The sequence below is a fragment of the Microbispora sp. H11081 genome, from assembly GCF_012999535.1.
Taxonomy (GTDB): Bacteria; Actinomycetota; Actinomycetes; order Streptosporangiales; family Streptosporangiaceae; genus Microbispora.
In genome coordinates this window covers 115,343-172,296 of sequence record NZ_JABBWV010000005.1, presented here as the reverse complement: position 1 = coordinate 172,296, position 56,954 = coordinate 115,343, and the positions used below count along the sequence as shown (strand labels likewise).

General features: G+C 71.4%; 51 protein-coding genes (1 of these 51 cut by a window edge). 27 read left to right on the top strand and 24 right to left on the bottom strand.

Going from position 1 to position 56,954, the window contains the following annotated elements; genetic code table 11:
* Positions 1-213: the 5' portion of an SURF1 family protein gene (locus HHX31_RS15630; RefSeq protein ID WP_169949007.1), read on the bottom strand. Its footprint begins 573 nt before the window's first position; 213 of the gene's 786 nt are visible here — the first part of the coding sequence; it begins with the start codon at positions 211-213; its stop codon lies off the left edge, out of view.
* A 61-nt stretch (positions 214-274) separates the two neighbouring features.
* Entirely contained in the window at positions 275-742 is a 468-nt protein-coding gene (locus tag HHX31_RS15625) for a helix-turn-helix domain-containing protein (RefSeq protein ID WP_211589770.1), read from the bottom strand.
* Positions 743-837: 95 nt separating this feature from the next.
* Here HHX31_RS15625 and HHX31_RS15620 point away from each other — a divergent pair, with 95 nt between their 5' ends.
* From HHX31_RS15620 to HHX31_RS15610, 3 genes are read left to right on the top strand one after another with little or no spacing between them, the layout of a single operon-like run.
* Positions 838-1,353: a GNAT family N-acetyltransferase gene (locus HHX31_RS15620; protein WP_311931813.1), complete on the top strand. Its 516-nt coding sequence runs from the start codon at positions 838-840 to the stop codon at positions 1,351-1,353.
* Entirely contained in the window at positions 1,350-1,940 is a 591-nt protein-coding gene (locus HHX31_RS15615) for a TetR/AcrR family transcriptional regulator (RefSeq protein WP_169949004.1), read from the top strand. The genes HHX31_RS15620 and HHX31_RS15615 overlap by 4 nt, the downstream gene beginning before the upstream one ends.
* Complete coding sequence (locus HHX31_RS15610; protein WP_396711152.1) at positions 1,941-3,419, top strand: methyltransferase; 1,479 nt, start codon at positions 1,941-1,943, stop codon at positions 3,417-3,419.
* A gap of 259 nt (positions 3,420-3,678) precedes the next feature.
* Here the strand turns inward: HHX31_RS15610 and HHX31_RS15605 are convergent, their stop codons facing one another.
* Positions 3,679-6,663: an AfsR/SARP family transcriptional regulator gene (locus HHX31_RS15605; RefSeq protein WP_169949003.1), complete on the bottom strand. Its 2,985-nt coding sequence runs from the start codon at positions 6,661-6,663 to the stop codon at positions 3,679-3,681.
* A gap of 225 nt (positions 6,664-6,888) precedes the next feature.
* Between HHX31_RS15605 and HHX31_RS15600 the strand changes: the two genes are divergently transcribed.
* Positions 6,889-7,431, top strand: a complete 543-nt coding sequence (locus tag HHX31_RS15600) for a hypothetical protein (protein ID WP_169949002.1) — start codon at positions 6,889-6,891, stop codon at positions 7,429-7,431.
* Positions 7,432-7,507: 76 nt separating this feature from the next.
* On the opposite strand, the gene HHX31_RS15595 is transcribed toward HHX31_RS15600, so the two are convergent.
* Positions 7,508-8,164, bottom strand: a complete 657-nt coding sequence (locus HHX31_RS15595; protein ID WP_169949001.1) for a GNAT family N-acetyltransferase — start codon at positions 8,162-8,164, stop codon at positions 7,508-7,510.
* Positions 8,165-9,179: 1,015 nt separating this feature from the next.
* Here HHX31_RS15595 and HHX31_RS15590 point away from each other — a divergent pair.
* From HHX31_RS15590 to HHX31_RS15580, 3 genes are all read left to right on the top strand, one after another.
* Complete coding sequence (locus HHX31_RS15590; RefSeq protein ID WP_211589769.1) at positions 9,180-11,321, top strand: DUF222 domain-containing protein; 2,142 nt, start codon at positions 9,180-9,182, stop codon at positions 11,319-11,321.
* Positions 11,322-11,724: 403 nt separating this feature from the next.
* Positions 11,725-12,483, top strand: a complete 759-nt coding sequence (locus tag HHX31_RS15585; protein ID WP_169948999.1) for a glucose 1-dehydrogenase — start codon at positions 11,725-11,727, stop codon at positions 12,481-12,483.
* Positions 12,484-12,498: 15 nt separating this feature from the next.
* A complete protein-coding gene (locus HHX31_RS15580; RefSeq protein WP_169948998.1) occupies positions 12,499-13,512 on the top strand; it encodes an LLM class flavin-dependent oxidoreductase in 1,014 nt (337 codons plus the stop codon).
* A 94-nt stretch (positions 13,513-13,606) separates the two neighbouring features.
* On the opposite strand, the gene HHX31_RS15575 is transcribed toward HHX31_RS15580, so the two are convergent.
* The 8 genes from HHX31_RS15575 to HHX31_RS15540 all read right to left on the bottom strand — a co-directional run bounded on the left by HHX31_RS15575 (position 13,607) and on the right by HHX31_RS15540 (position 20,662).
* The gene (locus HHX31_RS15575) at positions 13,607-13,993 is read right to left on the bottom strand and encodes an SCO5389 family protein (protein ID WP_169948997.1); all 387 of its coding nucleotides are present in this window, start codon (positions 13,991-13,993) and stop codon (positions 13,607-13,609) included.
* Between the two features lie 110 nt (positions 13,994-14,103).
* Positions 14,104-15,060: an ATP-binding protein gene (locus HHX31_RS15570; RefSeq protein ID WP_169948996.1), complete on the bottom strand. Its 957-nt coding sequence runs from the start codon at positions 15,058-15,060 to the stop codon at positions 14,104-14,106.
* 99 nt (positions 15,061-15,159) lie between these two features.
* Entirely contained in the window at positions 15,160-16,614 is a 1,455-nt protein-coding gene (locus HHX31_RS15565) for a serine/threonine-protein kinase (RefSeq protein WP_169948995.1), read from the bottom strand.
* A gap of 59 nt (positions 16,615-16,673) precedes the next feature.
* Positions 16,674-17,066, bottom strand: coding sequence for an Rrf2 family transcriptional regulator (locus HHX31_RS15560; protein ID WP_169948994.1), 393 nt, complete (start codon positions 17,064-17,066; stop codon positions 16,674-16,676).
* A gap of 4 nt (positions 17,067-17,070) precedes the next feature.
* Complete coding sequence (locus tag HHX31_RS15555) at positions 17,071-18,033, bottom strand: sulfate/molybdate ABC transporter ATP-binding protein (RefSeq protein ID WP_169948993.1); 963 nt, start codon at positions 18,031-18,033, stop codon at positions 17,071-17,073.
* Positions 18,023-18,820, bottom strand: coding sequence for a sulfate ABC transporter permease subunit (locus HHX31_RS15550; protein WP_169948992.1), 798 nt, complete (start codon positions 18,818-18,820; stop codon positions 18,023-18,025). Before HHX31_RS15550 ends, HHX31_RS15555 begins: the two co-directional genes overlap by 11 nt.
* Positions 18,813-19,637, bottom strand: coding sequence for a sulfate ABC transporter permease subunit CysT (gene cysT / locus HHX31_RS15545; protein WP_211589768.1), 825 nt, complete (start codon positions 19,635-19,637; stop codon positions 18,813-18,815). The genes HHX31_RS15550 and cysT overlap by 8 nt, the downstream gene beginning before the upstream one ends.
* An 8-nt stretch (positions 19,638-19,645) precedes the next feature.
* Positions 19,646-20,662, bottom strand: coding sequence for a sulfate ABC transporter substrate-binding protein (locus HHX31_RS15540; RefSeq protein WP_169948991.1), 1,017 nt, complete (start codon positions 20,660-20,662; stop codon positions 19,646-19,648).
* Positions 20,663-20,901: 239 nt separating this feature from the next.
* Between HHX31_RS15540 and HHX31_RS15535 the strand changes: the two genes are divergently transcribed.
* Positions 20,902-21,879 carry a hypothetical protein gene (locus HHX31_RS15535; protein WP_169948990.1) on the top strand — a complete coding sequence of 326 codons (978 nt, stop codon included), beginning with the start codon at positions 20,902-20,904 and terminating at the stop codon, positions 21,877-21,879.
* Between the two features lie 43 nt (positions 21,880-21,922).
* Here HHX31_RS15535 and HHX31_RS15530 read toward each other — a convergent pair whose 3' ends face one another.
* Complete coding sequence (locus HHX31_RS15530; protein WP_311931811.1) at positions 21,923-23,335, bottom strand: LCP family protein; 1,413 nt, start codon at positions 23,333-23,335, stop codon at positions 21,923-21,925.
* Positions 23,336-23,479: 144 nt separating this feature from the next.
* Positions 23,480-24,493, bottom strand: a complete 1,014-nt coding sequence (locus tag HHX31_RS15525; protein ID WP_169948989.1) for a LacI family DNA-binding transcriptional regulator — start codon at positions 24,491-24,493, stop codon at positions 23,480-23,482.
* 201 nt (positions 24,494-24,694) lie between these two features.
* On the opposite strand from HHX31_RS15525, the gene HHX31_RS15520 reads away from it, so the two are divergent.
* The 5 genes from HHX31_RS15520 to HHX31_RS15500 all read left to right on the top strand — a co-directional run bounded on the left by HHX31_RS15520 (position 24,695) and on the right by HHX31_RS15500 (position 31,968).
* A complete protein-coding gene (locus HHX31_RS15520; protein ID WP_169948988.1) occupies positions 24,695-26,446 on the top strand; it encodes an ABC transporter substrate-binding protein in 1,752 nt (583 codons plus the stop codon).
* A 6-nt stretch (positions 26,447-26,452) separates the two neighbouring features.
* Positions 26,453-28,837: a glycoside hydrolase family 2 protein gene (locus HHX31_RS15515; protein ID WP_169948987.1), complete on the top strand. Its 2,385-nt coding sequence runs from the start codon at positions 26,453-26,455 to the stop codon at positions 28,835-28,837.
* Between the two features lie 35 nt (positions 28,838-28,872).
* On the top strand, positions 28,873-29,982 hold the full coding sequence (gene manA, locus HHX31_RS15510) for a mannose-6-phosphate isomerase, class I (protein WP_169948986.1): 1,110 nt from the start codon (positions 28,873-28,875) through the stop codon (positions 29,980-29,982).
* Between the two features lie 97 nt (positions 29,983-30,079).
* Positions 30,080-31,135 carry a polysaccharide deacetylase family protein gene (locus tag HHX31_RS15505; protein ID WP_169948985.1) on the top strand — a complete coding sequence of 352 codons (1,056 nt, stop codon included), beginning with the start codon at positions 30,080-30,082 and terminating at the stop codon, positions 31,133-31,135.
* 47 nt (positions 31,136-31,182) lie between these two features.
* Positions 31,183-31,968 carry a CPBP family intramembrane glutamic endopeptidase gene (locus HHX31_RS15500; RefSeq protein ID WP_169948984.1) on the top strand — a complete coding sequence of 262 codons (786 nt, stop codon included), beginning with the start codon at positions 31,183-31,185 and terminating at the stop codon, positions 31,966-31,968.
* A gap of 543 nt (positions 31,969-32,511) precedes the next feature.
* On the opposite strand, the gene HHX31_RS15495 is transcribed toward HHX31_RS15500, so the two are convergent.
* The gene (locus HHX31_RS15495) at positions 32,512-33,228 is read right to left on the bottom strand and encodes a maleylpyruvate isomerase family mycothiol-dependent enzyme (protein ID WP_169948983.1); all 717 of its coding nucleotides are present in this window, start codon (positions 33,226-33,228) and stop codon (positions 32,512-32,514) included.
* A gap of 238 nt (positions 33,229-33,466) precedes the next feature.
* On the opposite strand from HHX31_RS15495, the gene HHX31_RS15490 reads away from it, so the two are divergent.
* The gene (locus tag HHX31_RS15490) at positions 33,467-34,420 is read left to right on the top strand and encodes a hypothetical protein (protein WP_169948982.1); all 954 of its coding nucleotides are present in this window, start codon (positions 33,467-33,469) and stop codon (positions 34,418-34,420) included.
* A gap of 4 nt (positions 34,421-34,424) precedes the next feature.
* On the opposite strand, the gene HHX31_RS15485 is transcribed toward HHX31_RS15490, so the two are convergent.
* Together HHX31_RS15485 and HHX31_RS15480 are read right to left on the bottom strand one after the other, a co-directional pair.
* Positions 34,425-35,207: an ABC transporter permease gene (locus HHX31_RS15485; protein WP_169948981.1), complete on the bottom strand. Its 783-nt coding sequence runs from the start codon at positions 35,205-35,207 to the stop codon at positions 34,425-34,427.
* Positions 35,204-36,088 (bottom strand): ABC transporter ATP-binding protein, encoded by an 885-nt coding sequence (locus HHX31_RS15480; RefSeq protein ID WP_169948980.1) that lies wholly within the window; start codon positions 36,086-36,088, stop codon positions 35,204-35,206. Before HHX31_RS15480 ends, HHX31_RS15485 begins: the two co-directional genes overlap by 4 nt.
* A 131-nt stretch (positions 36,089-36,219) precedes the next feature.
* On the opposite strand from HHX31_RS15480, the gene HHX31_RS34350 reads away from it, so the two are divergent.
* The 3 genes from HHX31_RS34350 to HHX31_RS15465 are packed head-to-tail and all read left to right on the top strand — an operon-like array spanning position 36,220 to position 39,600.
* Complete coding sequence (locus tag HHX31_RS34350) at positions 36,220-37,440, top strand: sensor histidine kinase (RefSeq protein WP_211589767.1); 1,221 nt, start codon at positions 36,220-36,222, stop codon at positions 37,438-37,440.
* Positions 37,437-38,174: a response regulator transcription factor gene (locus HHX31_RS15470; protein WP_169948979.1), complete on the top strand. Its 738-nt coding sequence runs from the start codon at positions 37,437-37,439 to the stop codon at positions 38,172-38,174. The genes HHX31_RS34350 and HHX31_RS15470 overlap by 4 nt, the downstream gene beginning before the upstream one ends.
* 13 nt (positions 38,175-38,187) lie before the next feature.
* The gene (locus tag HHX31_RS15465) at positions 38,188-39,600 is read left to right on the top strand and encodes an NAD(P)/FAD-dependent oxidoreductase (RefSeq protein WP_311931810.1); all 1,413 of its coding nucleotides are present in this window, start codon (positions 38,188-38,190) and stop codon (positions 39,598-39,600) included.
* Positions 39,601-39,644: 44 nt separating this feature from the next.
* On the opposite strand, the gene HHX31_RS15460 is transcribed toward HHX31_RS15465, so the two are convergent.
* On the bottom strand, positions 39,645-40,271 hold the full coding sequence (locus HHX31_RS15460) for a uridine kinase (RefSeq protein WP_169948977.1): 627 nt from the start codon (positions 40,269-40,271) through the stop codon (positions 39,645-39,647).
* Positions 40,272-40,412: 141 nt separating this feature from the next.
* Between HHX31_RS15460 and HHX31_RS15455 the strand changes: the two genes are divergently transcribed.
* Both HHX31_RS15455 and cydB read left to right on the top strand, forming a co-directional pair.
* The gene (locus HHX31_RS15455) at positions 40,413-41,801 is read left to right on the top strand and encodes a cytochrome ubiquinol oxidase subunit I (RefSeq protein WP_169948976.1); all 1,389 of its coding nucleotides are present in this window, start codon (positions 40,413-40,415) and stop codon (positions 41,799-41,801) included.
* A 12-nt stretch (positions 41,802-41,813) separates the two neighbouring features.
* Complete coding sequence (gene cydB, locus HHX31_RS15450; RefSeq protein WP_169948975.1) at positions 41,814-42,788, top strand: cytochrome d ubiquinol oxidase subunit II; 975 nt, start codon at positions 41,814-41,816, stop codon at positions 42,786-42,788.
* Here the strand turns inward: cydB and HHX31_RS15445 are convergent.
* Both HHX31_RS15445 and HHX31_RS15440 read right to left on the bottom strand, forming a co-directional pair.
* Positions 42,778-43,185, bottom strand: a complete 408-nt coding sequence (locus tag HHX31_RS15445; RefSeq protein WP_169948974.1) for a pyridoxamine 5'-phosphate oxidase family protein — start codon at positions 43,183-43,185, stop codon at positions 42,778-42,780. The two genes, cydB and HHX31_RS15445, sit on opposite strands and share 11 nt — an antisense overlap.
* 124 nt (positions 43,186-43,309) lie before the next feature.
* On the bottom strand, positions 43,310-44,713 hold the full coding sequence (locus HHX31_RS15440; RefSeq protein WP_169948973.1) for a methylation-associated defense system protein kinase MAD6: 1,404 nt from the start codon (positions 44,711-44,713) through the stop codon (positions 43,310-43,312).
* 223 nt (positions 44,714-44,936) lie between these two features.
* Between HHX31_RS15440 and HHX31_RS15435 the strand changes: the two genes are divergently transcribed.
* Positions 44,937-45,983, top strand: coding sequence for an NAD-dependent epimerase/dehydratase family protein (locus tag HHX31_RS15435; protein ID WP_169948972.1), 1,047 nt, complete (start codon positions 44,937-44,939; stop codon positions 45,981-45,983).
* 838 nt (positions 45,984-46,821) lie between these two features.
* Here HHX31_RS15435 and HHX31_RS15430 read toward each other — a convergent pair.
* A complete protein-coding gene (locus HHX31_RS15430) occupies positions 46,822-47,253 on the bottom strand; it encodes an ATP-binding protein (RefSeq protein ID WP_169948971.1) in 432 nt (143 codons plus the stop codon).
* Positions 47,254-47,336: 83 nt separating this feature from the next.
* Positions 47,337-47,711 carry an STAS domain-containing protein gene (locus HHX31_RS15425; RefSeq protein WP_169948970.1) on the bottom strand — a complete coding sequence of 125 codons (375 nt, stop codon included), beginning with the start codon at positions 47,709-47,711 and terminating at the stop codon, positions 47,337-47,339.
* A 199-nt stretch (positions 47,712-47,910) separates the two neighbouring features.
* Between HHX31_RS15425 and HHX31_RS15420 the strand changes: the two genes are divergently transcribed.
* Positions 47,911-49,098 (top strand): glutamate--cysteine ligase, encoded by a 1,188-nt coding sequence (locus HHX31_RS15420; RefSeq protein ID WP_169948969.1) that lies wholly within the window; start codon positions 47,911-47,913, stop codon positions 49,096-49,098.
* Positions 49,099-49,243: 145 nt separating this feature from the next.
* Here HHX31_RS15420 and HHX31_RS15415 read toward each other — a convergent pair whose 3' ends face one another.
* Positions 49,244-49,624, bottom strand: coding sequence for an STAS domain-containing protein (locus tag HHX31_RS15415; RefSeq protein ID WP_169948968.1), 381 nt, complete (start codon positions 49,622-49,624; stop codon positions 49,244-49,246).
* Positions 49,625-50,219: 595 nt separating this feature from the next.
* Between HHX31_RS15415 and HHX31_RS15410 the strand changes: the two genes are divergently transcribed.
* From HHX31_RS15410 to HHX31_RS15385, 6 genes are all read left to right on the top strand, one after another.
* Positions 50,220-50,360, top strand: a complete 141-nt coding sequence (locus HHX31_RS15410) for a hypothetical protein (RefSeq protein WP_169948967.1) — start codon at positions 50,220-50,222, stop codon at positions 50,358-50,360.
* 258 nt (positions 50,361-50,618) lie between these two features.
* Complete coding sequence (locus HHX31_RS15405) at positions 50,619-51,155, top strand: truncated hemoglobin (RefSeq protein WP_169948966.1); 537 nt, start codon at positions 50,619-50,621, stop codon at positions 51,153-51,155.
* The gene (locus HHX31_RS15400; protein ID WP_169948965.1) at positions 51,152-52,885 is read left to right on the top strand and encodes an FAD-dependent monooxygenase; all 1,734 of its coding nucleotides are present in this window, start codon (positions 51,152-51,154) and stop codon (positions 52,883-52,885) included. Before HHX31_RS15405 ends, HHX31_RS15400 begins: the two co-directional genes overlap by 4 nt.
* Before the next feature lie 90 nt (positions 52,886-52,975).
* On the top strand, positions 52,976-54,082 hold the full coding sequence (locus HHX31_RS15395; protein WP_169948964.1) for a GNAT family N-acetyltransferase: 1,107 nt from the start codon (positions 52,976-52,978) through the stop codon (positions 54,080-54,082).
* Positions 54,083-54,092: 10 nt separating this feature from the next.
* Positions 54,093-55,388, top strand: a complete 1,296-nt coding sequence (locus HHX31_RS15390; RefSeq protein ID WP_169948963.1) for an MFS transporter — start codon at positions 54,093-54,095, stop codon at positions 55,386-55,388.
* A gap of 39 nt (positions 55,389-55,427) precedes the next feature.
* A complete protein-coding gene (locus HHX31_RS15385) occupies positions 55,428-56,159 on the top strand; it encodes a PIG-L deacetylase family protein (protein WP_169948962.1) in 732 nt (243 codons plus the stop codon).
* 77 nt (positions 56,160-56,236) lie between these two features.
* On the opposite strand, the gene HHX31_RS15380 is transcribed toward HHX31_RS15385, so the two are convergent.
* Positions 56,237-56,794 carry a DUF6879 family protein gene (locus HHX31_RS15380; protein WP_169948961.1) on the bottom strand — a complete coding sequence of 186 codons (558 nt, stop codon included), beginning with the start codon at positions 56,792-56,794 and terminating at the stop codon, positions 56,237-56,239.
* Positions 56,795-56,954: the final 160 nt, after the last annotated feature.

The following is a 56,954-nucleotide window of genomic DNA, read 5'->3' as shown; positions in this document are numbered from 1 at the left end:
CCTGTCCTTCTCCGGCACGGCGGCGCCTGGCCGGTCCAGCCGCTCGATGGGCACGGGAGCGGCGGCGAGGTTGGCGGTGATCCTGGCGCTGGAGGCCGACCGTTCCTCGAACCGCCCCCACTGCCAGGTCCCCAGGAAGAAGAAGGCGGGGATCAGCGCGAGCACGAGCAGATGCAGCCCGACCCAGCGGCGCGTGAGGAGGAACCGGTACACGCCACCAGCCTAGGCAGCGCCACGAGTGGTCCTGCTCTCAGGCGGTGTCTCAGGCGGTGTCTCAGGCGGGGGTGCTCAGCCGGGCGCCGGGACCCGGATGGGGAGTGACCTCGCGCGGGCCGCCGATCTCGTGGCCGTCCTCGCACACGAGGTGCAGCGCGATGGGCGCGCCGCAGTCGCGGTGGCTCACCACGACCGGCGGGCCCTCGGGATCGGCCAGGTAGCGGTCGCCCCAGTGCATGAGCGCGATCATGATCGGGTAGAGGTCGAGGCCCTTCTGCGTGAGCCGGTACTCGTCGCGCTGGCGCTGGCCGGGCTCCTGGTAGGGCACCTTGCGCAGCAGTCCCTCGTCGACGAGCCGCGACAGCCGCGCGCTGAGCACCTGCCGGGGGGCGCCGGTGCGCGTCTGCAGGTCGGCGAAACGCCGGATGCCGTTGAACGCCTCACGGAGGACGAGGAACGTCCACTTCTCGCCCACCACGGCGAGGGTTCGCTCGATGGAGCAGTTGTCCACCCGATAACGCCGCATGTCGCGCATCGTAACCGCAACCTCCCGCCGACATCTAAGTCTAGTTGACAGACTCAGCTATCGTACGGAACCCTGAGTCCATGCTTGGAACTCAGGTGAGACCCGCCGTGGACATCCGCGCGGCACGCCCCGGCGAGGACGAGGAGCGGGTGCGGCTCTTCCTGGAGGGACTGTCGGGGGCGACGCTGACGAACCGCTTCTTCCTGGGCCCCGGCAGGCCGAGCGCGAGCCTGGTGCGCGCCATGGTCGCAGGCGACGAGCGGCGGGACGCGCTGCTCGCGCTGCGCGGCGACGCCGTCATCGGGCACGCCATGAGCCACCTGTCCGACGGCGCCGGCGGAGTCGAGGTGGAGATCGCGCTCGTGGTGGACGACCGCTGGCAGGGCCTCGGCGTGGGTTCCGGGCTCGTGCGCACCCTCCTGCGCCGGGCGTCCGTACGCGGCGCTGTCGTGGTCGGCATGGACGTCATGGCCCAGAACAGGCGAGTGCTGGAAATGGTGCGGAGGATGTGGCCCTCTGCCACAATCGACACTCTCGGCACGTCCGTCGAGATCAAAGCCCGCCTCGCGTTTGCAGAACAAGGTTCTGTTGGTTCACCATTGACTATGTGAAGAACGCGAAAAGCGCGCGGGACGGCAGGGCCAGGATCATCGAGGGCGCCCTGCGCAGGTTCAGCCAGAGCGGCGTCTCGGCCACCACCCTGGCCAGCCTCCGGCAGGAGAGCGGCGTCAGCGTGGGCAGCTTCTATCACCACTTCACGAGCAAGGAGCACGTCTTCGGCGTGCTCTACGCCGAGATCCTCGACATGTACCAGGCCGCGTTCGTCGGCGAACTCGTCCGCCACGAGGACGCCCGCGCCGGCATCGAGGCGATCGTCGCGATGCACATGGCGTGGTGCGGCGAGCATCCGGAACGGGCCCGCCTGCTGATCAGCGAGCGGCCGCCCCGGCGCAACGAGCCGGGCGGCCCGGAGGTCGCGGAGTCGCGGCGCGACTTCTTCCGGCAGGTCGCCGAGTGGTGGCGGCCGCACATGAAGGACGGCGTGCTCCGTCCCGTCCCCGCCACGATGTGCTACGTGCTGTGGCTCGGCCCCGCGCAGGAGATGTGCCGCCTGTGGTTCAGCGGCGCGCACCAGCCCACGCGGGAGGAGATCGCCGACATGGGCGAGGCCGCCTGGAACAGCCTCAAGATGCCGTAGATTCGATCTGTGGACGCCCCTTCCGACCTGGTCCGGCGGCTTCGTGAGAGGTTCGTGGAAACCGGTTACACGATCGACGGCGTGCGTGAGCGGCTGGGCGACATGGCCGCCTCCGCCTTGGCCCGCGAGGAGATCGTGCCCGCGCTGCGCGCAACCAGGGACGCCGACCCCCTCGCCGCGCTGATCCGCCTGTGGTGGCTCGGCGCCCCGGTGAGCATGGCCGCCGCCGACCTCCCGCTGCAGGACCTCATCGAGACCGGGCTGCTGGTGCGCCTGGGCGACTCCGTACAGGCCACCGTGCACCTGCAGCCGTGGGACACCGGCACCGGCGACACGGCGTACGTGGTGTCCGACAGGAAGGTGCGGCCCGGTGACCCCTCACTGCGGCCCGACCACGTGGTGGGAGCGGGCGGCGCCTCGGCCAACCTCGCCCAGCTCGGCTGGACCGCGCCGGTCGAGCGGGCGCTCGACCTCGGCACCGGCTGCGGCGTGCAGGCGCTGCACCTGGCGAGCAGGGCGGAGCGCATCGTCGCGACCGACGTGAACCGCAGGGCGCTGCGGCTGGCCCGCCTCAGCTGGGGCCTGTCCGGCGTGACCGGCGTCGAGGCGCGCGAGGGCTCGATGTACGAGCCCGTGGACGGCGAGCGGTTCGACCTCGTGGTGTCCAACCCCCCGTTCGTCATCGCGCCCGAGGCCAGATACACCTACCGAGAGGCCGGCGGGCGGGGCGACGAGTTCTGCCGCGACCTCGTGCACCGCACCCCCCGGCACCTCGCCCAGGGCGGCCGGGCGCGCTTCCTCGCCAACTGGCTGCACGTGAAGGGCGAGGACTGGCAGGACAGGGTGGGCGGCTGGCTCACGGAGACCGGCTGCGACGGCTGGGCCGTGCAGCGCGACGTGCAGGACCCGGCCGAGTACGTCGAGCTGTGGCTGCGCGACTCCGCGGAGCACGGCACGTCGGCCTACCGCGAGCGCTACGACGAGTGGCTCGCCTGGTTCGAGTCGATGGACGTGACCGGCGTCGGCTTCGGCTGGATCGCCCTGCACGACTCCGGGTCGGTGAGCCCGCTCGTGCGGGTGGAGGAGATGAGGCAGCCGGTCGAGCCGCCCTCCGGCGCGCTGGTCGAGGCGGTCCTGCGCGCGGCGCGCACCGCCCACGAACTGTCCGACGAGGACCTGCTCGACGCGCGCCTGAAGCCGGCGGAGGGAGTGGTGGAGGAGCGCGTCGGCCCGCCCGGCGCCGACGACCCCTCCCGTATCGTCCTGCGGCAGACCAGGGGCGCGCGTCGTACGGTCACCGTGGGGACGGTGGAGGCGGCCCTGGCCGGCGTGTGCGACGGCGACCTGCCCACGCGGCCGCTGCTCGCCGCCATCGCCGAGCTGACCGGAGAGGACCCCGGCGACGTGATCGGGCGGGCTCCCGCCGCGCTGCGCCCGCTGATCGCCGAGGGCTTCCTCGACGTTGCAAGCCCACGTTGATCGGAGTTTGAACGGCCGGGTGGACAGTGGTCCTGAGCGGACTTCGGGGGGGTTCGGAGCCCGCTCGGGAAGCCCGGCCGGTCGCCGACGTGAGGCGGCGAGTCGTCACGGGGCGCACCGGTAAGGATCCGGGCCCCCTGCGCGTCCCAGTGACGACGGGCGGCCGGCCGGGCGATTACCGGCCCAGAGACGAAGACGGGTATTCGCTGTGATCAACCATGTTCGGATGAGCAGGCTCGACGACGACCCGCGGCTCGGCTCAGGTCTCGACCTGTTCGGCCAGCAGCGCGCCGATGTCGTCGGCCTCGGGGGAACCGAGCCTGGTGAAGATGTCGAGGGCCTTGACCAGGGCCTGCCTGCCCCTGCCGGTCTCCCCGAGGCTCGCCAGGGCCTTGCCGAGGGCGGCCAGTGACTGCGCCTCGCCGTACGGGTGGGTGATCTCGCGGCTCACGGTCAGCGCCTGCTCGGCGTGCCTGGCGGCCTCCGCGAACCGCCCGGCGGCGATGAACGTGGCGGCCAGCCGGTAGCAGACCCGCTGCTCCCAGACCCTCTGGTTGCTCGCCCGGAAGAAGGTCAGGCACTCGGCGTGGTGGACGACGGCCTCGTTGAGCCGCCCGACATGCGACAGCACGTTGCCCAGGTGGTAGCGGGCCCGCGCCGTTCCCGCGCCGCTGCCGATCTCGGAGAAGACCGCGAGCCCGCGCTCGGCCGCGGCGATGGCCTCGTCGGGCCGCCCGAGGCCCAGGTGGTCGCGGGCCGAGTAGCACGACGCCAGCGCCTCTCCCGCGGGGTTGCCCACCTCTCGGTAGACCGCCGTTGCCCGGTCGAACCATTCGAGCGCCTCGGTGTGGCGCCGGCGCCGGCCCGCGACGACCGCCAGCGCGTTGCAGGTCTCACCCAGCACGATGTGGTCGCCGGTCTCCTCGCCGAGCGCCCGCGCGGCGAGGAAGTGCGACTCGGCCTCGGCCAGCCGGTTCGCCCCGAAAAGCGCCCGCCCGAGGACGTAGCGGCAGCGCATCTCGCCGCGCCGCTCGCCGGCCCGATGGGCCGCTGTGAGCAGCGCGGAGGTGCGCTGCTCGAACTCGCGCTGGCTGGTGCCCGCCTCCAGCAGCGGCTCGAGCGCAAGCAGCAGGTCGGCCGCCGCGAGCAGGTTGCCGCCCGACTCGTACGCCTGGGCCACGGCTCCGAAGATGTCCTCGGCCTCCGCCGACATCCAGGCCACGGCCTCGTCGGCGGAGGAGAAGGAATGGCCGAGCACGCCCAGGTCCGTGAGGGCCTCGGCGATCGCGCTGCCCTCGTAGGCCAGCCGGTGGGCCGCGCCCGCCGAGGCCAGGTAGAAACCGAGCAGCCGCCGCAGGGCGAGCGCGCGCGACTCCGGCTCCTCCGCGTCCTCCGCCTGACGCCGGGCGAACAGTTTGAGCAGGTCGTGGAAACGGTAGCGGCCCCGCGCGGGAGCCTCCAGCAGGCTGGCGTCGACCAGCGACTCGATCACGTCCTCGGCCTCCGCCGGGGTGAGGCCGAGCACGGCCGCCGCCGCCAGGGCCGAGATGTCCGAGCCCGCGGGCAGCGAGAGCAGCCGGAACGCCCGCGCCTGCCGGGCGTCCAACTGGCCGTAACCGAGCGCGAACGTCGCAGAGACCGCCAGGTTGCCGATCTTCATCTCGTCCAGGCGGCGGCGCTCGTCCGCGAGCCTGGGGACCAGTGAGGCCACCGTCCACGACGGGCGGGAGGCGAGCCTCGCGGCGACGATGCGCACGGCCAGCGGCAGGAAACCGCAGGCGGCGACCACGTCCATGGCGGCGGCCCGTTCCGCCGCCACCCTGTCGGGGCCCGCGACCGCCGCGAGCAGCGACAGCGCCTCCTCCGGCTCCATCACGTCGAGGTCGACGAGCCGGGCCGCGGGCAGGTCGGCAAGCTTGCCGCGGCTGGTGATGATCGCCGCGCAGCCGGGTGAGCCGGGCAGCAGGTGCTCGACCTGCTCGGCGTCGCGGGCGTTGTCGAGCAGCACCAGCATCCTGCGCTCGGCGAGCAGCGAACGGAACAGCGCGGAGCGCTCGGCCAGGCCGTCGGGGATCACGTCCATCGGGATGCCCAGCGCGCGCAGGAACGCGACCAGCGCCGTCTCGGGCGCGGTCGGCTCGGCGCCATATCCGCGGAGGTCGGCGTAGAGCTGTCCGTCGGGGAACAGGTCCCCGGCGAGATGGGCCACATGGACGGCCAGGGTGGTCTTGCCCACGCCGCCGATGCCCGACATCGCGGCGATCGGCACGCCCTCCCCCGACCCTTCTCCGCGGAGCAGCGCGAGCAGCCGGTGCACCAGGCGGGTGCGTCCGGTGAAGTCGGAGACCGCCGCGGGCAGCTGCGCCGGTCTCGGCATCTCGATCGCGGGAGTGGCCCCGGCCGCCGCGGCGTCATCGTGGCCGTCCGGGTGCGAGAGCCGTACGGGAGGGGGTGTGTGGATGAGGGAGGGGTCGGCGGCGAGGATCCGCCGGTGCAGGCCGGTCAGCTCGGCTCCGGGCTCGATGCCGAGCTCCTCCACCAGCGCCTGCCTGGTCTCGGTGAAGACCGACAGCGCCTCTGCCTGCCTGCCGCAGCGGTAGTAGGCGAGCATGAGCTGGGCGCGTAACCGCTCGCGCAGCGGGTGTTGCGCGGCGAGCGCGAGCAGCTCGGAGATGATCTCCGCGTGCCTGCCCAGCTCCAGGTCGAGCTCGATGAGCGTCTCGACCGCGCTCATCCGGCGCTCGGCCAGCCGGCCGCGCTGGTGCTCGGCGTACGGGCCGACCGCGCCGGCCAGTGGTTCGCCCGACCACAGGCGCAGGGCGGTACGCAGCCGCTGGGCGGCCTCCTCCGCTTGGCCCGTACGGCGGTCGGAATCGGCGGCGGCGCACTCGCGCTCGAAGACGGCGAGGTCGAACCGGGCGGGTTCGAGCCGCAGCGCGTACCCCCGGCCCACCGAGGTCAGCAGCCGCGGCGGCGTCCTCGGCGACCGGTCCGGCTCCAGGATGGTGCGCAGGCGGGACACGTAGGTGCGCAGCGCGCCGAGCGCGCGCGGCGGCGCCTCCTCCCCCCAAACGCCGTCGATCATCTCGTCCGGCGTGACCGCGTGTCCCTCCCGCAGCAGCAGCATGGCGAGGATGGAGCGTTGCAACGGCGTGCCGAGATCGAGCTCCGCGCTGTCACGCCAGGCCAGGACAGGGCCCAGCACGGCGAAGCGCAGGCCGTCCGCGGCGGCGTGATCAGGCATGTGACCTGTCTCCCAATGGCAAGATTTCCGACCAAATGATAGATCGTGCCGGGCGGCTGCAGTAGGACCGGGCGCGTCGTTCAATTTGTGTACAGGTACTTGAAAGCGACCTGCAAACGACGGCATGGGCGTTGAAAGCGAATTGCAGGCGGGCGGGCCTATCACTGAGGTGCAACCCCGAGCGCACCCCGACTCGGGGGATCGTCCTCGAACAGGAGAACCGAAATGCGACGCTCCATCACCCTCGGTCTCGCCGCCGCCACCGCTGTCGCCGGCCTCGGGCTGCCGGCCCTCGCGACGGCCGCGAACGCCGCCCCCACCTCCACCGCCGCCGCCTCCGCTTCCCCCCACCACAACGACTGGGACTACGACGGCTGGTGGGGCACCTACTGGTCCTCCAACCGTCTCGCCAAGGCCAAGGGCTACGTCGACGTGAAGTACTACGACGAGGAGTCGAACCGGGTCCGCATCACCGGCAAGCTGTACGACAACGACCGCCGCACCTACCGGCACGGCGGCAAGTGCGCGTACATCAAGTTCCGGGTGTCGTCCTGGGACGACGGCGAGGACGACTGGTCCTCCAGCTACAAGTCGTACAAGTACTGCGGCGCCGGCGGCTACAAGACCATCAACTTCTGGCGCTCCGACGTCGCCCAGGTCCAGGCGAAGGTCTGCCAGATCGGCCTGTACAGCAACCAGCCCGTCAAGTGCGGCTACTGGCGCGACATCTACAACGCCTACGACGACGAGTACGGCTACGACGCCTGACGATCGTCCCCCGTCGGCGCCCCCGCATGACGCGGCCCGTCCCTCCCGGGACGGGCCGCTGTTTTCTATGGGCTGGTCACGCTGCTTCCGACGCCGGTTCCACGAAGCCCAGCCTCGCGCGAAGACGTTCGCGTACGGCGGGCCACTCAGGACTCAGGATCGAGTAGTACGCGGTATCTCGGACCGTGTCGTCGGCGCCTCGGCTGTCCGCCCGTCGCACACCGTCGAGATGTGCGCCGAGGGCCTCGATGGCGACCCGGGATCGGGTGTTGCGTACGTCTGCCTTGAGGGTGATCCGGTGAACCTGCCAGGTCTCGAAGGCCAGGGAGAGCAGCAGATACTTGCTCTCCCTGTTGACACCGGTGCCCTGGGCCGACGCGGCGAGCCAGGTGTACCCGATGTCCGCGACGGACGGGACCTCGCCCACCGCGCCCTTCGTCCCCGGCGGCCAGGGCATCGGGCCCTGCCAGTACTCCAGGTTCATCAGACGGGTGGCACCGACCACACGGTCGGTGTGCAGCCACCGGATGGCGAAGGGCAGCGTGCGGCCCTCCGCCTGCCCAGCCATGGAGGCCTCCACATAGGAGACCATCTCTTCCCGGCTGGCGGGAACGCGAGTGAAGGCGTACGTAGAACGGTCTTCACTCGCCGCGGCGACGAGGTCGTCGACCACCGCGAGGCTGAGCGGTTCCAGGCGCACGGAGCGCCCGGACAGGGTGACAAAAGCGGGCATGAGCACATGATGAGGGCTACCGCACACCCCTGATACCAAATGACACGAGACATCTTGGCGGGGGTCCGGTTAAGAGGGATGGATGGTTAAGGAACAGCAGGTCAGAGGGGTGATCAGGGGCTCCTGCGACGGTCGGCGAGGGTAAAGATTTGGCCAAGTGCCCGGCCGCCCCCGCAGGCGGCTGCGGCGGGCGGTCGCGGATGGTCGCCGCCCGGGTCCGGACCTGGGTGACGAGCCCTTCCGAGAGCCCCGAGAAGCGTGCCGGAATGAGCCGTCAGTCGAGGTTCACGCCGCCTGGAGCTGAGCTCGGCGGCGGTCCCCGAATCGGGGGAAGACGCGCGCCCCACCACCCGCCCGCACTGCCCGCCCGCACTGCCCGCCCGCACTGCCCGCTCGCCACCTGCCGGACGTCTGGTCCGGCTCGTGTGCTCCTGCTCGCCCTCTTCATGCCTGCAGGGCAAGCCATGAGCACTGGGTGGGTCCCGGCTGGTCCCCCTGCCGCATCGCCGCCGGTTGCTCTCTATTACGGGCCGCAATTCAGGCCGACCTGTCGCCCCAACTATTCGCTTCTCGCGGTTGTTCGGCATGGCGCAGGGGTGAAATAATTCATACAAGAGTTCGAATCGTGTTGGGAGGCGCCATGGATCTGTCCGACCTCGATCCTGAGCGCCACCATCGTTCGAATAGCGATGACGACGGCTGGTGGGATCGGCTGATCGCCGATTCTCCTTTGTGGTCGACGGACGGTTCGCTCGCCCGCGACAAGCCTGTGGACAACGCCGAGGTCGCGGCCGGCGAGGCCATCACCAGCGGGTTTCGTGACAGCGGAGTTCCTGGCGGCGGGGCTGCGGGCGCTGGGGCCGCCGGATCTGCCGCACCGGACGATGCCGGTCCTGCCGGTGCGGAGGCCGGTGGTGGTGAGGCCGGTGCCGGTGGTCGTGAGACGGGTGCCGCTGGTTCTACTGCGGCGGGTGCCGGTGGTGAGGGTCGACGGGTTCGTTCGTCGTGGGTGCTGGTGGGGTCGTTGCGGGAGTCGGCGCAGGCGCTGGCCTTGGCGCCGGTCCCCGATACACCGGAGATCTGCCTGGCCGAGGCCGAGGATCTGCTGTTCGCCCGCGATCGGATCACGTGCGCGCTGGCCGAACGCGTCGGGCGGGTGCATCGGGCGGGGCAGGCCAGACAGCATGGGCACGCCTCCACCCGCAGTTGGCTGCGCACCGCCGGAGGCATGACCGTCGGGGGTGCGGGCCGCCTGCTCACCCTGGGCATCGAACTGGCGCGGCTGCCCACCGTGCGGGGGATGTTCGCCACCGGAGGGTTGGCGGCGGGGGTGGTGGAGGCGATCTGCGCCGCCGTTGCCGGGCTCTCGGATGAGCAGGCGGGGCTGGCCGAGCCGATCCTGGTGGAGTTGGCGGGGCGGGCGGGCGCGGCGGAGGTGGCCAAGGCGGGGCGGTATCTGCGGGCGGTGCTGGACCCCGACGGTGAGGAGTGCGACGAGCGGGCCGACTACGCGCGGCGGTCGTTGCGGGTGCGCCCGGGTAAGGGGGGTGGGCTGGAGGGGGAGTTCTACCTCCCGCGTGAGGCGGCGGCCCGGTTGCGGGCGCTGCTGGACGCCTACGCCCGGCCACGGGCGGAGGGCGATGACCGGTCACTGGCAGAGCGTCAGGCGGACGCGTTCATCGCTCTGCTGGAGCAGCAGATCACCACCGAGCTCCTGGTCCTGGTCAACGCCGAGTCCCTCCCCACCGACCCCGACCCCGAGCCCACCACCGGCCCTGCGGCCGACCCGGCGACGGAGACCGCCCAAGCCCCCGAGCAGGCCGGGACCCCCGAAGACACTCAGGACAACAAGGACAGCAGCGACGACACCGAGGACGCCTGGCAGTCCGAGACTGTCCGCGAGGCGTGGCAGGCCAGGCAGGCCGGGGAGGCCGAGGCCGCGCCGGTCAGCGGGGACAGCGAGGACACCAGCGCTCCCGACGAGTACGGCACGACCGACGCCGACACCACAGGCCCCAGCACGGTCGGCGGCGCGGTTGGCAGTGGGGTTGGCGGAGCGGGTAACACTGCGACTGGCGGCTCGGTCGACCTACGTGGCGGGGAGTCCGGCGGTGACGTGACCGGCCGCGCGCAGGCGAGGACCGGGCAGCGGAGCGAGTCGCGGCGGGAGCCACAGCAGAGCGACCAGGAGCGCAGCAAGCGGGAGCAGGACGAGGCGCAGCAGGACTCGCCGCGCTCGCCGCAGCCGGGTTGGCCCAAGCAGGAGGAGCCGCAGGAGGGCGCAGCGCGGCGTCGGCAAGAGGGGAGATCGTCGGAGTCGCGGTGGGGTGAGTGGCGCTCGCCCGATCCTCCGGGGGATAGCCATGCCCACCACACCCACGCCGGGCCCCGGCCTACGAAGGAGGTCCCGCATGCGCAGAGCAGCAGTCAGCAGAGCAGCAGTCAGCAGAGCAGTGGTGAGCAGGTCAGCGGTCAGACCCCGCGCGGCGAGCAGACACCGGGCGCGCCGACCGCACCGGAGGCACCACACACGTCGGGACAGGCGGCAGGAGCAGGAGGACCAGCAGGGCGGCAGGGAGGAGCGGCACGAGAGGCAGGAGGGACGCCGGGAGCAGAGCAGCCGGGAGCGGAGCCGCCGTCCGGCTCGCCGGGAGCAGCATCGGGGACGTCATGGGAAGCGCCACCGGGGGCAGGGCCGGGTGCGCGGTTGGGTGCAGGGCCGGGTATGGGGTTGGGTGTTGGGTTGGGGATGGTGCCGGGGTTGTTGCTGGCCACCGGACAGGTCCTGCCCGTCACCAGCGTGCACCGGCTGGCCCGCACCTCCACCCTCATGCGCATCGTCATGGACGCCGACGGCCAGGTCCTCGACATGGGCCGCAAAGTCCGCCTGGCCACCCCCGCCCAGCGACGAGCGATCTTCGCCCGCTACGCCACCTGCTGGATCGACGGCTGCCCGCTCCCCGCAACCATGTGCCAGATCGACCACGCCGACAACTGGAGCACCGGCGGCCTCACCGACCTCAAACTCCTCGGCCCCGCCTGCCAGTTCCACAACCGCGACCGCTACCAACACCCCTACCGCTACACCCGACGCCGAACCGGCAAAGACCGCTGGGCCTTCACCTACCACGGCCGCACCAAGCGGATGCAGGTATAGCGGGACCGGCCGATGCGGAACTGGCTAGGGGCGCGGGGCGCACATCCAGGCTGGTGGAATTCGCCGGGCTGGCGGGATTCGCCTGGCTGGAGGGGTTCCCAGGCTGGAGGGGTTCCCGGGCTGGAGGGAGCGGAGCGGAAGGGAGCGAGGACCGCAGCGAAGGCCCAGCGGAGCGGGCTTCGCGAGGACCGGAGGTTCCTTCTGGCGCAGTGACCGACTTGGCCAAGCACCATGACCAACCTGGCCAAGCACCATGACGACCGGGCCAAGCACCATGACCGACCCACCCGGACCCGAGCCGGCGGGAGCCGGCGTGGACACGAGGATGAGTCGGCGGGTGGCGTGGCCGGGAGCATGACTCGGAGTAGGTTGCTGTGATCGGATCCTGGCGAGGAGGCTGGCGATGTCACGGTTCATCGGGAAGTTCGCGGTGGTCACCGGTGCGGCGCGGGGGATCGGTGCGGCGATCGCGCGTCGGCTGGCGGCGGAAGGCGCGGCGGTGGCCTGCGTGGACCTCACCGCGGACCGGTGTGGGTCGATCGTGGACGAGATCACGGTGACCGGGGGCAGGGCGGTCGCGTTCGGTTGTGACGTCTCCGACGGGGCTCAGGTCGAGGCGCTGGTGCCGGGGGTGGTGGCCGAGTTCGGGCGGATCGACGTGCTGGTGAACAACGCCGGGCTGACCCGCGACAACCTGCTGTTCCGTATGTCGGAGGACGACTGGGACAAGGTCGTCGACGTGAATCTCAAGAGTGTGTTCCTCATGAGCCGGGCCGTCCAGAAGCACATGGTGGAGCAGCGGTCGGGTGCGATCGTCAACCTGTCGAGCCGCTCCGCGCTGGGGAACCGGGGGCAGGCCAACTATTCCGCGGCCAAGGCGGGCATCCAGGGGCTGACCGCGACCATGGCGATCGAGCTTGGCCCGTTCGGCGTCCGGGTGAACGCGGTCGCGCCGGGGTACGTCGCGACGCCGATGACCGAGGCGACGGCCGTGCGGCTTGGGGCGACGCCGGAGGAGCATCAGGCCGCGGTCGCGCAGGGGGTGCCGTTGCGGCGGGTCGGCCAGCCGACCGAGATCGCGTCGGTGGTGGCGTTCTTCGCCTCGGACGACGCGTCGTACGTCACGGGCCAGACGCTCTACGTCAACGGCGGTCCGCGATAGGGCGCGGCCGTAGGCATGAGGGTCGGGGTCTTCCTCGTCGCGGCCGGCTTTCCGGGCAGGGAGCCCGGGGACGTGCTGCGCGGCACAGTGGAGGCGATCGAGGCCGCGGAAAGGGCCGGGTTCGACGACGCCTGGATCGCCGAGCACCACTTCATGTCGTACGGCGTGTGCCCGTCCGCGCTGACGCTGGCGGCGGTGGCGCTGGGCCGGACCTCGCGCATCACGGTGGGGACGGCCGTCAGCGTGCTGTCGGCCCAGCATCCGGTGGCTCTGGCGGAGCAGGCGGCGATCCTCCACCACGTGTCGGATGGCAGGTTCCGGCTCGGTGTCGGGCGCGGGGGCCCATGGCTTGAGCTGGAGGTCTTCGGGACCGGTACGGCGAGGTTCGAGCGGGGTTTCCCGGAATCGCTCGACCTGCTGTGCACGGCACTGAACGGCGGCCCGGTGGCGGCGGACGGCGAGTTCTTCCGGTTCAGGGAGGTCTCGATGGTCCCGCAGGCCCAGATGACGCCGGTCGTCGCCTGCACGTCGGACGGCACGATCCGGCTCGCCGCGGAACGGGGGCTGCCGATGCTGCTCGGTATGCACATCGGCGACGAGGAGAGGGCGGAGATGGTCGCCGCCTACGCCAGACACGCCGCGAACGCCACCCCCGACCCGACGCACACAGACGGTGTTGCTCACGTTGGAGCCGCGCTCGGTTATGTCGCGGACACGACAGAGCAGGCCGTACGGGAGATGCGGGAGTCGTTGCCGCGCTGGCTCGGGCCGGGGCTGGCGGGGTATGTCCCGGTGGACGGCAGGCCGCCGCCGCAGCGCGACATTCCGGGGTACGTGGACCACCTGTGCCGGATCCATCCGGTGGGTTCGGCGGAGCACTGCGTGGAGAAGATCGCCACGACAGCGGCGCGCACCGGGCTGCGGCACCTCATCTTGATGGTCGAGGGCGCCGGGGACCGGGTGCGGACGCTGGAGAACATCGCCCGCCTCGGCGCCGAGGTGCTTCCGGCGGTGCGGCTGCTCTCCTGACCCGGTGGTTCCCCAGCCCGGGGGTGGCGTGAACCGGTGCGCCACCCCCGGCCCGGGAGACCGGTGAGATCAGGTGAGATCAGGTGAGATCAGGTCAGCAGTCGACCAGTTCCGGGCTCTGGTTCAGGATCTGCGCCCGGGGCGTGACGAACTCGCGGTACGCCTCGGTGGCCTCCGGCCGGAAGACCGCGACGCGGTGACAGTTCTGGAAGGCCAGCCGGACACGGAAGTGCCTTTCCAGAGCGCCGCGCATCGCGTCGCTGGCCAGGCAGCGCAGCAACTGCCCGCGGGCGGCCTCGTCGGGCGGCGGCACCTGGTTGTCGGCGAAGTCGGCGCCGGACCGGTCTCGCTGCTCGACCAGTGCGGTGATCGTCGCCCAGGCGTACGGCAGTGAGTCGCGGACGCAGGCCACGAAGGCCGTGTCGTCCACCTCACCGGCGTGTGCCTGGTCGAGCAGGTCGTTGGGCACGGACAGCGACATGGGCTGTTCTCCTCTCGGCGTCTGCTCAGAGAGCGGGGACGCAGTTGACGCTAGATCGAATGAGGCGGGTCTCCATGTGGCGCGGAGGCGACACGTTCATGAAGACGCGGTCACGGAGTGGCGACGGCGGGGCCGAACACGAAGCCGGGGTCGATCTGTGCGACCAGGTCCTGTCCGGTGGCCTGGTTGGCCCACGCGCGGGCGTTCCTGGTGTGGAACTCGGCCGCCTGCCTGCCGAACTTCGGCCAGTCCTTGGGCTGCGCGTCGAGCCGGTCGAGCAGGGTGGCGAGGGCCTGGTGGGCGGCGGGTTCGAGGTCGTCGAGCGTGAAGGGCCTGCCCTGCTCCATGCCACGGATGGCGGGGGAGTGCCCGAACCAGGTCAGCAGGTCGTCGCCGACGTGCTCGCGGAGGAAGGCGACGTCGTCCGGGGAGTGGACCTTGTTGCCCACCACGGCGATCGCGACGTCGAAACCGGCGGCGTGGTCGCGATACTGCCGGTAGACGCCGACGCCCTGACGGGTCGGCTCGGCGACCAGGACCGTGAGGTCGAACCGGGTGAACAGCCCTGAGGCGAAGGAGTCCGCCCCGGCGGTCATGTCCACCACGACGTACTCACCGGCGCCGTCGACCAGATGGTTGAGGTAGAGCTCGACCGCGCCGAGCTTGGAGTGGTAGCAGGCGACGCCGAGGTCGTCCTCCTCGAACGGGCCGGTGACCATGAGCGAGACGCCCTCGACACGGCAAGAGGGGAAGAACGGGTCGTCCAGCCGGATCAGCCGGGAGCCGCGCCCCGGCGGTGTCGTCTTGACCATGGAGGCGGCGTCGCGGATCAGCGGGTTGTCGCCGCGCAGGTAGTCCTTGATCTCGGTCAGCATCCCGCCGAGCGGCGGCGGGCCTCCGGCCGCTTCCGACTTCGTGCGGGCCGGCAGGCCCAAGGCCAGGCCGAGGTGCTGGTTGATGTCGGCGTCGATGGCGACGACCGGCCCCCGTCGCGTCGCGTACCTCGCGAACAGCGACGACAGCGTGGTCTTGCCGCTTCCGCCCTTGCCGACGAACGCCACTCGCATGCGGCCCCCCAAGCCGAAAATGAACCCGCCGAAATGAAAACCGTTGTCACTTTCACTCGTGCGTCATCATGGCACACGGGTGGACGGCGTGGGCGGATTTCAGGCGGGGCGGAACAGCGAGAGCACCCGGACGAGCGTGGGCCGCAGGGCGTCCCAGCTGTCAGCGGAGGTGGTCCAGGTGAGCACGCTCGTCGTGGTGTCTGTGGAGATCACCCGGCGGTACTGGTGATACTCCACTCCCTTGGTCAGATGGTCCCGCGTGGACGTTCTGCGCGGGGTCCAGGTGAACTCCCAGTCGGCGGCGGGGCCGTACTCGCCGGTCACGGCCTTGAGGCGGAGCCGGTGATAGGCCTTCGCCTCCGGGCGGAGGATCTCCTCGGCCTCGCCGAGCGCGGCCAGCGGGTCGGTGCCGCGCTGCGCGGTCACCTCGATCGTGAAGGCCGCCCCGCCGTCCCGGGCGCGCCACGAGGTCGAGTACTGGCCGTCCTCGCGGGTCCAGCCGCGGGGCACGCCGGCCCGCCATCCGGCCTCGGCCGTGTGCCACTTCAGCTTCAGCCGCCCGGCGGACGCGGCTGGGGAGACCGATGCCGACGGAGAGGCGGAGGCCGAAGGTCCAGGGGCGGCGACCACGCCGGTGCCGGCCCGGCTCTCGTCGGCCCCGGGCCGCAGCACCGCCCAGCCGCCCACGGCGCACGCGACCAGCAGGCCCGCCGCCAGGCCGGTGAGGAGCCGGGCCCGGCCGGAGCCCTGCCGTACGGGCCGGGCGGGGGCGGGCGGCTCCACCTGGGCGAGCAGGCGGTCGGCGGTCTCCGCGTCCATCCGCCGCCTGGGCTCGCGGGCCAGCAGCCCGGCGAGCACCGCGCGGAGTTCGCCGGGCGCGTCCTCGAACGACCCGGGAGGCGTGGACGGCGGCCGCCCGGTGGCGGCCAGGTGGAGGGTGGCGCCGAGCGACCACAGGTCGGCGGCGACCGTGCGCGGGCCGCCTGCGGCCCGTTCGGGGGCGGCGTACGCCCGGGGCCCGCGGTCGCCCGCCTCAGGAGCGTTGGAGAACGCCGGGTCGGCGGCCGGGATCGACATGCCGAAGTCGGTGAGCAACACCCGCCCGTCGTGGGCGATGAGCACGTTGGCGGGCCGGACGTCGCCGTGCCGTACGCCTGCGTTGTGGGCGTGGATGAGCGCGGACAGCACCGCGCGGGCGATCCGGGCGGCCTCGGCAGGAGGCAGGGGCCCGTCACCGGAGACGACGCCGTCGAGCGATCGCGAGGGAACGAGTTCCGTCACGACGTACGGCGTGTCGTCCTCTTCGGCGACGTCGTGGACGGCGGCGATGTGCGGGTGGCGCAGCCGTCCGGCCTGGCGGACCTCGCGGGAGATCCGCTGGACGAGCCGCAGCCGCGCGGTTTCGCCCAGGTCGGGGGGCAGCAGGACCTCGCGGATCGCGACGGGCCGGTCGAGCAGCGTGTCGCGGCCCTCCCACACCAGCCCGGCGCGGCCGTGGCCGAGCGCGCGGACCAGCCGGTATCGCCCGACGATGAGCTGCCCAGCAGCACCCATCACGCCTGCCTCTACGCCCGCACGATTCACTTGAAAGCGGAGTCTTGCACAAACCGGGATTAGAGGGGCGGAAGTGAACCGGTTGCGATGTGGGCGAGTGTGACTTCGGTGAGGGTCGCCTGCTCGTGGTGGCGCAGCGCCGTCCAGACGTCGCCGAGCGGCTCCGCGACGCCGTGGAAGTCCTCGCTGTCCTGCGGCGCCCCCTCCATGATGAGGACGACGTCGGCGAGCGTGATCTGGTCGGCGGGCCGGGCGAGCCAGTAGCCGCCGTCGGGCCCGCGCTGGCTGTTGATGAGGCCGGCCCGCCGCATCTGCAGCAGGATGTTGTCGAGGAACCGGCGCGGGATCCGCTGCGCCGCCGCGATCCGCTCGGCCGGGACCGGCCCCGGCGCCGCCGCGGCGAGTTCCACGGCGGCGCGCAGGGCGTACTGGGTCCTTACGGAGAGCCGCATCTGCTCACACTGCGAGGACCAGGGATCGGGCGCCGGGCACGGGCCGTAGATGCACGGTGTCGCCAGGCTTGAGGTCCAGCCGGTCGGCCTGCTCACGCGTCACCTGCACCCACGCCTCGTGCCCGCCGACCTCCACTTCGACGCGCACCTCGAAGCCGAGCTTGACGACGCGGGAGACCAGGGCGGACGAGCCGCCCTCGACGGGGTCCTGGCTGATCTCGACGTCGTGCGGGCGGACCAGGTTGCCATCAAGTTCGGTGACCGGGCCCAGGAAGCGCATCACGAACGGGTTGGCCGGGTTGTCGTACACCTCGCCGGGGCTGCCCGACTGCACCACCTCGCCCCCGGCGAGCAGCACGATCGTGTCGGCGACCTCGATGGCCTCCTCCTGGTCGTGGGTGACGAACACGGTGGTCACGTGGACCTCGTCGTGCAGCCGGCGCAGCCACGTGCGCAGTTCCTTGCGCACCTGCGCGTCCAGGGCGCCGAACGGCTCGTCGAGGAGCAGCACCTGGGGTTCCACCGCGAGGGCCCTGGCCAGGGCCATGCGCTGCCGCTGGCCGCCCGACAGCTGGGACGGGTAGCGGTCGGCCAGTTTCTCCAGGTGGACCAGTTCGAGCAACTCCATGACGCGCTTGCGGATCTCGTCCTTGGGCCGCTTGCGGACCTCCAGGCCGAAGGCCACGTTGCGGAAGACCGTGAGGTGCTTGAACGCGGCGTAGTGCTGGAACACGAAGCCGACGCCCCGCCGCTGCGGGGCCAGCCGGGTGGCGTCGACGCCGGAGATGCGCACGGTGCCGGTGTCGGGCTGTTCCAGCCCGGCGATCACGCGCAGCAGCGTCGACTTTCCTCCGCCGCTGGGGCCGAGCAGGGCGGTGAGCGACCCCGCGGCGACGTCCAGCGACACATCGCGCAGGACCGGCGTGGCCCCGAACGACTTGTTGACGTCGCGTACCTCAATTGCCATCGGACCGATCCTTCGGGCGCAGGAGCTTGGTGAGCAGCAGGGTGACCACGGCGATCAGGGCGAGGGTCGTGGCGGCGGCGAACGCGCCCTGCTGGTCGTAGTTCTGGAAACGCTCCTCGACGAGCAGCGTGAGCGTCTGGGTCTGGTCCACGAGACGGCCGGAGACCACCGCGACCGCGCCGTACTCGCCGAGCGAGCGGGCCAGGCAGAGCACGAGGCCGTAGCCGAGCGCCCAGCGGATGCCGGGCAGCGTGATGCGGAGGAACGTCTGGAGCCGGCTCGCGCCCAGGGTGTGCGCGGCCTGTTCCTGCTCGTCGCCGAGCTCCTCCAGGACCGGGATGATGGACCGGGCGACGAGTGGCATCGCGACGAACACGGTGGCGATCACCATGCCGGGGGTGGAGAAGATCACCTGGATGCCCCAGCTCTCCAGCAGTCCGCCGACCGGGGAGAAGCGGCCGTACACGAGGATGAGCGCGAGTCCGACGACGACCGGCGAGACGGCCATCGGCAGGTCGACGAACGCCCCCAGCAGTCGTTTGCCGGGGAACTCGTGCCGGACGAGGAGGATCGCGACGCCGACACCGAAGATCGTGTTGGCCACGACGGCCAGGCCGGCGACGGTCAGCGTCACCTTGAAGGCGTGCAGCGCGGACGGAGAGGTCAGGGACTCGAAGAACGGTCCCAGCCCGTCGCCGAAGGTCTGCCAGATGATCAGTCCCACGGGCAGGACCAGCAGGAACATGACGTAGGCGACGGCGATCAGGCGCAGTACGTGCTTAGCCACGGCGCTTCCCCCATCGCTGCAGGAGGTCGAGAGTGACGAGTGCGACCAGGGCCACCACGAGCAGGACCGTCGAGATCGCGGCCGCGCCCGTCGTGTTGTCGCCCTCGATCTGGCTGAAGATGTTCACGGCCGCGACCTGCGTCTTGAACGGCAGGTTGCCCGAGATGAGCACGGTCGAGCCGAATTCGGCGATCGCCCGGGTGAAGGCGAGGGCGGTGCCGGACAGCATCGCCGGGAGCAGGTTCGGCAGGATGATCCGGCGGAAGGTCTGGAACGGCCCGGCGCCGAGCGAGGCCGCCGCCTGTTCCATCTCCTTGTCGAGTTCCAGCAGGACCGGCTGCACCGTGCGGACGACGAACGGCAGCGTGACGAACATCAGCGCCAGCACGACGCCGACTCTGCTGTAGGCCAGGTTGACCCCGAGCGGGGACTGCGGGCCGTACAACGCGAGCAGGACGAGGCCGGCCACGATGGTCGGCAGCGCGAACGGCAGGTCGATGATCGTTTCGAGCACCGCGCGGCCGGGGAAACGGTCGCGGACCAGCACCCAGGCGATGATCGTGCCCATGACAAGGTTGAGCAGGGCGACGAGCGCCGACGCGCCGATGGTCAGGCTCAGCGCGGCCCAGGCGTCGGGAGCGGTGATCGAGCGCCAGAAATACCCGGGGCCGTCGTCCATCGAGCGCCAGACCACGGCGGCCAGCGGGATCAGCACGATCAGGCTCAGGTACATGACGACCACGCCGAGGCCGGCGGCGGTGCCGCCGGCCATGCGCGAGGCCGGTCGTACGGTGATCGCGGCCACGTCTCGCGTCACTTCTCGCGTCACTTCTCGGTCGCGACACCGAGCTTGCGCTCGATCTCGGCGACCTTGCCCGTCTTCGGGTCGAAGAACTCACTCGTGATCTTGTCCCAGCCGCCGAGATCCTGGATCGTGAACAGCTGCGGCGGGGTGGGCCAGTTGAAGCCGGTGATGCCTTCGACGACCGGGCGGTAGCCGTTCTTCGCGAAGATCGTCTGCGCTTCCGTGGAGTAGAGGTACTTCAGGAAGTCCGCGGCTTCCTTGGGGTGGGCGCTGTTCTTCGTCACGGCAACCGGGTTCTCGATGAGGAGCGTCCAGTCGGGAATCGTGTAGTCGAGTTCCTGGCCGTTCTGCTGGGCGAAGATGGCCTCGTTCTCGTACGTGAGAAGGGCGTCGCCCTTGCCGCCGGTGAAGGTCTGCAGGGCCTTGCGGCCGCTGTCGTCCTGAACGGGCACGTTCTTGAGCAGCGCGTCGAGGTAGGCGATTCCGGCTGCCTGGTCGGCGCCGTTGTTCGACTTCGCGCCGTAGCCCGCGAGGAGGTTCCAGCGGGCCGCGCCGGAGGTGAAGGGGTTGGGGGTGAGGACCTCGACCCCGGGCTTGACGAGGTCGTCCCAGGTCTTGAGGCCCTTCGGGTTGCCCTTGCGGGTGCCGATGACGACGACGGACTGGGTGAGCATTCCCTTGGTGGGGCCGGAGTTCCAGTCCTCCGCGACGATGCCGGCCTTCACGAGCCGGGTGATGTCGGTCTCCAGGGAGAACTCGACGATGTCCGCCTGGAGGCCGTTCGCCACGGCACGGCTCTGGTCGCCGGACGCGCCGTACGACTGGGTGAAGGTGATGTTCTTGCCTTCGGGCGTCTTCTGGTACGCCTTGATGATCTCTCCGAAGGCCGCCTGGGGGGTGGAGTAGGCAACCAGTGCCAGCTTGACCTTGCCTCCGCCGTCGCCCCCGCCGGCGTTGTCGTTCCCCCCGCAGGCGGTGACCAGGGTGGTCGTCGCCACGACGGCTGCCGCGATGGCCCCGAGCCTGCGCACTCTCATATCGAGTCCTCTATTCCGAGATTCCTACCAAGTCAGTCGGTTTAGTAGATATTAAAACCGTTCCAGGAATCCCGTCAAGACAGATGGGTTTAGAGGGTTGTTCTGGGAGTCGGCAAGGTGTGACTTGCATCGATGTTGTGAAATTTCCAGACAGGGCGTGTCGACCAGTGCTAGGAACGGACGCTATTGGGACATGACCCAAAAGCACATGACCCAAAGCACACTGAGGAAGGACCTTCATGCGCGACCCGGTGACCGAGGACGCCTACGAGGAAGACGGCTCGTTCCTCCGGCCGTACATCAGCAACCAAGGTCAGTACGGCGTCCAGCAGGACGAACCGGCCCGCGACACCCCGCGGGGCGACCACGGCGACGTGCTGTCGGAGGGCTGGCGGTCAGAGGACAGGCAGACAGAGGACTGGCAGCCGGAAGAGCCCGGGCAAGCGCCGGATCCCCGGTCCGAATACCTGGTGAGCGACTACCCGGTCAGCGACTACCCGGTCAGCGAATACCCCGTGAGTGACGGCGACACCGATCCGCGCGGCTTCCTCGGCTCGGGCTGGCGCAACACCCCCGACCCCGACGAGGAGGAGGGGTCGAGGCGAGGCGGGCTGCTGCTGCGTACCGGCCTGATCGCCGCCGGCGTCCTGGGCGCGATCTGGGCGCTGGCGCTGTGGGTCGGGCAGCCGTCCGGAGCGGACTGCGCGGATGGCGCGTCCTGCGCGGCGGGGGGAGGCCCTGCCGTGACGGCGCCGGCCTCACCGGCCGCCGGAGACCAGGACCAAGCCGGGGACGGAGCAGGGGACGGAGCCGGGGACGGAGACGAGGCCGGGGACGACGCGACAGGAGAGCCCACCGAGGCGCCCTCCGAGGCGCCGTCCGGCCTGCCGTCCGAGGCGCCGAGCCGGGCGCCCAGCCAACCCCGCGGCGCGCAGCCGGAACAGACCCGGCACGCCTCGCCCGCGCCGTCGCGCGGCGAGCGGTCCCATGCGCAGGAGCCGGACTCCCGGTCGACCGCGTCCCCGCACTCCTCGCGGGTGTCCGTCGAGGCGGGGGACGACCGGGCCGGTGGCGCGGACGCGGGCTCGGCCGAGGCCGAGGAGCAGGCGGCCACGGCTCCCACTGCCGAGCCGGCCACGCAACAGCCGACCGCCGCGCCCGCCCCCACCAAGGAGGAGTCGCACCACGGCGGCGGACTGCTCGACTGGCTCTTCTAGCCCTCTTCTAGCCCTCTTCTAGCCCTCTTCTAGCGCTCTTCGGCTAGGAGGCCGTGCAACTGTCCTGCGTGGCGTCGAAGCCCTCCACGTCGTCGAGCGTCTTGGGGGGCTTCATGCCCGTCCAGTCGGCCCCGATCCCCAGCACGAGGGTCTGCGTGGTGGCCGTGGGCACCAGGCGGGCGCGCGACTTCTTGAGTTCGCGATACAGCCGGGACGCCCGGCTCTCGCCGTTCTTCGAGTACGCCACGACGGTCTTGGCGTACGGCTGGGGCGCCTGCTCGACCTTGACGATGTGGTAGCCGCGCTGCTCCAGTTCCGCGGCCACCTGGGTGCCGAGCCCCTGCCGTCCGCTGCCGTTGCGGACCAGGATCTGGATCTGCGACTTGGGGATCTTCTGCTCGCCGCTCTTGACGTTCTTGGCGATCTGGTCGGCGGCGACCATCCTGAAGAGCCGCTGGGCCTGCGGCTGCACCCACTCGACGCGTCCGGGGTTGGTGACGGAGTAGCGCCAGGGGGTGGTGACGAAACGGATCTGCCCGGCGGTCAGGCCCTGCGCGCTCGTCGCCAGGTCCTTCATCACGCCGATCGTGAGGTCGGGGTCCGTGGTGATCGACTTGGTCGCGGCGTCGAGGAAGCCGAACAGCGTCGCGGGGTTGGTCAGCGTCTCACCGCTCATGGCCTTCTTCGCCATCGATGCGAGGAACATCTGCTGGCGCTGGATCCTGCCGATGTCGGAGCCGTCGCCGAAGCTGTAGCGCGCGCGGACGTAGCCGAGCGCCTGCTCCCCCTTGAGCATCTGCCGGCCGGCGGGGAGGTCGAGCAGCGCCTTCTTGTCGTGGACGGCCTGCGGCAGGCAGACCTGCACGCCGCCCAGCGCGTTCACCATCGCCTTGAAGCCGGTGAAGTCGACCTTCACGAAGTGGTCGATGTGGATGTCGGTGAGGCCCTCGATCGTCTTCCAGGTGCAGCCGATGCCGCCGGAGTTGAACGACTCGTTGATCATCCCGATGTGCGGCCGCTGGCCGGGCAGGGTGCCCTTCGCGGGGCAGGCGGGGAGCCGTACGAGCGAGTCGCGCGGGAAGCTGATCAGCACCGCGCCGTCCCGGTTGGGCGAGATGTGGGCCAGGATGATCGTGTCGGTGCGCTCGCCGGGAAACCTGCCGTACTTCGCGTTCGCGCCGTTGCGCTGGTCGGAGCCGACGATCAGCACATTGAGCGCCTTGCTGATCTTCTGCGGGCGCGCCTCACCGAGATCCTGCGTGGTGACCGTCTCGTGCCTGACGTTTCCGGTCAGCTTGACGTAGCCGCCGATGGCGAAGGTCGCGGCGCCCGTGAGCACGCCCAGGGCCGCCGACAGCGTGACCCACAGCCACGCCCGCCATTTGGGCGGGGTCCTGGGCGGTGGCGCCGGGATGTCCTCCGCCGGGGGTGCGGGGCGGACGTCGACGTGACCCACTGTCGTGCTCCTGAGGGGTCGGACCAGGCATTTCTCGCCAGGTCGCAGGGCAGTAGCGGCAAACGGGGCAAGTGTAGCGATCTCTCCTGAACGTCACCTTTCAATCCGGGTAACACGGGAACCGGGGGCGCTATGCGGGGGGCGCTATGCAGGGGGCGCGGTGCTGCCGCGGGTGGTGAGGCGCGAGGCACGGACCTCGAGCGATCTCGACTCCACGCCGTCGATCAGCGCGAGCAGCCGCTGCGCCGCGTGCGCGCCGTACGCGGGGATGTCGCGGGTGAGCACGGTCAGCGGCGGACGGACGACCTGGCAGAGCGGGGAGTCGTCCCAGGCGACGACGGACAGGTCGGCAGGCACGTCCAGCCGCATCTCCTGGGCGACCGAAAGGCCGGCCACGGCCATGATGTCGTTGTCGAAGACGATCGCCGTGGGCCGCCCGGGCGAGCTGAGCAGCCGCCGCGTGGCCCGCGCGCCCTCCTCGCCGGTGTAGTCCGTGTGCACGATGGGGCCGGCCTCAAGCCCGAGACCGGCGCAGACGTCGGCGAACGCGCGGTCGCGGATCGCGGTGTGCGACAGCCGGGGCAGTCCCGCGACGCGGGCGATCCGCCGGTGCCCGAGCGCGACGAGATACTCCACCGTCTCGCGCACGGCCGCGCTGTCGTCGGCCCAGACCGGCACGAGCGAACCGGCGGCCGAGGGATGGCCGAGGACGACGACGGGCATGCCCATCTCCTCCACCTGCGGCACGCGGGGGTCGTCGAGGTGGAGGTCGACGAGGATCGCGCCGTCCACCCGGCCCTCTCCCCACCAGCGGCGGTAGACGCCCATCTCGGCCTCGTGGTCGCCGACCACCTGGAGCAGCAGGGCGTACGAGCGGGCGGACAACTCCGCCTCGATGCCGCTGATCAGCTCCATGAAGAACGGCTCGACCCCGAGGAAGCGGGCGGGACGGCACAGGGCGAGGCCCACGGCGTGCGCGCGGGCGCCGTTCAGCGCCCGGGCGGCGATGTTGGGCCGCCAGCCGATCTCGTTCGCGATCGCCAGGATGCGGGCCCTGGTCGCTTCCGACACCCCCGGCTGGCCGTTCAGGGCGTACGAGACCGCGCCCTTGGAGACCCCCGCCTGCCGTGCGATGTCCGCGATGGTCGGTCTTCTCACGTATCCCCTTGACTGAACCGGTTTAGTGAACTCCACCCTACTACCGTTACTTTGCCTACATCTTCTCCTATTGACACCGGAGAGGTCGGGATTTTACGGTCTCACGTACTTATCCGGTTCAGCAACGGTGAGCCGAACATCATCGGGGGCCTGCGGTAGTGCGGACCCCGCGCATCGTCGCGCGGGGGAAGGAGAGTCACCATGGGAAACCGAGCACGGTTTCTGGTACCGGTGCTGGCGGCCGGCCTGTTGAGCGCGGCCTGTTCGGGAGGCGGCGGGTCGTCCACGCCGGCCGCCACCGAGGCGAGCACGGGTGCGGTGGGAGGCGGCGGGGAGTTCCCCCGCAGCGAGACCCTCTACACCAGCGGCACCCAGTGGGGCCCGCCCGCGAACTGGAACCCCATGCGCGACTGGGACTTCGCCACCGGAACCAAGGGCCTGGTCTACGAGACGCTGTTCATCTACGACCCGAACACCGACAGGTTCTCGCCCTGGCTGGCCGAGGGCGGCGACTGGACCGGAGATCTGGAGTACACCCTCAGGCTGCGCAAGGGCGTCACCTGGTCGGACGGCACGCCGTTCACGGCCGACGACGCGATCTTCACGTTCGAGCTCGGCAAGATGGAGACCGTCCCCTACCACCCGCTGTGGTCGTGGATGAAGAGCGCCGCCAAGATCGACGACCACACGATCGTGTTCCGCTTCGGCACGGCGAACCATCAGGAGTGGGCCCACTACCTCTACAGCCTGCCCATCGTCCCCAAGCACCTGTGGGAGGGGCGGCCGGAGGACGAGGTGATGAACGGCGTCAACGCGAAGCCCGTCGGCACCGGCCCGTACGCCTACCGGTCCCACGACCAAGAGCGCATGGTCTGGGTCAGGCGCGACGACTGGTGGGCGACGAAGGCGCTGAAGAAGACCGTCAAGCCCAAGTACATCGTCGACATCGTCAACTCCAGCAACGAGGTCGCGATGGGCCTGCTGCTGCAGAACGGCCTCGACCTCAGCAACAACTTCCTGCCGGGCATCGGGAACCTGGTCAAGGGCGGCCTCGGCATCCGGACCTACTACGACAGGCCGCCGTACATGCTGCCGGCGAACACCGCCTGGATGTGGTTCAACACGACGCGGAAGCCGATGGACGACAGGGAGTTCCGCAAGGCGGTCGCCTACGCGATCGACACCAGGAGGATCGTCGAGGGCGTCTACGGCAACCTCGTCAAGGAGTCCGACCCGACCGGCCTGCTGCCGCAGTGGGACAAGTACGTCGACAAGCGCGTCGTCTCCAGGCTCGGGTTCTCCTACGACCCGGACAAGGCAAAGCGGCTGCTGGCCGACGCCGGCTACAAGGACCGCGACGGCGACGGGCTGGTGGAGTCGCCGGCCGGCGACAAGATCTCGCTGAAGCTGATCGTGCCCGGCGGGTGGACCGACTGGATGGAGGCGGCCCGGGTCATCAGCACCAGCGCGAAGGCCGCCGGCATCGACATCGAGGCGAGCTTCCCCGACTACAACGACCTCGTCGACATGCGCAACCAGGGCAAGTTCGACCTCGTGCTCAACAACGACAAACAGCTCGCGAACACCCCCTGGCTGTACTACGACTACCTGTTCCGGCTGCCGGTGCAGAAGCTGCAGAGCACGACGAACTTCGGCAGGTACGCGAACGCGCGGGCGTGGGAGCTCACGCAGCGGCTCGACCGGGTCAAGCCCGAGGACCTCGAGGGCATGAAGAAGATCACCTCGGAGCTGCAGAAGATCCAGCTGGAGGACATGCCGGTCGTGCCCCTCTGGTACAACGGCCTGTGGTCCCAGACCACTGACGGGGTGTGGAAGAACTGGCCCACCAGCGCGCCGAACGGCCCGAAGTATCCGCCGGCGATGTGGCGCAACTGGCTGGAGATGGGCGGCACGCTCATGCTCACGGAACTCCAGCCGGTCTCCGGAGGCTGATCAGGAGTGAGTTCGTACCGTCCCCTGCACGACGGGTGGACCGTCACCGCCGTGTCGTCGACCGGGCAGCTCAGGCCGGTGGTCGCGGGCGTGCCCGCGACCGTTCCCGGCTGCGTCCACACCGACCTGCTGGCCGCCGGGCTGATCGAGGACCCGTACCTGGCCGACAACGAGCACCGGGTGGCCTGGATCGGCCGCACGGCCTGGGCGTACGAGACCACCTTCATGTGGGAGCCGGGAGAGCACGATAGGGCCGATCTTGTGTGCGCGGGGCTCGACACGGCCGCGACGGTCGTGCTCAACGGCGTCGAGATCGGCACGACGGCCAACATGCACCGGTCGTACCGCTTCCCGGTGCGGCACCTGCTGCGCGCGGGCGAGAACACGCTGAAGATCCTGTTCGACCCGCCGTACGCGTACGCGGAGGCGCGGCGGGCGGCCCTCGGCGACCGCCCAGGCGCGTACGCGGAGCCGTACCAGTTCATCAGGAAGATGGCCTGCAACTTCGGCTGGGACTGGGGGCCGACCCTGGTCACGGCCGGGATCTGGCGGCCGATCGGCATCGAGACCTGGAGCACGGCTCGCCTGGCCGAGGTGCGTCCGCTTGTCCACGAAGACGGCAGGGTCGAGGTGCACGTAACGGTGGAGCGTGCCGCCGAACGGCCGCTCACGCTCATGGCCTCGGTGGGAGGCGTGACTGAAACCGTCACCGTCGGCGCGGGGCGGCGCAGGGCCGTCGTCACGCTGACCGTGCCCGACCCGGAGCTGTGGTGGCCGCGAGGGTACGGCGAGCAGCCGTTGTACGACCTGACCGTCCGGCTCGAAGATGACGAATGGACCGGCCGGATCGGCTTTCGCTCCGTCGAACTCGACCGCACGGACGACGCGTTCACGTTCGTCGTCAACGGCACGCCGGTCTTCGTCAAGGGCTTCAACTGGATCCCCGACGACTGCTTCCCCTCACGTGTGACCCGGGACCGGCTCGCCGAGCGGCTCGCCCAGGCGGCCGGCGCGGGCGCCAACTGCCTGCGGGTGTGGGGCGGCGGGAGGTACGAGAGCGAGGACTTCTACGACCTCGCCGACGAGATGGGCCTGCTCGTCTGGCAGGACTTCCCGTTCGCGTGCGCGGCCTACCCGGAGGAGGGCGGTCTCGCGGAGGAGGTCGAGGCGGAGGCCCGCGAGCACGTCGCCCGGCTGGCCCGCCACGCCAGCCTAGCCCTGTGGTGCGGCAACAACGAGAACATCGAGGGCCACGCCGACTGGGGCTGGCGGGAGACCCTGGACGGCCGTAGCTGGGGCGCCGGCTTCTACTACGACGTGCTGCCGAGGGTCGTCGCCGAGCTCGACCCGACCCGGCCCTACTGGCCGGGCAGCCCCTACTCGGGGGCGCCCGACCTGCCGCCGAACGACCCGTCCAAGGGCACCGTCCACATCTGGACGGTCTGGAACACCCACGATTACTCCCATTACGCGACCTACACGCCGAGGTTCGTGGCCGAGTTCGGCTTCCAGGGCCCGCCGACGTACGCCACGCTGCGGGCGGCGGTCTCCGACGACCCGATGACGCCGTCCTCCCCGGGCGTGGCGCACCACCAGAAGGCGGCCGACGGCGCGCTCAAGCTGCTGCGCGGCCTCGGCGAGCATCTGCCGCGGCCGGACGGGTTCGACGACTGGCACTACCTCACCCAGCTCAACCAGGCCAGGGCGGTGGCGTTCGGCGTCGAACGGTTCCGGGCGCTCGCGCCGCACTGCATGGGCACGATCACGTGGCAGCTGAACGACTGCTGGCCGGTCACCTCCTGGGCGGCGGTCGACGGCGGCGGGCGGCGCAAGCCGCTGTGGTACGCGCTGCGCCGGGCGTACGCCGACCGGTTGCTGACGTTCCAGGGCGACGCGGTGGCCGTGGTGAACGACACCGACGAGCCGTGGCGGGGCGAGCTGGCGGTGGACCGGCTCGGCCTGCCGGGGGACATCCTGGCCAAGGAGCGCTTCGACGTGGTGGTCCCGGCGCGCGGCACGGTGTCCGTGGCGCTGCCGGAGCGGGTGACGCGGGCCGGGGACCCGGCGGGCGAGGTGCTGGTCGCGACGCTCGGCGACGCCCGAGCGCTGCGGTTCCCCCGCGAGGACCCGGCCATGGACTACCCTCCCGCGGAGATGGACACGGATGTCGAGGAGTTCGAGGGTGGGCTGCGGGTGCGTGTGACCGCGCGGACGATCGTGCGCGAGCTGGCGATCTTCCCCGACCGGCTCGACCCCCGCGCGACCGTGGACGACCAGCTCGTCACGCTGCTGCCGGGGGAGACCGCGGTCTTCCACGTGACCGGAGGCAGCCCCGACCCCGGCGCGCTCGTACGTCATCCCGTGCTCCGCTGCGTCAACGAATCCCGTTAGTCTCGGAACCCCTCCTCGATGCCCTAAGGACGCACGTGGACCTGCTCACCAACCCCATAAAGGACTACCCGTGGGGCTCCCGTACGGCCATCGCCGAGCTCACCGGGCGGCCCGCCTCGGGGCCGGAGGCCGAGATGTGGCTGGGCGCCCACCCGGCCGCGCCCTCCCGGCTGACCAGGGGCGGGGCGGAGACCACGCTCGTGGACGCGGTCGCCGCCGACCCGGTGGCGGCGCTCGGCGAGGCGGTCGCCGGGCGGTTCGGGGGGCGGCTGCCCTACCTGATGAAGGTGATCGCGGTGGACGCGCCGCTGTCGCTGCAGGTCCACCCCGACGCCGGCCAGGCCGCGGACGGCCACGCCAGGGGCGACGCGAACTACACCGACCCGTGGCACAAGCCCGAGCTGGTCTGCGCGCTCACGCCGTTCACCGGGCTGGCCGGGTTCCGGCCGCCGGAGCAGGCGGCGATGCTGGTCGAGCGGCTGCACGTGAACGCGCTGAGGCAGGTGGTGGCGGCGCTGCGCGACGGCGACGTGCTCGGCGCGCTGCGGGCGCTGCTGGAGTGGCCGGGCTCTCGGCGGGAGCTGGTCGAGTCGGTGGTGTGGGCGGCCTCCGCGGTCCACACGCCCGACTACGCGCTGGTGGTGCGGCTGGCCCGGCGCTATCCGGAGGACCCGGCCGTGCTGGCGCCGCTGCTCATGCGCCGCCACACGCTGGCCCCCGGCGAGGCGCTGTTCCTCGGGGCCGGGGTGCTGCACTGCTACCTGGGCGGCGTCGCCGTGGAGATCATGGCCTGCTCCGACAACGTGCTGCGGGCGGGCCTGACCGGCAAGCACATCGACGTGGAGGAGCTGCTGCGGATCACCGACGCCGCCGCGCAGCCCCTGGCGGTGGAGCCGGTCGGCGGCGCGTACCTGCCGCCCATCCCCGAGTTCCTGCTCCGCAGGGTCGGGCCAGGCGCGGGGGAGACCCTCGCCGGGGGCCTTCCCCGGATCGTGCTGTGCACCGAGGGCGTCGTCAGCGTGCGCACGGCCTCCGGTTCGGAGGTCAAGCTCCGGTCCGGAGAGTCGGTGTTCGCCGCCGCGTCCGAGGGCCCGGCCGAGATCGGCGGCGACGGCGTCGCCTTCTGCGCCGAGCCTCAGATGTGACGCACTTAGCGTGATGTTTGTCCTACTCAGCGTGAGGTGAACACGCCGGGCGGGTAGGAGCCCCTCATCGTAAAGCGCGGCCCGACGAGGGGGATCCATGGGGCGCTTCAGGGTTGCCGGCTTCGCCGCGGTGTCGTTGGGGGCGGTCGCGCTCTCCGCGTGCGCGGCCGGCGGGGGCAAGCACGCCACACAGGCGAGCCCGTCCGCTCACCAGCACAACAGGGCGGCCGCCGACGCGCCGCAGCGCAAGTCCGAGGCGGCCGCCGCCGCCCAGGTGAAGGCCAACGAGCTGGGACAGGTCCCGGTGCTCATGTATCACCGGATCGTCAAGAACCCGCCGCCGGGCGACGACCGCAGCCCGAAGGACTTCCGCGACGAGCTGGAGCGGCTGGCGGCGGAGGACTACGTGCCGGTCACCGCGGCCGAGTACGTCACCGGGAAGATCGACATTCCGGCGGGCAAGCACCCGGTGGTGCTGACCTTCGACGACTCCTCGCCATCCCAGCTCACCCTCGACGGCATGGGCAATCCGGCGCCGGACTGCGCGGTCGGCATCCTGATGGACGTCGCGAAGAAGCACCCGGGCTTCCGGCCCGTGGCGACCATGTACGTGATCAAGGACCTGTTCGGCAAGGCCCGCCAGGAGGAGCAGATCCAGGTCCTGCAGTGGCTCAAAGACCACAACTTCGACATCGGCAACCACACCCGCGACCACCTCAACCTGCTCGGCAAGCCGAAGGCCGACGTGGAGAAGCAGGTCGCGGCGGGGCAGTCGCTGATCACCTCGCTGGTCAAGACGCCTCCGGTCACGCTCGCCCTGCCGTACGGCAACCAGCCGCACGAGAAGAAGTGGGCGCTGCGCGGGGAGTCCGGCGGCACGCGCTACGACTACAAGGGCGTGTTCCTCGCCGGCTACACCCCGTCGCCGTCGCCGTTCACCAAGGACTTCGACCCGGTGGGCATCCCGCGGATCAGGTCGAAGGAGAAGGTCGGCGACTGCAAGCAGTTCTGCTCGATGGCGTGGCTCGACTGGCTCAAGGCCAACCCGACCGACCGCTACACCTCGGACGGCAACCCCAACACGGTGGCCTTCCCGAAGTTCAAGGCGGCGTTCGTGGCACCGGCGTTCACGTCCCGTGCGCTGCCGTACTGACGTACCGGTGGGACGGATGAGACCGCGGGGGCGGCTACCCTGCCAGCATGGACGACGTCACCGCCGACGCCAGGGATCTGCGCGGTCTCACACCGCGGCTCATCGGCCCGGAGATCATCGCGGTCTTCGCGGTATCGCTCGGCGCGAGCGCGTTGCTGTCGCTCATCCGTCTCGTCGGCGCACTGACCGCGCCGAGGGAGCTGGGCGACCAGCACGCGGTGCTCGTCGGCTCGCTGGCCCCCGGCCGCCCGTGGCTGGATCTCACGCTGCACCTCGCGGGGATCGCGGTGAACGTGGCGCCGGTGGGGCTCGTCGCCTATCTGCTGGCCCGATCGGGCGAGTCAATGCGCACGATCGGGGCCGACTGGCGCGAGCCGGGCCGCGACACGCTGCGCGGCGCCGTGCTGGCGGCGGCGATCGGCGGCACCGGCCTGGTGTTCTACGTGTTCGCCTTCCGCTCGGGGATCAACCTGAACGTCGTGCCCGACAGCCTGCCGGACACCTGGTGGCGGGTCCCGGTCCTCGTCGCCGAGGCCGCCCAGAACGGCGTGCTGGAGGAGGTGCTCGTCGCCGGCTATCTGCTGCACCGGCTCGGGCAACTCGGCTGGTCGCCGTGGCGCGCGGTCGGGGCGTCGGCCGTCCTGCGGGGGTCCTACCACCTCTACCAGGGCTTCGGCGGCTTCGTCGGCAACGTCGCGATGGGCGTGGTCTTCGGCCGGCTCTACCAGCGCTGGGGGCGGACCATGCCGCTGATCGCCGCGCACACGCTGATCGACGTGGTCGCCTTCGTCGGGTACGGCCTGCTGCGCGGCCGTGTCTCCTGGCTGCCCTGATCTCCTGTCTAATCGGGCGGAATGCGTTCTCTCTGGCGCGCCTGATTGATTTGGGCCCGATCCCGGTGCATCGTTGACGGGCCGCCGCACGTCTGGATCCCCCCGGGCAAACCGGCCTGTCCTGGCCGCATTTTCTTTCGGGGAATTCGCATGAGGCGTTTATCGACACGCATTCCATATCCGGCGCGCCGGCGCGCCGCTGTCCACCGCCGGCCCGGGGGGTCCACCCGGCCGCCCGGCCGTCGCCGCCCGGTCAGTCCGTCGTACCGGTGCCGGGTTTCCGGCGGGACGAGTGTCCGGCACCGCGCCGCACCGGCCGCCGTCGCCGTTGTCACCGTTGTCGCCGTCGTCACCGTCCGCACGACCCGGCCCGTACGGCCCGCCTCCTGGCGCGTCCCGTCGCGGGCGGCCGTGCCGCCGCGGCGGGAGACGAAGGTCTTATTACCACCGGTGCCCAAGGCACGTTCCGACCCCTTATGATCCGCACGCCGGGCTCCCGCGAGGGAGCCCGGCGTGTTTCGCGTGTGGAGGGCCAGGCGGCGTTCAGGCGAGGCAGCGCAGGGCGGAGCGGACGCGGGCGTCGAGAGGATGCCCGGCGGGCAGCCTGCCGACGGTCGCCGTGACGAAGTCCTCGGGGGAGAGGCCGGCGGTGAGGCCGTCGTCCAACTGGGCCTGGAACTGACCGCAGGCGCGGTCGACCCGCACCGTGGTCCCCTGCTCCTCCAGCGCGAACAGGCCGACGCGGGCCCGCCAGTCGAGGCGGTCGCCGGTCTCCTCCCGTGTCACCGGCGCCCCGACGTCGTCGGCGTGCGTGGCGTACTCCGAGTCGTAGTGGAAGGCCTGCAGACCCGCCGGGTAGGGACCGGCCGACGTGTGGAGCGTGCCGTCGCGGCCGAGCGCGCGCATCCGCGCGCGGGTCTCCGCGTTCTTGGTCCGCCACTCGTCGAGCACCCGATCCACCGGCAGGCCGTGCCTCTTGCGCACGCACCATTCGTTGAAGCCGTCGAAGCCGCCGCGCACGCCCTCGTGTTCGAGCAGTTCGAAGAACCCGTCGATGTCGTCGTCCAGGCACGCGTGGTTGTACGACTCCTCGCCGGCCAGGTGCGCGAGCACGTCGCGCACGGTCCAGCCGTCGCACCGGGACGGGCGGTTCCAGCCGTCGTCGTCGAGGGAGGAGAAGAAGCGGTCCAGCCGTGCCGCCTCGGTGTCGAAGATGTCGAAGGGGTCGAGCCCCGCCAGTTCGTCACGCGCAGAGGTCATGCCTGAGCCGTACCCGGAGGGGTCCAGGCCTCACGTGGGCGATGAGGTGACATTTCACGCAGAAAGCGGACATATAAACGCGTTACGGTCCCAACAAAGCGCAGGGGAAGGGAAAAAACGGCCTTAGTCCGTTTGTTGGGTGATCGGCGCGGAAACCCCGAGATCGGAAAGCAAGGTGGTTGTTCTGCGATTTCTGCAGGGGGAGAACGAAATGGCAAAAAACACGAGCGTCGCCGGAATGCTCGCGATTGGCGCCGTCCTCGCCGGGGGCGCCGTGATCGTGAGCGCTCCTCTCGTCGCGTCACCGGCGGCGGCCGTCGCGAGGTCGGACAACCATGGGTCGGCGCGGGCGGGTCATCACGCTCGCGGGCACCAGCGAAACCACCAGAAGAACCGGAACAAGCACTGGCAGAAGCTGCGGCAGGGGCAGCGCCAGAAGCAGTTCCTGATGCGTGACCTCACGCTGATCCTCACCCCGTTCCAGAAGGACGAGTCGCAGTCGGTCGCGCTGCCGTACAACTGGCAGAACGACGGCACGGCCGCGGTGACGTACGGCGAGCAGCAGTCGCTGGGCCAGGCGCACAACCAGCCCGAGTCGGTCGAGATCCTCGACGCGGGGCCGGAGACGGACAGCGCGACGCAGGTGGCGCCCCGGGTGACGAAGCGCGACCTCGACCTCGACGCGGACCTCAAGAAGAAGCGGGAAGAGAAGAAGCCGGAAGAGAAGAAGGCGGAGGAGAAGAAGCCGGACGCAGCGCCCGAGCCCAGGCCCCAGGTGGTCCAGGCGGCGCCCGTCCAGCAGCCCTCCGCCGCGCCGGCGCCGACCACGGCCGCGGCGGCGCAGCCGGTCGTGAAGGCGGCCGTGCAGCCGGTGGCGAAGCCGGTCGTCAAGACGGCACCGCAGCCGGTGGTGAAGACGGCTGTGCAGCCGGTCGTGAAGCCCGCGGCCGCGCCGGTCGTCAAGCCCGTCGTGAAGGCGGCCGTGCAGCCCGTCGTGCAGCCCGTCGTGAAGCCCGTCGTGGCGCCCGCGGCGTGCGCTCCCGCTTCCACCTGCGCACCCGCTCTCACCCTGCCCCTGACCCTCTCGCTCACGGCCAAGGTGGCCCTGGACGGGAAGCCGGAGGCCGCGCCCGCCGCGGCCCCGGTGGCCGCGGCCGGCGACACGGCCTGCGCGTCGCGGGTCACGACCTGAGTCGTCAGGGGTCTCTGCGGGCCAGCAGGACGGCCGCCACCCCGTACGGCACGGCCACGTACGCGGCCATGACCGCGAGTGCGGCGAGCGGCGGCAGCAAAGCGACGGTGACCGCATCGGGGTTGCCGGTGCCGGCCAGCTGGTCCGCCAGGGCGCCGGGCAGGATCGAGCCGACGCGGTCGCCCCAGGGCGCCGGAAGGTTGTAGCCGACGATCGGGAGCACGTACCAGACCGCCACCAGGGTGGCGATGGCGGCGACGGCGGACCGTGTGATCACGGCCAGGCACAGCCCGAGGAGCGCGAACATCGTGATGGACAGGCTCATCGCCAGGAAGTGCGGGAGTTGCCGGCTCAGCACCTCGGCCGACTGCCCGCGGATGGGCCGGTCGCCGATGAGGAGCCGCCCGGCGGCGTACGTCGCGAGCACGGCCGTGAGCCCCGTGCAGGCGGCGACGGCCGCGACGACGCCCGCCTTCGCGGCGAGCACCCGTCCACGCGACGGCAGCACGGTGAAGGTCGTGCGGATCATGCCGGTGCCCTGTTCACCGGAGAAGGCGAGGACGCCCAGCACGGCCAGGCACAGCGAGGCGAGCATGTGCGTCACGTCGGGCAGCGGTGACACCACGAGGTGGTCGCGATCGCCGGGCGACAGGCCGTCCCACAGGTTGGCGCTCCACCAGGCCAGCAAGGCCATGAGAGCGACGACGACGGCGACGACGGCGAGGACCACGGAGGTGGACCGGAGAGTGCGGAGCTTGAGCCATTCGGCGGCGAGAGCGTCGATCACCGGTCCGCCTCCCGCGCCGTGAGCCGCAGGTAGGTCTCCTCCAGGGAGGCGCCGCGCGGGGTGACCTCGTGGAGCGGGATCGCCTGCCGGGCGGCGAGGTCGCCGATCTCCGCCGGGTCGAGGCCGCGCACGGACAGGCCGCCGCCGTCCTCCGCCGCGACGGTCCCGCCCGCGGCCGACAGCGCCGTGGCGAGGTCGGCGGCGCGGCTGCTGCGGACGAAAACGTCCCGCACGGCGGTCAGCTCCCGCATGGAGGCGTCCGTGATCAGGCGCCCGCGTCCGATGACGACCAGATGGTCGGCGGTGAGCTCCATCTCGCTCATCAGGTGGCTCGACAGGAGCACCGTATGCCCCTCCGCGGCGAACTCGCGGAGCAGTTCGCGGATCCAGCGCACGCCGTCCGGGTCGAGGCCGTTGACCGGCTCGTCCAGCAGCAGCACCCCGGGGTCGCCGAGCAGCGCGGCGGCGATCCCCAGGCGCTGACGCATGCCGAGCGAGAAGCCGCGGATCCGCTTGCGCGCCACCCCGGCCAGGCCCACCTGCTCGATGACGGTCACGACCCGGTCCCTGCCGACGCCGCCGGCGCGGGCCATCCAGCTCAGGTGCCCCAGGGGCGTGCGGCCGCCCTGGACGGCGCCGGCGTCCAGGAGCACCCCCACCTCCCGCATCGGATGCCGGAGGCGGTCGTAGCGGCGGCCGCCCACCAGCGCCTCGCCGCTCGCCGGGCGGTCCAGGCCCAGGATCATCCGCAGGGTCGTGGACTTGCCCGCGCCGTTCGGCCCGAGAAACCCGGTGACCCGGCCTGGTTTCACGTGGAACGTCAGCCCGTCCACGGCGACCGTGCGCCCGAAGCGCTTGGTCAGCTCTCTGACTTCGATCATGCACCGACGGTCTCGCGGAACCCCCGCCTCCCGCGTCGGAGCGGCGGGCGATCCGCGGGCCGTGTCTCAGACCATGGCATGACAGACCGGGGAAGGAGGTGAGCACGCACGCGTACGGCTAGCGTGAGGGCGTGGACGATCCGGACGTGCGGCCGTTGTTCCCCCGGCCGCTGCGCACCCGGGAACTGGTCGCGCTCGACGCGCTGGCCGGGCTGGGCTACGCGTTCGTGCTGGTCGTCGGTCCCGCGGGCAGGTACGGCCCGGTGGGCCTGGCCCTCGTCGCCGCGATGACGCTGCCGCTCGCGGCGAGGCGGCGGTGGCCGCTGCCGGTGTTCTGCGTCGTCATGGCCGCGTCCGTGGCGGCCATGATGCTCGGCGTCACGCGGGAGCCGCTGGCCGCCGCGGCGTACGCGCTGTATCCGGTCGCGCTCTCGACGCGGCGGCGCCGGTGGGAACCGACGGGGGTGATCGGCGTGCTGACCGCGGGGGCACTGCTGTTCGCGGCGGTCGGCGGGGTGTCGGCCGAGACCGAGGTCAGGCGCATCACGGAGACCGCCGTGCTGGCCGCGCTCGCGCTGGGCGGCGCCTGGACGATCGGCAGGGCGGTGCGGGAGCGCCGGGCGTACGCGGCCCGCCGGGCCGAGCAGGCCGCCCAGCACGCCGTCACCGAGGAGCGGCTGCGCATCGCGAGGGAGATGCACGACGTGGTCTCCCACACGCTCAGCCTCATCGGGGTGAAGGCCGGGGTCGCGGCGCACGTGGCCGACCGGCGGCCGGAGGAGGCGCTGGAGGCGTTGCGGGTCATCGAGAGCACGAGCAGGCAGGCGCTGACCGAGATGCGGCATCTGCTCGGCGTCCTGCGCACCGCTCCCGGCGCTGAGCCGGAGGGACTGTCTCCCGTGCCGGGCCTCGCGGCGCTGCCGTACGTCGCCGAGCGGGCCGCGTCCGCGGGCGTGCGGGTGGAGCTGGACCTGCGGGTGGCGGACGGCCTGCCCGAGGTGCTGGAACTCGCGGTCTACCGGATCGTCCAGGAGGCCGTCACGAACGTGGTCAGGCACGCCGCCCCGGCCCGCTGCCGGGTCCGGGTGGACGACGAGGGGGGACGGTTGTGCGTCGAGGTGACCGATGACGGACCGGGGCGCCGGGTCCTGCCCCCCGGCCCAGCCGGGCACGGGGTGAACGGGCACGGGGGGAACGGGCACGGGGGGAACGGGCAGGGCGTGATCGGACACGGCCTGATCGGCATGCGCGAGCGCGTCACGGCGTACGGCGGGGACTTCGCGGCCGGCCCGCTGCCCGGCGGCGGGTTCCGGGTGCGCGCACTCCTGCCGCTGCGAGGGGAGGGGATGTGAACGATCCGGCTCCGATCCGGGTGTTGCTCGCCGACGACCAGGAACTGCTGCGCGGCAGCCTGCGCCTGCTGGTCGACAGCACGCCGGGACTGGTGGCGGTCGGCGAGGCGGGCACCGGGGCGCGGGCCGTCGAACTGGCCCGCGCCGAGCGCCCCGACGTCGTGCTGATGGACGTGCGGATGCCGGGCATGGACGGCATCGAGGCGACCCGGCGCATCTGCGCGGAACCCCTCGGCGTCAGGGTGCTGATCCTCACCACGTTCGACCTCGACGAGTACGTCTACGCGGGGCTGCGGGCCGGGGCGAGCGGGTTCATGCTGAAGAACACCCCGCCCGCCGACCTGCTGGCCGCGATCCGCGTCATAGCCGAGGGGGAGGGTCTGCTGGCGCCGAGCGTGACGCGGCGGCTGATCGCCCAGTTTGCCCAGTCGACACAGTTCGCCCGGTCGACACAGTTTGCCCGGTCGGCACAGTTCGCCCGTGACCCGGCCACGAGCCCCGACCGCGCCACGGGAGCGCTGGACGGGCTGACCGGCCGCGAGCGGGAGGTGCTCACGCTCGTCGCGCGCGGCCTGTCCAACCTGGAGATCGCCGCGAACCTGCACGTCAGCACGGCCACCGTGAAGACCCACATCGGCCACGTGCTCGCCAAACTCGGCGCACGCGATCGGGCACAGCTGGTCATCGCCGCCTATGAGGGCGGCCTGGTCTCCACCTCACGGCCGCAGGGGTGACAGTGTGGAGCCCGTGGACGTTTTCGATGTGATCGTGGTAGGCGCGGGTTCGACGGGCGAGGTCGCCGCGGGGCGGGTGGCCGCGTCCGGCCTGAGCACCGCCATCGTGGAGAGCGAGCTGGCGGGAGGGGAGTGCTCCTACTGGGCGTGCATGCCGAGCAAGGCGCTCCTGCGGCCGGTGGACCTCGCGGGCGAGGTGGGCCGGGTCCCCGGGCTGCGGCTCGGCGGGCCGATCGACGCCGCCGCGGTGCTCGCACGGCGTGACGCCGTGGTGTCGAACTACGACGACGCCGGGCAGGCGAGCTGGCTCGACTCCGCGGGCGTGACGCTCGTGCGGGGCACCGGGCGGCTCGCCGGCCCCCGAAGGGTGGAGGTCGCGACGGCCGACGGCGGCACCCGCACACTCCTCGCGAACCACGCCGTCATGCTCGCCACGGGAAGCCGTCCGGTGATCCCGCCCGTGGCCGGTCTCGCCGCGGCGGAGCCGTGGACGAACCGCGAGGTCACCGGTGTGCGTGCCGTACCCGACCGGCTCGTGGTGATCGGCGGCGGCGTGGTCGCGTGCGAGATGGCCCAGGCCATGCGCGGGCTCGGCGCCCGCGAGGTCACGATGCTCGTCCGGGGCGGCGAGCTGCTCGGGCGGGTGGAGCCCTTCGCGGGGGAGATGGTCAAGCGGTCGCTGGCCGAGCAGGGGATCGACGTCCGCCTGCACGAGAGCGCGGAGAAGGTCGAACGGCCCGAGCCCGGAGGCGAGGTCACGGTGCGGCTCGCGAGCGGCGCGACGATCACGGCCGACGAGATCCTGGTCGCGGCCGGCCGCCGGTCCGCCACCGACGGCATCGGCCTGGCCACGGCCGGGCTGCCGGAGACGGGCCCGATCGAGGTGGACGAGAGCATGCGGGCCACCGGCGTGGCGGACGGCTGGCTCTACGCGATCGGGGACGTCAACGGCCTCGCGCTCCTCACGCACATGGGCAAGTACCAGGCGCGGGTGGCCGCGGACGTGGTCGCCGCCCGCGCCCGCGGCGAGGCGGACGACCGGCCGGGGATGCGCGACCGCGCGGACCGCGCCGGGGCCCCGCAGGTGGTCTTCACCGACCCGCAGGTGTGCGCGGTGGGCCGCACGGAGGCGCAGGCCCGCGCGGATGGCTTCGACGTGCGGACCGTGGAGTACGACATGGAGCAGGTGGCGGGCGGCTACCTGCTCGGCGACGGCTATCGCGGCAGGGCCAAGGCGGTGGTCGACGAGCGCCGCCGGGTGCTGCTCGGCGTCACCTTCGTTGCTCCCGGGGCGGCCGAACTGCTGCACGCCGCGACGATCGCGGTCACGGCGGGGGTGACCCTCGACGACCTGTGGCACGCCGTGCCCTCGTATCCCACCGTCAGCGAGGTGTGGCTGCGCCTGCTGGAGGCGTACGGCCTCTAGAGAGCACGGCCTCTAGAGAGCACGGCCTCTAGAGAGCACGGCCTCTAGAGACTGATGATCGCGGGGTGGCGCGGGTCCTCGACGCGGACGGTCACGTCCGCGGCCCGCGCCGGGCCCGTCTCGCGCTCGTACCGTTCGTAGGCGGGCAGCGTCCACCGCTCCTCGGGCGGCGTGCGGCGGGCCAGCGCGGCGGCCGACATGGACAGGTGGACGGTCAGGTCGAACGGCAGGCCGCGCCCGAGCAGCAGCGCGCCGTCGAGCAGCACCACACCGCCCGGTCGCAGCGTCACGTAGCCGGCGCGGGTGGCCCGGTCGCGCACGCTGTCCCACAGCGAGGGCAGCACCCGGCCCGTACGGCCCTTCTCCAGCGGTCCGAGCACCTCACGGCGCAGGCCGCCCACGTCCAGCCACTCGTCGTGGAACGCGTCGGGGTCGGTCCTGCCGAACTCCAGTCGCAGCGAGGCCGGGCGCAGGAACCCCGCCGCGGGCACCCGCAGGACGTCCCGGCCGCGCAGGCGCAGCGGCTCCACCAGGTCGTCGGCCAGCCGTCCGGGCTCGGCGGGGGGAGCGCCGTCGACGGCGACGCGCACCCACGCGTCGCGCGGCCGGCCGGCGATCAGGTCGGCGAGTTCCTCCACGAGCAGGGACGGGGCGACGGGACGGGCACGCACCCCTCAATCATTGCCCCAATCATCGCCAACAGTCCCTAGTGGCTCGTGACGAAGGTCCCCTCCTGCCAGGGTCCGGTAGCCCTGGGGGAGAGAACGCGTCTCGGCCAGGCTTCAGACGTCCCTCATGACTGTGGAGCCCCCATGGACGTCCTTGACCTGTCTCGGTGGCAGTTCGGCATCACGACCGTCTACCACTTCCTGTTCGTGCCTCTGACCATCGGATTGTCGGTCCTGGTGGCCGGTTTCCAAACGGCCTGGCACCGTACGGGGAACGCGGCGTATCTGCGGATGACGAAGTTCTGGGGCAGGCTCTTCCTGATCAACTTCGCGATGGGCGTCGTCACGGGCATCGTCCAGGAGTTCCAGTTCGGGATGAACTGGAGCGCCTACTCGCGGTTCGTCGGGGACGTGTTCGGCGCGCCGCTGGCGATGGAGGGACTGATGGCCTTCTTCCTGGAGTCCACCTTCCTCGGCCTGTGGATATTCGGCTGGGACAAGCTGCCGAAGAGGGTCCATCTCGCCACGATCTGGCTGGCCGCGATCGGCACCAACCTCTCGGCGTACTTCATCCTCGCGGCGAACTCGTGGATGCAGCACCCGGTCGGCTACCGGCTCAACCCCGTCACCGGGCGCGCCGAGCTCACCGACATCTGGGCCGTGCTGACCAACTCGACCACCCTCGCGGCGTTTCCCCACGTCATCTTCGGCGCGTTCGTGTCGGCGGGGGCGTTCGTCATCGGCGTGAGCGCCTGGCAACTCGCGCGCGGGCGCGAGAAGGACCTGTTCCGGAAGTCCGCCCGCACCGCCCTGGCGGTCACGCTGGTCGCGTCCGCGGGCGTGATGCTGAGCGGCCACTGGCAGGCGCAGATCATGACGGAGCAGCAGCCCATGAAGATGGCCGCCGCCGAGGCCCTGTGGGAGGACGAGACCTCCGCGGGCTTCTCCATCTTCGCGGTCGGCGACGTGGAGAACGGCCGCAACCACATCAACGTCCAGATCCCCTACGGCCTGAGCCTGCTGTCCACCAACACCCTGGACGGCAAGGTCGAGGGCATCAACGACATCCAGGCCAGGTATGAGGCGATGTACGGCCCCGGCGACTACCGGCCCGTCGTCGGCCTCGCGTACTGGTCGTTCCGGCTGATGATCGGCTTCGGCGCGCTGGCCGGGCTGCTCGCGCTGGCCGGGCTGTGGCTGACCAGGCGCGGACGGATGCCGGCCAACCCCTGGGTGTACCGGGCCGCCGTGTTCGGCATCGGCCTTCCCTTCCTGGCCAACACGCTCGGGTGGATCTTCACCGAGATGGGCCGCCAGCCGTGGACCGTGTTCGGCATCATGCGGACCGCGTCCGCCGTCTCCCCCGGCTCCGACGTCGTCGAGGTCGCCATCACCCTGGTCGGCTTCACGCTGGTCTACGCCGTGCTCGCGGTCATCGAGGTCCGCCTGCTGCTGAAGTTCATCCGCAAGGGGCCCGAGCCCGAGGACGCGGCCGGCGAGGACGTGCCCGCTCTCCCCGCACTCTCCTACTGAAGGACCGCCGTCATGGAACTCACCACCGTCTGGTTCCTGCTCATCGCCGTCCTCTGGACGGGCTACTTCGTGCTGGAGGGGTTCGACTTCGGCGTCGGCATCCTGCTGCCGGTGCTGGGCCGCGACGAGGCCGAGCGCGGCACGCTCGTGCGCTCCATCGGCCCGGTCTGGGACGGCAACGAGGTGTGGCTGCTGGTCGCGGGGGGTGCGACGTTCGCCGCCTTCCCCGAGTGGTACGCCACCCTGTTCAGCGGCTTCTACCTGCCGCTCTTCCTGATCCTGCTGGCCCTGATCGTGCGCGGGGTCGCCCTGGAGTACCGGTCGAAGAGCGACAGCACCCGGGGCTGGGACCGGGCGTTCTTCTGGGGCTCGCTCGGCCCGGCCTTCCTGTGGGGCGTGGCCTTCGCCAACATCGTGCGGGGCGTCCCGCTGGACGCCGACCACGAGTACACCGGCGGGCTGCTCACCCTGCTGAACCCGTACGCGCTGCTGGGCGGCCTGGCCACGCTGGCGCTCTTCACCCTGCACGGCGCCGTGTTCACCGCGTTGAAGACGACCGGTGAGCTGCGCGACAGGGCGAGGACGGCCGCCAGGTGGACCGGCCTGGCCGCCCTCGTCCTGGGCGGGACGTTCCTGCTGATCACCCAGCTCATGACCGGCACCGCGGGCACCTGGGCGAGCGTGGCGGTCGCCGCGGCGGGCATCGCCGGGGCGCTCGTCGCGACGCTGCGCGGCAGTGACGGCTGGGCCTTCGCCGCCAACGCCGCCGCGATCGTCGCGGTCACGGTCACGCTGTTCGGCGGACTGTGGCCGGACGTCATGCCCGCGCTCGACCCCGCCAACAGCCTGACCGTGCAGAACGCCGCGTCCACGCCGTACACGCTGGGCGTCATGACGTGGGTCGCGGCGATCTTCACGCCGGTGGTCCTCGCCTACCAGGCGTGGACCTACTGGGTGTTCCGCCGGCGTCTGACGGTCACGCGCTGAGCCGGCGGCCGGAGATCTGCTCGGGAGCCATGACGATGAAGTGGTCACGGTTCCCGGGCACCCACGGGGTGAGCGGCAGCCGCGACAGGCGGGCGATCTCCTCCGGCTCCGAGACCGCGCGGGCCGGGCCCACCGCGGTCACCGACCACCCCGTACGGCACGACGCGTCGAAGTCGTCGGCCTCGAAGGCGACGATGGCGTTGCGCGCGGCGGCGGCCAGCTTGGAACCCGCGGCGGTGCGGATGATGATGTTCCCGTCGAGCAGGCAGAAGTTGACCGGCTGGACGGCGGGGAGGGCACGATCGGTGAAGACGATCCTGCCGATGGGGGCGGAGGCCAGCAGGTCCAGACATTCTCCTCCGCTGAGGATCTCCAGGCCGGCCGAGTCGAGCTTCATGTCTGCAAGCCTGCGGGATCGACAGGCGGGCGGGTTAGGGACGAAGGTCCCGTTCTCGACGTCGATCGGCCTCCCGGCGACGGGCCGGGAGGCCGGGAGGCCCCGGAAACGACCGATCGGTGAGTCAGTGGCGGGACAGGCGGCGCAGGGCGTTCCTGAGCCTGCCGCCCAGCGGGGCGCGCCGCCGGGGCTGCGCGTCGCGGGCCACCCGCAACTCGGCGAGGGCCGTGGCCGCGTCCGGGCGCTTGGCCGGCGTGGGGTCGCGCATCCGCCGCACGAGGTCCATGACCTCGGGGGCGACGCCGCCGGCGTCCGGCTCGGCGTCCACGCCCGGCACGGGCAGCTCGCCGGTCAGGAGCTGGAAGGCGATCACCCCGGCCGAGTACACGTCGGCGGCGGGGGTCATCCGGTCGGGCCTGGCCCGGCACTCGGGGGCGACGTAGTGGACGTCGAGGATGTTCGGCAGCTCGTTGGCCACGGTGTGCTTGCGCGCGCCGGGCTTGGCGTAGTCGAAACCGGTCAGCAGCGCGTTGCCGTCGTCGGTGACGAGCACGCAGGCGGGGGTCAGCGAGCGGTGGATGACGTTGTTGGCGTGGACGTGGGCGAGGCCGTCCAGCATGTCCTCCATCACGCCGAGCTTGGCGTCGATGCCCAGCTTCCGCCCGGTCAGATGCAGGTGCAGCGCCTGCCCGTGCACGTCGTCGAGCACGAGCACGAACCGGCTCTCGTCGTCGATGGCGAAGAAGTCCCGCGAGCGTACGACGCAGGGGTGCGGCGGGATCTTGGCGAGCGACTGGTAGGCGTTGGCGATCCTGCGCTGCTCGGCGACCCGCCGCCGCTGCTCGGCCAGCGGGTCGGCGCGGTAGACCCGCAGCAGCACGGTTCCACTGGTGGGGGCGGTCGCGTTGACCGCGCGATACTCGGTGACCCGGCTGTCGCCGCCGAGTTGCTCCTCCACCTCCCAGTTGCCGAAGCGCGGCGGCGCGGTCGAGCGGCGCACGGTGCCGTTCAGCGCCTCGATGATCGCGGTCCGGTACGGCCCGGCGTCCCTGCTGCATCCGTGCCTGACCCGGGACGCGTCGCTGAGCATGGGGATGAGCCCGGCGATGGTGGTGACGTGGCGGGCGTCGCGGCCGCTGGGGTCGACGAGGACGGCTCCAGGGGCGGTCAGCACCACCACGTTGTCGACGTACAGCCGTTCCAGTTCGCGGTGCTCCTCGATCAGCAGGCCCTTCAGCGCCCGGGCGGTGCCGCGCAGCTTGGCCACGGGTGAGCCGAACGCCTCCCGGTGCTGGGGGAACCACCGGGTGCCCGACACCTCGAACCGGCCCCTGGCCCCCTTCACGTCGATCACCACGAGGGAGTGGCCGGTGAGCACGACCACGTCCACCTCGAACAGGTCGGCGCCGCGCGGCACCTCGATGTTGTGCAGCAGCAGCCAGTCGTCAGGGGCGTTGTCCCGCAGGTGCGCGATGACCCTTCGCTCGGCGTCATTGACGGGGCGTCCGCCACCGACGATCTGAGCCATCTCCGCTACTCCGCCTCTCTGACCAGATTGAGAACTTGATCCTCCTAGATAGCGGTATTCCCGCACTACCGCTGATTCCCCCGCATTGTCCCAGGGGAAATCTGGAGTTCCCACATCTGGCGCCCGGCGCGCCGGGTCGCATGATCGCCGTCGTGCCGGGGAGTGACCGAGTGAGGCCGGTAAGCGGGTTTGTGTCGGCGAGTGTCCGGAAACGGAGTATTTCATGCGAGTTGTCGTGGTTGGCGCGAGCGGGAACGTCGGCACGAGCGTGCTCACCTCCCTCGAGTCGGAGGCCGGCGTGACCTCGATCGTCGGGGTGGCCAGGCGGATGCCGGACTGGCGCCCGGCGAAGACCGAATGGCGTACGGCCGACGTCTACCGGGACGACCTCGACCCGATCTTCGCGGGCGCCGACGCGGTCGTGCACCTGGCCTGGCTCTTCCAGCCCACGCACGACCCGGTCGCCACGTGGAGGTCCAACGTGATCGGGAGCACGCGCGTCTTCGACGCCGCGGCGCGCGCCGGGGTCTCGGTGCTCGTGCACTCCTCGTCGGTCGGGGCGTACTCCCCCGGGCCCAAGAGCCCGCCGGTCGACGAGTCCTGGCCGACCCACGGCTGGCCGAACGCCGCGTACGGCCGGGAGAAGGCCTACGTCGAGCGCGTGCTCGACATCTTCGAGCGCGACCACCCGGAAATCCGCGTGGTGCGGATGCGGCCGGGGTTCATCTTCAAGGAGGAGGCGGCGACCGAGCAGCGGCGGCTGTTCGCCGGGCCGTTCCTGCCGCGGCGCCTGGTGCGCCCGGAGTTGCTCCCGTTCGTGCCGGACCTGCCGCGCCTGCGGTTCCAGGCGCTGCACTCGCGGGACGCGGGCGAGGCGTTCCGGCTGGCGCTCACCCGCGACGTGCGGGGGGCGTTCAACCTGGCCGCCGATCCGGTGATCGACCCCGCCGTGCTGGCGGACCTGCTCGGGGCGCGGCGGGTGCCCGTCCCGGCCGCCGTGGTGCGCACGGCGGTGTCGGCGGGCTGGCACCTGCGGCTGATCCCCGCCTCGCCCGGCATGGTGGAGATGGTCCTGCAGATTCCGATCATGGACACCACCCGCGCCCGTGAGGAACTGGGCTGGCGGCCGGGGCACGACGCCGTGGAGGCGCTGCGCACGGTGATCGAGGGCATGCGGGGCGGCGCCGGCATGGAGACCCCGCCGCTCGCGCCCGACTCGGGCCGGAATCGGCTCAAGGAGGTCACGACGGGCACGGGCACGCGTCCGTAACGCGGGCGGGCTGGTCGCGGCGCCCGCCGGGAGGCCGTCCGGCCGCGCCGCCCGCTCCGCATGGCGTGACCGTGGCGTCACGTTCGGTAACATTGCCTCCGGTGCCCCCATCCGATCGCCCGGATATGCCGCCCGATGCCGTCCTCTGAGACAAATGACGGCGTGTCGCGCGCTGACCCAAAATTCCGGAAAGGGCGACGGACAAATCGGACAGCTAACTACGCGTTGCAGGACATATCAGGACCAAAAGCTATCGCAAGCTGTTATCTGATCGTCACTCTTCGTACGGAACCCCGAATGTCGCTCGCATTCGTTGCGTGCACGGCGGCTCACCTGTGAACATCGGGGAAAGGTCCGGAATCCCTCCAACCGGGTCGGCGGCGCTGCGGCGGCGGGGATTCCGCCCATGGAGCGCTCCGTACCGGCTGGGAACGGATTCCTGATCGGGCCGATCGAGACGTCCGGGAGTCGTTCCCGGACAGCGCACATGGGGAGGGGGCCCCGATGACTGCTATCAGGCCCCGCGCGAGCGCGGGACGCCGTATCGAAGGGCGCATTCACGACCCGGAATTCGGCTCGTGGATCGCCGAGGTGGCCAGAGCGGTCCGGGACGTGGTTGACAGCACACCCCGGACCATCCGCCTCTGCGCCCTGATCGCGGTTGCCGCCGCGTCATGGGCATACCTCAGGTAGCCGTCCAGCAGCCTTGAGGAAAGGTGGTCGCGGACCCAGGTTAAGACGGCCGGAGAGCCCTGGAGACCAGGTTTACGGGATCGGGACGATCCCCGGGGTCAACCAAGGGCAGGCCGGGATGGTTTCCTGGGTCCGCGCCGCCCGCTCAGCCCGAGTGGGCGCCACGCAGGGAGGTGGCGCCCGCGGCCGGATCGTCGTCCACCCGCATGGACAGCCTGACGGTCGACTGACCGGGGACATGGTCGATGGTCACCGAGTCGCACAGTTCGCCCATGAGCCACAGTCCGAAGCCGCGGTCGGTGCGACCGCCGGGCCGCTCGCCCGGCACCGAACCCGGCCGCAGCACGCCGACACGGTCGGCGACGTCGACGGCGACCACGCCGCCGTCGCAGGAGATCGCGAGCGTGCCGGTGCCTCCACCGTGCTCCAGCACGTTGATGGCGGCCTCGTTGGCGGCGATGACGAGGTCGTCCAGCCGGGGGCCGGTGAGGCCTGCCTGCACGGCGTACCGCTGGATGTTCTCGCGCAGCGCCGCGAGATCATCCGTTATCGGCCACTGCCGGCGGTGATCCGCCACCTGTCCTCCTCGCCGCTGCCTTCCCGGCTGGGGCTGCCGCCCGATGCCTCCGAGGCTACCGTCTTGTTGCCCGTCCGATGCCTTCACCTGGGGGTGGTCCGGGCGCCGACCATCTCGAGGGCCTCAGGGAGGCCGGGAGCGACCGCGAAGGCGTTGATCAGCCCGGTGGTTCTGAAGATCCTCGTGAGCCGCGGGTTCATGCCCGCCAGCGTCACGGCGCCGTTCCGCTCCGCCAGCAGCTTGCGCATCGACAGCAGGACGCGGATGCCCGTGGAGTCGCAGAAGCTCAGCAGGCTCAGGTCGAGGACGAGCTCGCCCCGATCCTCGCCGAGGGCCGTCTCGACGTCCAGGCGCAGCCGTTCGGCGTTCGTGTAGTCCAGGGCGCCGTCGAGCGCGGCGACCAGCACGTGGTCGGCGACGGGGACGGACACGGGGGTCAGTACGACGGCGGCGGTCACGGGAGACACCTCGGGCGGACGCTACAACGCGGCCGGGGCTCCGGCCAGCCGCCAGTCTAGGGCAGTGACGCCGCGTAGCCGGGGTGTACGACCCCCTGAGATGCCCCTACGCCAAGAAACGCCATATATGGTTTTTCGCCCCATGGTTTAGGGGACGGGTGGACTGACCGACTGGACCCCTCCTCAGAGAAGATCGCTCATGGCGGACGTGACAAGGGAGGTCCGGTTCGACACCCTGCACGTCGTCACGCAGCCAGCCGTACGTCCAGCGACGCTCACGCTCGGGGTCGAGGAGGAGTTCCTGCTCGCCGACCCGCGAACCGGACGGGTCGTCCCGGCGGCGCGGGAGGTCCGCGAGCGGGCGGCAGGGCCGGGGGCGGACCGGCTGGTGTTCGAACTGACGCAGTTCCAACTGGAAAGCAACAGCACCGTGCACGTCAGCCTGGCGGACCTGCACGGCGATCTGCTCGCGTTGCGGTGCGCGGCCACCGGGGCCGCCGCGAGCGCGGGGCTGGGGCTCCTCGCGTGCGGCACGCCCCTGGACGGCAACGACGGGGTTCCGCCCCTGTCGCCGTGCCCGCGCTACCACGCCATGCATCGTGAGTTCGGAGCCGTCATGCGTGGCCAGGGGGTGTGCGGCTGCCACGTCCACGTGGGCATAGGGGACCGCGAGGAGGCGGTGCGGGTCAGCAACCACCTGCGGCCCTGGCTCCCGGTCCTGCAGGCGCTCGCGGCCAACTCGCCGATCGCGGACGGCGGCGACACCGGCTACGCGAGCTGGCGGGCGCTGATGATGGGCCGCTGGCCGAGCGCGCAGCCGCCGCCGTTCTTCCGGTCGCTGCGGCACTACGAGAGCCTCGTCGACGGCATGCTGGCCGGGGGCTCGATCATGGACAGGGGAATGATCTACTGGCTCGTCCGCCTGTCGGAGCACGTGCCGACGCTGGAGATCCGCGCGGCCGACGTGTGCCCGACCGCCGGGGAGGCCGTGATGCTGGCGGGGCTCGTCCGAGGGCTGGCCGAGACGGCGCTGCGGGACGTGCGGGCCGGCGTGCCCGCACCCGACGTCGAGGACACCCTGCTGCGGGCGGCCTACTGGCGGGCCGCCCGCGACGGCGTGGACGGGGAGGCCCTCGACCTGTTCGCCGGAGCCGGGGTTCACGGCAGCAGGGTGCCGGCCTGGCGCCTCGTGGACCGCCTGCTCGAGCACGTGCGGCCGGTGCTCGAGGAGAACGGCGACTGGGCGCCGCTGACCCTCCAGCTCGACCGCGTACGGCACAGCGGATCGGGGGCGGCGCGGCAGCGGGCGGCGTACGCCGGGCACGGCCGCCTGAGCGAGGTCGCCGAGTTGCTCATGAGGCAGACGGTCGCCTCCTGCTGGGCCTGATCCTCACTCCGCTCGTCACTCCGCTGCCGCGGGTGGAGAAGAACGCGGTTCCTGCCCTCGAACGACCTGTGAACGACCTGTGAACGACCTGTGCGGTCAGAGGCCCCCGCCCTCGGTGTGAGGGCGGGGGCCGTCGGTCAAACGGTCAGACCATGGAGACGTCGCGCGAAGCCGTCACCACCATGGCCGCGACTGCCTCGACGGGGGTGCCGTCGATGACGAACGTGTCGCGCAGCCGGGTCGCCTGAAGGACGATCTTCAAGATGCCGTGAACCCCGGTGAGCCGCATGGAACCGGCGGCCTTCTGGATGTCGTCCCGGGCATCCAGCAGCGCTTCCAGGCCGCTGGAGTCGCAGAACCGCAGATCGGACGCATCCACCACGATCGTGGTGCGACCCTGGCGGACAAGAGTCCCGACCGCCTTGCGGAGCGTGTCCCCGCTGGCGATGTCGAGTTCACCGCTCAGCGCGACCACGACGGCCGGCTGGTGATCGCTCACAGTAATCTCGAGCTGCTGCGTTGTCATATACGCGCCTTCATCCATATTTTTCGGGCGTACTGTCTTGGACGACGCTACCCGGCGAAGTGTCAGCTCCCGGTAATGCGCGACGGTCGATGGTATGCGAGTCCGTCCGCCAACCCCACCTGCACACCAGAATGTGGCAAATACGTAAAGATGTGGGGTTTCGCGGCGATCTCTGGTGAGGTGTCCGGGACCTTCCGGATCGGTACGGGATCAGCGGTAAATCCCGGTCTCGCAGGGGTTCTCGGCTCGGTGCCGGTCCCGCGACGCCTGGGCGGAGCGGGCGTGGCGGTCCGGTGGGGCCCGGGTCGCCGGTTCTCCCATGGCGGAAACTGGAGCGCTTCAAATGTGCGAGCGTTGCGCATAAGCGACGCTAACCGACCATTTCACGAATAATACATGCCATGCAACCTCTTTCTTGTTTGGTGTCATTTAGTGGCCCCAAAGGGCCGTGGTCCGGTGCTGCCGCAAAGCACTGACTGTGGCAGGAAGCGGTAATGGCGGGGCAACTTGCTGTCTTCCCATCGCCTGGTCCCGCCTCCGCCGATGCCGCACAGTTCTGGTACGGACAACGTCCCGATCCAGAAAGGGAAAAGAAATGACCAACCTGATCACCGCCCCCGCCCCCGCTCCCGTCTGGGACGAGCTGGAGGTGTGGGACGAGCTGGAGGTCTGGGACCAGCTCGTCTGGGACGAGCTCAAGGTCTGGGACGAGCTGGGCGCCGCGGTCCCCCGCTGACCCCCGCCTGGCGCCGGGCGGCCGGCGAGCACCGAGAGGAGAGGAGACGCATCTGAGCCGTCCCGGGAGCGCCACGGCACGGCGGACGGACCTCCGCCATTCCCGGCAGACGACAGGCGCCCGCACGTCGCGGACCTGCGGGCACCCGTCTCTCACCCCTTCCCCACCGTTCTCGATCCGCCCGGGATCGACCGACACCCCTCCCAGGGCGCGGTCTCCGCGACGGCCGCGCCCACGACCACCGACAGGAGAACGACCATGCCCACCACGGCGCCCCCCGCGACCGCGCCGGCCCACGACGGCAAGGTGCTGCTCGTGGCGGACGAGGGCGTCAAGCCCGCCGAGCAGATGACGCCCGCCGACGTCGACAAGAAGGTCGCCGATTTCTACACCGGCATCGGCGGCGAGGCGTTCTTCCGGGCGCTCGCCTCCCGGTTCTACGCGCTCGTCTCGCGGGACGAGGTGCTGCTCCCGCTCTTCGCGGTACACGACTGGGACCGGCACGCCGAGCGCCTGGCCGCCCACTACATCCAGATCTACGGCAGGAACGACCTCACCGCCGCCTGGGACCCCCGCATGCACCAGGCGCACAGCCACTTCCTCATCACCCGGGAGCAGCGGCTGCGCTGGCTGGCGCTGATGAAGGAGGCCGGCACGCTGCTGTCGGCCCCCGAGCCCTACTTCACCGAGTTCATGACCATCATGAAGATCGCCAGCGGCGAGATGATGGCGGTGTCGCGGGGCGCCGCGATCGCCAGGGGCGTCCGCTTCCACTGGGACGGGACGCCGCGATGAGCGCCCGGGCGCTCGACCGGGTGGCCGTCGCCGGGGCGGGGGCCGCCGGCGCCTTCTTCACGCTGGAACTGTCGCGCCTGCGTCCCGACGTGGCGATCGACCTGTACGACCGTGAGGACCGCTCACCCGGCGCGGGCATCGTGATGTCCTGGGAGTTCGCCGAGCGGGTCGGCGCGTCGCACCCCGGGGCGTTCGACCTGCCGCGCTCGGCCATGGCGACCTGGGACCGCACGCTCACCGTCGCGGGAGGAGAGCGCATCTGGTCGGGCGCGTACGGCATGTTCGGGCTGAGCAGGCGGGCGTTCCGCGCGCATCTGCGTTCCCTGGTGCGCGCGCTGCCCAACGTGCGCTTCGTCGAGCGGACTCTCACCACCCCGCCGGCGGGCCACGATCTCCTCGTCGCCGCCGACGGCGCGAACAGCCGGATGCGCGCGCCGTACGAGAAGGAGTTCGGCACCAGGACCACCACGGGTCGCACCCGGTTCCTGTGGATGAGCACGCCGGCCGTGCTGGAGCCGACCTTCGTGCTGCGCCCGGTGGACGGCGGGCTGCTGATCGTGCACTCCTATCCCCACGCGGACGGGGAGAGCACGTTCATCGTGGAGGCCGATCCCGGGACGCTCGCCCGTCAGGGCCTGCTCGACCGGCCGATCCCCGAGGTGGAGCGGGCGCTCGCGGAGATCTTCGCCGACGAACTCGGCGGCGCGCCCCTGCGCGCCCAGACCACGGGATGGCGGGCCTTCCCGACGATCTCCAACGAGCGATGGCACCACACTGTGCACGACACGGTGCACCACACGGTGCACGACGCCGCGGGGAGAGACGACGCCGGCAAGCACATCGTGCTGATCGGCGACGCGGCGCACACCGTGCACTTCTCGATCGGGTCGGGCACCGCCCTCGCCATCGACGACGCGCTCTGTCTCGCGCGCTCGCTCGCCGAGCGGCCGTCCGTCGCCGAGGGCCTCGCGGAGTACGCCGCGACGCGCAGGCCCGTGCTGCGGCGGACCCAGCAGGAGGCGCACGACAGCCAGCGGTGGTTCGAGACGCTCAGCCGCCGCGAGCGCCTGCGCGGGCACCAGACCGTGTTCGCGTTGCGCAGCCGCAGGGAGGCCAACACCTTCGAGCGGCTACGCGAGCGCGACCCCGAGTTCGTCGGCAGGGCCGTGGAGGTCCTGGCCGGAGGGCCCACGACGGCCGAGCCGGCCGAGTTGCCGATCACGATCGGCCATGCCCGCCTCACCGGTCGCATGGTCCACTTCGACGGCCACGCGGGCACGCTGCTCTTCCCGACCTCGCGCGGCGACGACCGCTGCCAGGTCGCCGGGCCGGAGGAGACGCTCGGCCACCGGGCGTCGTCCGTCGTGCTCGTCGAGGAGGGCAGGCACGCCGACCCCAGCGCGGTGGCGGGCCGGCTGAGGGCGACGGGCGCGTCCGCCGTCGGGCTGCTCGTCTCCGGCTTCCCGCGCCGCGCAGGAGGTGTACCGCCCAGGTTCGACTTCCTCGCCGTGCCAGCCCAGGAGGGCGCGGGCCGGGTCGAGCGCACCCGGTTGGCCGACCGCCTGCGGTACGAGACGGGCCTGCCGGTCCTGCTGCTGTCACCGCGGCGGCTGCCCCGCGACGAGATCAACACCCTGCTCGTGGCCGGGCGGATCGACATGGTCGCTTTCGCCGACGCCGAGGAGATCGCCCGCGTCGCGGCGGCCGAGCCGCGCGGGCACGCCGCCTGAACGGCCGCGCAATCTGGAAGATGTCCGCGCGGGGACGGCGGCGGGACAGTGAAGAGAATCACCACACACGACGTGGGCCGGGGAGATTCGGTGAGGAACGCCAGCACCACTGTGACGCCGGACGCGGCAAGCGGGCTGCGGTTCCTCGTGTCCGGCGGGCTGCCGGACGACTGGGACGAGCGGGCAGGGACGGCGCCCGCGACGCTGAGCAAGCGGTGGATCAACCTCGCCGAGGGCCGCGTCCCCGGGGGCCTGCGGACGTTCGGCCTGTACGACCCCGACGGCACGCTGACGATGGGCCTGTGCGGCGGCGTCCAGGACGCCCCCACCGGGCATCCGCGCTTCGACCCGTACGCCGTGCTCAGCGGGGCGTCGGCGGGCCCGGGCGTGGAGATCGCCACCGAGGGCCCGCATCCGTGGAAGGGCGTCGACCCCGAACACGTCTTCCCCGCCTGCGTGGTCATGTTCCCCAACTACGAGACGGTGCCGGCGGGCCGCGACGCCCGCGACCGGTTCACCGCCGAGGAGTTCGTGGGCGCGCTCACGCGCTGGACCCGCGAGCAGGGCATCCGCAGCGTCGTCCATCTCTATCTGCGTTCCGACCGCCCCGAGTATCTGGCCGCCCTGCAGTCGCACGGCGCCTGCCTCGTGCCGATGGCCGAGCGCTGTGACATGCGGGTGACCTGGACCGACTTCGACGGTTACCTCGCCACCCTGTCGCGCAACCGGCGTACGGCCGCGCGGCGCGAGACCAGGGAGATCCGTGAGCGCGGCATCGAGATCCGCGAGCGCGGGGTGCGGGACGAAGAACCCGACCTGGTGCGCCTGCGGTGCAACCTCGTCGCCAAGTACGGCGGCGTGGCCGACCCGGAGCGCGAGGCGGGCTCGCTGCGCTACCTGCGCGACCACTTCGGCGACGACCTGCTGGTCATCGAGGCGCGCAAGGACGGCAGAACGCTCGCGTTCAGCACGTTCATCCGCGACGGCGACGCGTGGACCGTGCTGATGAACGGCGCCGACTACGACGATCCCGCCGCATCGTTCGTCTACTTCGCCACCATGTTCTACCGGCCGGCCGAGCTCGCCCCCGCCGTCGGGGTGCGGACCATCGGGTACGGCATCGGGACCATCGCCGCGAAACGGTCGCGCGGTTGCACGACCACCACGTTGTACGCGGCCGTTCAGGTGAACGAGTGAGGGAGAGGCCTTGACTGTCACCGAGCAGAACGAGCAGACAGGACAGGAGACGGCCGACGGCCCGCCGTCGTCCCTGAAGCGCCTGATCACGCGGATGCTCCCGCCGCCGGGACCGGGCCGTATGCTCGTGCTGTGCTCGGCCGTGTCGAGCATCGGGAACGGCCTCTACCTCTCGGGGTCGGCGGTCTACTTCATCCGCGAGGTCGGGCTGTCGTCCGCGCAGGTGGGCCTAGGCCTGTCTCTCGTCGGCCTGATCAGCCTGCCGCTGAACGTGCCGCTCGGCTGGCTGGCCGACCGGTTCGGGCCGCGCGAGGTCACGATCGCCCTGGTGCTGGCCAAGGCCCTGGCGCTGTGCGCGGTGACGCTCGTCTCGTCGTTCCCCGCCTACCTGCTCGCGGTCGGCCTGCTCGGCGTGGCCGACGGCGGCGGCCAGGTGGCGAGAGGGGCGCTGATCTCCGGCCTGATGGGCCGTGAGGGCAGGGTCAAACTCTCGGCGTACCTGCGCTCGGTGTTCAACGCGGGGTTCACGCTGGGCGTGCTGGGGGCGGGCGTCGTCATCGCCATCGACACGCACGAGGCGTACCTGTCGCTGATGCTGGGCAACGCGGCCGCCATGGTCCTGGCCGTGGTCCTCTATCTGCGGCTGCCCCGGGTGCCCGGCACCCGCGAGGCGGGCAGGAAGGCCGATGGCGGCGGCTGGCTCGCCCTGCGCGACTGGCCCTACCTGGCGGTCGCCCAGGTGGCGGGCATCGCGAGGCTCGGGCCGACGGTCGCCGCGGTCGGCCTGCCGATCTGGCTGGTCACGCAGACGGAGGCGCCGCGTGCGCTGGCCGCCTGGCTCATGGCCATCAACACCGTCATGGTCGTGCTCCTGCAGGTCAGGGCGGCCCGCGACGCCGACACCGTGCGCGGGGCCGCGCGCCTGCAGCGGCTGACGTTCCTCAGCCTCGCCATCGCGTGCGTCGTCACGGGCCTGGCCTCCGGAGTGTCTCCGCTGGTCGCCACGCTGATCATGGTGGTGGCGATGGCGGTCTTCACGATGGGCGAGATCTGGGGCGAGGGCGCGCGCTGGGGCCTGCGCTACGAACTCGCGCCCGACAACGCGCAGGGGCAGTACGGCGGGATGTTCTCCTCGGGGGACGCGCTGGCCGCGATCGCCGGCCCGACGCTGGTGACGCTGCTGCCGGAGCGGTTCGGCCTCGGCGGCTGGGCGATGCTCGCCGTGGTGTTCGCCGTCGGACTCGCCCTGAGCGGCCCGGCCGTCCGGTGGGCAGAGCGCACCCGCCCGCGCTTCGCCGTCTCCTGAGCGCCTTCCCCACGACCCCCGACGAGACGCAGGTGAACGATGGCTGAGCCGTACGCCCCCATGCCGGACGACTGGCAGCGCGCGCTGGCGGTCGTGGCCCACCCCGACGACCTCGAGTACGGGCCCGCCCTGGCGGTCGCCGCCTGGACGGCCGCGGGCAAACAGGTCTCCTATCTGATGGTGTCGCGGGGCCAGGCGGGCATCGACGCGCTGCCTCCCGCCGAGGCCGGCCGGCTGCGCGAGGCCGAGCAGATCGAGGCCGCCGCGCTCGTGGGGGTCACCGACATCCGGTTCCTCGACTACCAGGACGGCGTCATCGAGTACGGCCTGCCGCTGCGCCGCGACATCGCCGCCGCCATCCGCGAGCAGCGCCCCGACATCGTGGTCACCCTGAACTTCCACGAGCGGTGGCGCGGCGGCGACTGGAACTCGCCCGACCACCGCAACGTGGGCAGGGCGCTGCTCGACGCCGCGGGCGACGCGGGCAACCGCTGGATCTTCCCCGAACTGGCCGAGCGGGGGCTGGAACCGTGGGGCGGCGTGCGCTTCGCCGCCGTGGGCGGATCCCCGTACGCCAAGCACGCGGTCGACGTGTCGTCGTCGTTCGAGAAGGGCGTCGCCGCGCTGGAGGCGCACCGGTCGTACCTGCCCGCCCTCCCGCCCGACCACCCGATGGCGGACGCGCGCGGCTTCCTTGAGCAGAAGGTGCGCAGGTTCGGCGAGCGGTTCGGCGGCGTTCCCGCCATCGCCTTCGAGGTCATCGGCATCTGACCCCCCCGGCCGGGCACGCGAACGGCCCCGGGAGACATCACCGAGACATCACCGGGGCCGTTCGCGTGTCACGGAAGTCAGGCGGCGGCGGCCGGGTTGGAACAGGCGACCGGCTCGTCCTCCTTCACGACGGGCACGTAGTCGGCGTGGTCGACGGCGCGCGCCCACACGGCCTCGAACGCCTCGACGCACCTGCGCACCAGCTCCGGGTCGTCGCTCAGCTCGTGCGGTCCGTACGTGCCGTCGCCGTGGAAGTGGGTGAAGCGGACGAGGCGGTTGTCGAACACCCAGAAGTCATTTCCGGGCAGGAACAGGTCGCTGGCCAGCCGGCGGGGCAGCCAGCGGACCTTCTCGCCGGCGGGGACGTTGACGATGGTCGTGGTCTCGTGCTCGTAGACGATGAAGTCCGTCACCGGCTCGGAGATGATGCGGGCGCGCCGCCAGTCCACACCGCGGCCGACCGTCTCGCCGACGAGGCGGACCCAGTCGCCGTGCCGGTCGTACTCGATCGGGATCCCGGCCTTCCAGTCGGTGTACACCGGGCCCTTGGGGGTGTAGACGTCCCGCATCTCAAGGTGGATCGCGGAGAACTCGGTGGCGGCGATGAGTTCCGCGAACGGGGGAACGTTCGACATGGGTTGACCTCCGTGGACGAGCCCGGCCGTCCGCTGGTCCGGATGGCCGAGCCTGGACAGCCTGCTCGTGAACCCTCATCATCACCGCCCGGGACCTGGGGGTCTTCTCGTAGGTTGCCGCACTCGCCGATCGCCCTGCGCGTGCGGGCGGCAGGCTGCT

What these genes read in the sequence shown, in the direction of transcription:
- HHX31_RS15625 (WP_211589770.1), bottom strand. Translation starts at nt 742, where the DNA reads ATGCGGCGTTATCGGGTGGACAACTGCTCCATCGAGCGAACCCTCGCC.
- HHX31_RS15605 (WP_169949003.1), bottom strand. Translation starts at nt 6,663, where the DNA reads ATGCCTGATCACGCCGCCGCGGACGGCCTGCGCTTCGCCGTGCTGGGC.
- HHX31_RS15600 (WP_169949002.1), top strand. Translation starts at nt 6,889, where the DNA reads ATGCGACGCTCCATCACCCTCGGTCTCGCCGCCGCCACCGCTGTCGCC.
- HHX31_RS15595 (WP_169949001.1), bottom strand. Translation starts at nt 8,164, where the DNA reads ATGCCCGCTTTTGTCACCCTGTCCGGGCGCTCCGTGCGCCTGGAACCG.
- HHX31_RS15585 (WP_169948999.1), top strand. Translation starts at nt 11,725, where the DNA reads ATGTCACGGTTCATCGGGAAGTTCGCGGTGGTCACCGGTGCGGCGCGG.
- HHX31_RS15580 (WP_169948998.1), top strand. Translation starts at nt 12,499, where the DNA reads ATGAGGGTCGGGGTCTTCCTCGTCGCGGCCGGCTTTCCGGGCAGGGAG.
- HHX31_RS15575 (WP_169948997.1), bottom strand. Translation starts at nt 13,993, where the DNA reads ATGTCGCTGTCCGTGCCCAACGACCTGCTCGACCAGGCACACGCCGGT.
- HHX31_RS15570 (WP_169948996.1), bottom strand. Translation starts at nt 15,060, where the DNA reads ATGCGAGTGGCGTTCGTCGGCAAGGGCGGAAGCGGCAAGACCACGCTG.
- HHX31_RS15565 (WP_169948995.1), bottom strand. Translation starts at nt 16,614, where the DNA reads ATGGGTGCTGCTGGGCAGCTCATCGTCGGGCGATACCGGCTGGTCCGC.
- HHX31_RS15560 (WP_169948994.1), bottom strand. Translation starts at nt 17,066, where the DNA reads ATGCGGCTCTCCGTAAGGACCCAGTACGCCCTGCGCGCCGCCGTGGAA.
- HHX31_RS15555 (WP_169948993.1), bottom strand. Translation starts at nt 18,033, where the DNA reads ATGGCAATTGAGGTACGCGACGTCAACAAGTCGTTCGGGGCCACGCCG.
- HHX31_RS15540 (WP_169948991.1), bottom strand. Translation starts at nt 20,662, where the DNA reads ATGAGAGTGCGCAGGCTCGGGGCCATCGCGGCAGCCGTCGTGGCGACG.
- HHX31_RS15535 (WP_169948990.1), top strand. Translation starts at nt 20,902, where the DNA reads ATGCGCGACCCGGTGACCGAGGACGCCTACGAGGAAGACGGCTCGTTC.
- HHX31_RS15520 (WP_169948988.1), top strand. Translation starts at nt 24,695, where the DNA reads ATGGGAAACCGAGCACGGTTTCTGGTACCGGTGCTGGCGGCCGGCCTG.
- HHX31_RS15505 (WP_169948985.1), top strand. Translation starts at nt 30,080, where the DNA reads ATGGGGCGCTTCAGGGTTGCCGGCTTCGCCGCGGTGTCGTTGGGGGCG.
- HHX31_RS15500 (WP_169948984.1), top strand. Translation starts at nt 31,183, where the DNA reads ATGGACGACGTCACCGCCGACGCCAGGGATCTGCGCGGTCTCACACCG.
- HHX31_RS15495 (WP_169948983.1), bottom strand. Translation starts at nt 33,228, where the DNA reads ATGACCTCTGCGCGTGACGAACTGGCGGGGCTCGACCCCTTCGACATC.
- HHX31_RS15490 (WP_169948982.1), top strand. Translation starts at nt 33,467, where the DNA reads ATGCTCGCGATTGGCGCCGTCCTCGCCGGGGGCGCCGTGATCGTGAGC.
- HHX31_RS15480 (WP_169948980.1), bottom strand. Translation starts at nt 36,088, where the DNA reads ATGATCGAAGTCAGAGAGCTGACCAAGCGCTTCGGGCGCACGGTCGCC.
- HHX31_RS15455 (WP_169948976.1), top strand. Translation starts at nt 40,413, where the DNA reads ATGGACGTCCTTGACCTGTCTCGGTGGCAGTTCGGCATCACGACCGTC.
- cydB (WP_169948975.1), top strand. Translation starts at nt 41,814, where the DNA reads ATGGAACTCACCACCGTCTGGTTCCTGCTCATCGCCGTCCTCTGGACG.
- HHX31_RS15445 (WP_169948974.1), bottom strand. Translation starts at nt 43,185, where the DNA reads ATGAAGCTCGACTCGGCCGGCCTGGAGATCCTCAGCGGAGGAGAATGT.
- HHX31_RS15440 (WP_169948973.1), bottom strand. Translation starts at nt 44,713, where the DNA reads ATGGCTCAGATCGTCGGTGGCGGACGCCCCGTCAATGACGCCGAGCGA.
- HHX31_RS15435 (WP_169948972.1), top strand. Translation starts at nt 44,937, where the DNA reads ATGCGAGTTGTCGTGGTTGGCGCGAGCGGGAACGTCGGCACGAGCGTG.
- HHX31_RS15420 (WP_169948969.1), top strand. Translation starts at nt 47,911, where the DNA reads ATGGCGGACGTGACAAGGGAGGTCCGGTTCGACACCCTGCACGTCGTC.
- HHX31_RS15415 (WP_169948968.1), bottom strand. Translation starts at nt 49,624, where the DNA reads ATGACAACGCAGCAGCTCGAGATTACTGTGAGCGATCACCAGCCGGCC.
- HHX31_RS15410 (WP_169948967.1), top strand. Translation starts at nt 50,220, where the DNA reads ATGACCAACCTGATCACCGCCCCCGCCCCCGCTCCCGTCTGGGACGAG.
- HHX31_RS15405 (WP_169948966.1), top strand. Translation starts at nt 50,619, where the DNA reads ATGCCCACCACGGCGCCCCCCGCGACCGCGCCGGCCCACGACGGCAAG.
- HHX31_RS15400 (WP_169948965.1), top strand. Translation starts at nt 51,152, where the DNA reads ATGAGCGCCCGGGCGCTCGACCGGGTGGCCGTCGCCGGGGCGGGGGCC.
- HHX31_RS15385 (WP_169948962.1), top strand. Translation starts at nt 55,428, where the DNA reads ATGGCTGAGCCGTACGCCCCCATGCCGGACGACTGGCAGCGCGCGCTG.
- HHX31_RS15380 (WP_169948961.1), bottom strand. Translation starts at nt 56,794, where the DNA reads ATGTCGAACGTTCCCCCGTTCGCGGAACTCATCGCCGCCACCGAGTTC.